Genomic DNA, 56,065 nt, shown 5'->3' with positions numbered 1-56,065 from the left:
GCCGAAGCCCGCCATGACCCGCCAGACGCTGATGCCGATGTCCCCCAGCAGCCCCTCGCTGGTCCACCAGCGACCGATGCGTTCGAGCACTGCGCCGGGGCTGGGCATGAACATCGGGTCGGCGAGGCCAAGCGCGGTCCACAGCCACCAGATGATGAAGGGCAGGCTCAGCCCGGCGCCGGTCAGCAGCCAGGCGCTGCGCCGGGATATCTCGCCGCGAATGCGCCAGAAACTGCTCTTGCGCACCACCTGTTCGGCCGGTGCGGCCGGTGTTGCCGTGTGTCGCGGCTGCGCGGCGGTGGCAGCGGAGGGGATGCTGATCTGCGCTGTCATGCGGGAACCTCCTGTGAAATGGTGGGCACATCGAGTTCAACGCGTTGCCAGCCACCGGCCGCCGGATAACGACCAAGCGCGGCGAGGTCAGCAGTCGGCAGGCTGGTGGGGTCGGCGAAGTTCCAGTAGCTCGACAGTAGGGCGTCGCCGACGCGGCCGGGCAGCGTCGAGTGGGTGATCTGCCAGGGTGTTGCGCCGTTGCGGTGGCGGCCGAAGGACAGCTCGCAGGCCAGCAACTGTGGCCGCAGCGCGGGGCTGACGGCAGCCAGTTGGTCACGCAGATATCCTGTGCTGGCCGGCAGCAGAATCGGCCGCTCGGCAGCGAACAGGAAGTAGTCGCCCGCTACCAGCAGACAGGCCTGCCGGGCTGGCTGCTCCGCCGCGCGCAGCCAGATGCCCCAGTTGCGCCCTTGCGACTCCGGCAGGCGCTGCCAGATTTCGTGATAGCTGCCGTCCAGCCCGTCTTCCAGCAGCCGCTCCGGGGTCTCGAAGTGCATCAGGCCGATATCCGCAGGTCCGCCCGGCGGCTGGAAGTCGATCAGCCGATGCCACTGGCAGATATCGCCGGTGACCTCGGTGATGCCGGCGAAGCCAGCCTGTTCGCTCAGGGCCAGCTGCTGGGCATGGCTGCAGGTTTCCAGCGAGGCGGCTGGCGGCAGCGCTTGCGGCCGCGGCAGGCGCAGGTCGGCGTGCAGGCTGGCGGTTTGCAGCCAGTACACCTCGCTGGTTTCGTCACGCAAGCCGGCCGTGGTGGTCAGCAGGCGCCGGCGCCACACGCCAAGATAGGCATCGGGAACGCTCTTCATGCGTGGTACTCCGGAAAGCGTTTGAGGGTGCGCCAGAAGGCCATGTCGTGATTCGGCCAGATTGCGGCGTCGGTTTCGGCAGCGGTGGCCTTGAGCTTGCGGATGCTGGCCAACGCCAGGTCTTCGCGGTCCTGCCAGCAGAGGCCGGGCGCGACTTCGTCGACCAGGTTCTCGCTCAGGTCCGCAGCGTCCCCGGCGAGAATCACCGGCTTGCCGTGCGGCAGTTCGATAAGCAGCGACATGTGGCCGGCGGTGTGCCCGGGGGTATTGATCGCGCGCAGTCCGGGCAGCAGCTCGTATTCGTCGCGCTGCAGCATCCAACGATGTTCGCCGGCAAAGTCATCGGCGAAGTAGGCATTGTCCGCCTGGGCGCGGGCGGCGGCGAGTTCCGCTTCATGCACATGCACATCGCAGCCGCACAGTTCGCACAGGCCACCGGCGTGATCGAAATGCAGATGACTGAGGAACACGAGATCAATATCGGCGGGGGACAGCCCGTGTCGGTCCAGATGGGCGGGCAGACGCTGCTCCTCGGTCATCTCGGGCGGCCCCATGGGAAACTCCACCGGATCGAACCAGCGCGCACGCAGCTGCGGATCGCTGAGCTTGGCGTAGTCGCAGCCGACGTCGAACAGCACGCGACCCTGTCGGGTTTCGATAAGGAAGGCGAGGATCGGCGCGTCGATCAGCGTGCCCTGGCCGCGATTGCGGGTGGAAATCGACTTGTCATAGCGATGCGTGGCGGTCAGCAGTGGCCAGAGCTTCAGCACATCGGTCATGCGGCACGCTCCAGACGCCGGAGCAGGCTGGCGCTGTTGGTCACGCTGCCGAACAGCCCACCTTCGACCTCGATCATCGCCAGCGCAGCTGCATGCAGTTGCGGGTCGGACGAGGCGCAGGCATCGCTGACGGTCAGGCAGTCGAAGCCAAGGTCGATGGCCTGGCGCAGCGTCGAAGACACGCAGACCTCGGTAGTCACGCCGGTCAGGATCAGCCGCTCGATGCCGCGGCGGCGCAGGATCAGTTCGAGATCGGTATGGGCGAAAGCGCTGTAGCCGGGTTTGTCGATCACCGGCTCGCCAGCGCGCGGCTGCAGTTCGTCGATCAGGTCGTGGCCGAATTCGCCGCGCACCAGCAGGCGGCCGAGGGGGCCGACGCTGCCGATGGGGGCGCCGGTCGCTTCGGCACGGCGGCGTTTGGGGTCGGGCAGGTCGGAAAGATCCGGACGATGGCCTTCACGGGTGCGCACCACCAGCATGCCCAGCCCGCGGGCGCGATCCAGGAGCGCCTGAATCGCCGGAATCGGTGCGCGCAGGCGGCTGACGTCCATGCCGGCCTGGTCGGCGTAACCGCCCAGGGCGCAGAAGTCGCGCTGCATGTCGATCACCAGCAGCGCCGTGCGCTGGGGGTGCAGCAGGTTCGTCGTCAGGCTCACAGGGCGAACTCCTTGCACACCGCGGCGGCGATGCCTTCGACGATGTCTTCGGCGAGCCGCCGGCCTTTCTCTGCGCTGGAGCCCTTGGCCGAGGACAGCACCCCGGATGGCGGCACCCATTCGGTACGGGTGGGGTACATGTCGTAGGGCGGAAAGTCGGCCGGGGCGTCGTCGGGAATCTTCTCCAGCGCGACCAGCTGCGGATGGAAGTGCAGCATCAGCGAGGTCTCGATCACCGCAGCGTGCTCCAGAGCGAAGCCGGGGAATCCATCGGGGAAGACATCGGTCAGGGTCTGCTCGCGGCAGAAATCCCAGTGCTCCAGGCGCATCACCTCCAGCCCGGCGTCCGGTCCGAGGTCGCGCAGCGCGAGCTGGATGCCCTCGGCGACGAACCACTGGTTCTCGTAATGGCCGAGCACCAGCACCAGGCGGCGCACGCCGTGGCGGTGGAACTCCCGTACGGCGTCGCGCACCAGTGCGCTCAAGGTCGCGCCATCCAGGCTGGTGGTACCGCAGAAATGCTGACCGCCGCCGCATTTCGGTTGCGACTTGTAGCCGTAGGACAGCGCAGGCGCGACCAGTCCGCCGACTCGTGCCGCCACGTCGGCACTGATCGCGCTGGCCAGCAGCGCGTCGGTGCCCAGCGGCAGGTGTGGGCCATGCTGCTCCGTGGCGCCGCAGGGCAGAAAGACCACGGCGCCTTCGCGCACGCGGCGTTCGTAGTCGACCCAGCTCAGTTGATCCATGTGCACGGTCATGCGCAGGTGCTCCTTGTCGCGATTGAAAGGGGACGTTCCGGCCAGCCGGCGATCAGCGCGGCGGTGGTGATCAGGGCGGCGCCGAGCCATTCGTTCGGGCCGATGGCGTGGGCGCCGAACCAGGCGGACGACAGCACCGCGGCGATCAGCTCGAACACCACCAGCACTGCGGCGCGGCCGGCTTCCAGATGAGTCAGGCCGTACTGCACAGCGGCCATGCTGACCAGCCAGCCGAGGGCGAGCAGGGCGATCTGCCAGCTCAGGGTCAGATCCAGGGGCGGAAGTGGCTGGCGCAGCAGCAGGCAGAACAGCCCACCGAGCAGCGCGCTGCCGACGAAACTGACCAGCGCCTTGCTCGCCAGCGGCACCCGGTCGGCGGCGCGAGTGGCGAGGTTGTTTAGGCTGAAGGCGAGGCCGGCGGAAAGTGCCAGCCAGTCGTTCGCGCCGGGTGCGTCCAGCGCTTCGCTCGTGACGCCGAGGGTCAGGCCGATGCCGAGCATCGCCAGCCCCAGGGCGAACAGCCGTGTGCCGCTGAGGCGTTCGCCGAGCAGCAGCCAGCCGCCGACCATCGCCCACACCGGCGCCAGGTAGAACAGCAGCATCACCCGCACCACGTTGCCGTCGGCCAGGGCGGTAACCAGGGCGGCGGTGGCCCAGCCACCGCACAGGCCCATGGTGAGCACCTGGCGATACTGGCTCGCCCACTGGCGGCGCTGCTGCCAGAGCACTGGCAGCGCCAGCAGGCTGAGTAGCGAATAGGTCAGCAGCACCAGCGGCATGCCGGCCAGGCCGCGGGCCGCGAAGAACTGCAGCGGCAGCCAGCCCAGCCCCCACATGATGGCGCCGCCGATCAGCATGCCCTGTGGCATCAGGCTGTTCATGCGCCCATCCAGGAGCCGCCGTTGGGCCCGAGCAGCTGTCCGGTGAAATAGCTCGCCTGCGGCGAAAGCAGGAAGACGATGGCCGCCGCGACTTCCTCCGGCGTACCCAGGCGAGCCATGGGGATCGCCAGCTCCTTGGCCATCCACTCATCGCTCATGTGCTCCGGGCTGACCATCGCCGTGGCGATGGGGCCGGGCGCGACGCCATTGACGCGAATGCCATCGGCGGCGAATTCGCGCGCCAACGAGCGGGTCAGGCCGATCACCCCGGCCTTGGCCGTGCAGTAGGCGACGTACTGTTCGCGGCCGAGAAATCCGAGGTCCGAGGCGACATTGACGATGGCGCCGCTGCGCCGCGGCTGCATCTGTGCCAGTGCATGGCGGCAGCAGCGGTAGACGCCGGCGAGGTCGACGCCCAGCACCCGTGCCCAGTCCGCCTCGCTGGTCTCGAGAAAGGGCTTTTCCAGGATCACCCCGGCGTTGTTGACCAGCAAATCCAGCGGTCCGTGCGCCTCGATGGCCTCGAACATCGCCGCCACCGCAACCGGATCGCTGACATCCGCCTCGATGGCCGAGGCGTCTCCGCCGTTGGCTATGATCTGCTCGACCAATTGGTTCGCCAGATCATGCTGGTCGCGATGGTTGATCCAGACCCGCGCGCCCTCGGCTGCGAGCGCAAGCGCGGTGGCGCGGCCGATGCCGGTCGCTGCGCCGGTGACCAGGGCGGTCCGGCCAGTAAAGATGGCAACCATCAGTGCATCACCTCGCCGTGGCTGACCGACAGCGCCTGGCCGGTCAGGGCGGCGGCCAGCGGTGAGCCGAGAAACAGGAAAGTGCCACCCAGATCGGCCGGTGTCAGCAGCTCAGGGATGGCCTGGTTGGCGAGGATCGCCGCCAGCTCAGCGCTGTCGCTGCGGCCGTTGGCGTCCGCCATCACCTGCAGCGAGCGCATGGCCGCATCGGTGCCGATCCAGCCGGGGCACACCGCGTTCACCCGGATGCGCCGCGGGCCCAGCTCCCAGGCCAGCGAGCGGGTCAGGCCGACCACTGCGTGCTTGCTGGCGACATAGGCGGAAAAGCCCGGCACGCCTTTCAGGCCCCAGATCGAGGCCTGGTTGATCACGCTGGCGCCAGCGCGCAGGCGTGGCAGCAACGCACGGGTCAGACGCTGCATGGAGCCGACGTTGTTCTCCAGCAGGGTCGACCAGCGCTGATCGGCGTCGAAGCTGCACTCATCCAGCGGCGTGGCGTATTCGACGCCGGCGTTGTTGACCAGCACATCGGCATTGAGGCCGCGGCAGGCGAGGTCATCGGCGTACTGCTGCACTGCCTGGCGATCACCGAGGTCCAGCGCGGTGCAGTGCAACGGCGTCTCGCCAGCGAATTCGTCGGCAAGCCGGGCGAGGGCGTCGGCGTCACGGTCGAGCAGCTCCAGGGTGGCGCCGACGGCGGCGAAACTCTGCGCCAGGCCACGGCCGATGCCCCCGGCGGCGCCGGTGATGACCACGCAGCGGCCGCGGTAATCCAGTGCCTTGTGCATGTCACACCGCCGTCAGGAAGGAGACGCCCACGGCGCCGTAGAAGTTGTCGGCCTTGTGCGGCCCCTCGCTGACCACACCGTAGTCATCGTCCAACACGCGACGCACGCGGTAGCGGTGGAAGCTACCGAGCAGCTTGCGCATCGGGATGACCTGGTTGTAGGTGCTGCCGTACAGCTCGGCGTGCAGCTTGGGCAGGCGATACCAGGGCGCCACCGGCTTCTCGTGGTGGGCGTTGTGGAATGAAAAGTTGAGCAGCAGCAGGTTCAGCGCCGGCCAGCGCTCGGAAACCACGTTGCTGTAGGTGTTCTGCTGCTCGTAGCTGCGGTCGCGGCGCTTGTCCTCCGGCAGCTTGCCGCCATCTTCCAGCACGGCGAAGGCCTCGTAGGTGTGCTGATAGGCATCGGCGAAACGCAGCACGCTGAGCATGATCATCCAGGCCAAGGCGTAGAGCAGCACGGCCTTCAGCGAGAGCGTAGCGAGCCCGGTAAAGAGCAGCGTGCGAATGGCCAGCACAGCAGCGACTTTGCCGCGCCGGGCGCGGTGCCTGTCGTTGTCGGTGATGAAGGGCAGGGCGATCACGTAGAAATGCATGATCAGTTCCACCGCCGGCACATAGGCCCATTCCAGCGCCAGCACCAGCTTCTGGAACCACAGCGGGCGTGCCTTGAGAAAGGCCTTGCTGTCGAAGGTGATCACGTCGGCGCGGTCGACGTGATGGCGCATGTGTTTCTTGCGCAGGTCCTGAAACTCGGCGTAGCAGCTGCCGCACAACCAACTGCAGACTTTGCCAGCCCATTCGTTGTGCTTGGGCACGCTGAAAATGGCGCCGTGGGCGAATTCGTGGATCAGGTAGGCAGCGATGATCATGCCGTGGGCCAGCAGCAACGTGCCCAGTGCATTCAGCCAGCCATTGGCGGCGAACAGCAGGGCCAGGCCGCCGCCGTAGGCGAGTACGGTGTAGAGGATCGCCAAGGTATTTGGGACGCGGCCATCGGCGTAGCGGTACAGGGGTTTGGCGTTCATGGTCTTCTCCAGCACAGGCGGGCGATGGCCCGCCTGGCGTCGGCTTTACTGGGCGAGCGCTTCGGTGAACTGGGCGTCGTAGGTCTGGCTGAAATCGGGGATGCTCGGGATCTGCCCGTTATCCTTGAGCAGCTTGGCGATGATCGCGCCGCTGCCATGGAACGAATGGGTGTCTTCGCCCGGGGTGAAGCTCTTGCCCATCTCGGCAAGCGGGATGTTGTAGGCACCGGTCATCTGCTCGACGGCTTCTTCGGCGCTGACGCCGAGCACCTCGCCGATGATTTCAGCCGACTCCTCGGGGTGCGCCTGCATGTAGGCCAGGCCGTCGAGATAGCCCTGGATCATCGCCTTGATGGCGGCGGGCTTCTTGGCGATCACCGCCTCGTCGAAGACCAGCACGTCGGTGATCAGGCCGGGGGCGTCCTTGGACGAATAGACGACCTTGAACTTGTCGCCGCCGCCCATGGAGAGAATCTGCGAGACGTTGGGCTCGTAGGTCACACCAATCGGCAGATTGCCCGAAGCCATGGCGCCGGGGATGCCTTCCGGGGTCATGTTGACGGCGTCGATATCCTTGTCGCTCATGCCGTTCTGCTGCAGCGCATAGGCCAGCAGGAAGTCTGAGGGCGACAGCGGATTGAAGCCGACCTTCTTGCCCTTGAAGTCGGCGACCGACTGAACCGAGGCATCGGCGACGATGGCGTCACCGCCGTTGGAGAAGTCGATGGGCATCACCACCCGATGCTTCAGGCCCTTGGCGACCGAGGCCACTACCTGGTCGTAGGTGAGCATGCCGCCGTCCAGCGCGCGGCTGAGCATGGCGGTGGGGATCAGCGCCGGGTCGTTGAAGAACTGCAGGTCTACATCCAGGCCGTGGGGCTTGAACAGGTCTTTCTTGTCGGCGACGTAGAAGGGGCCGTAGCCGGCCCAGACCACGGTGCCGATCTTCAGCTTCTCGGCGGCCTGGCTGGCCAGCGGTGAAAACAATGTCGCGACGGCCAGGCCGGCGGCGAGGAGGGTCTTGTTCAGCGAGCGCAGTGTGGACATGGCGTGATTTCCCTACACATTGGAATGACAAGGCACGGGATGACATCGCGTCTCCCGGGCTTTTATCCCTCCGTGTAGTCCCGTCCCTGGGACCGGAGAACTCTCGGACCAGCGCCCACTCCCTGTGAGCCGGAACCCTAGTTCTCCTTGAAGCTGCTCCTGTGTTTTGTGCCAAGCGTCATGAGTGCCGGTGGCGACTCATCCCGTTCACTTGGGATAGAGCAGGTTGCGTGCCAGATGCCGTGCAAGCTCGGCAAGCCCGCGTGGCACGGCGCGTCCGCTGCGGCACGAGGCTTTTCGTTGAGCGGCGGGCATGCTCGGATGCAGGTCAATTTCTGAAAGGGCGCTCCCGAATGGTGCTGCGGCGCGTCTTAATGACGATCGGGATAGAGTCGCGAGATGTACTGGTCGGCGAAAACCTTGAACGATGGAGGTACCTGCCAGTCGGAACTGATGAACTCACGAAGAACGGGAGCCATCACATGCTGAAGTTTCTAGGTAGCACCATTGGCATCATCTTTCTGATCGGCCTGATCGTCGTGATCGGCCTGTTCGCGCTGGTCTTCTGATAAACCGCGGACGCACCCTGGGTCGCAGATTGCACATCGGTCGGCCCAGGGCTGCTCTTCTCGCAACATCTCTTCCCATGACTCGACTGATGCATCTGCCGATGGCCGTGCTGCTGGTGCTGCTCGCCGTGTTTGCCTCATTGCCCGCGACCGCGCAGGTAGATGATGGCTTGGCGACGGTGCGGCTCGACGGCCGGGCACTGTTTCGTCTTGGCGGAACCGAGGAGCTGGAGGCGCGCCTGCGGGCTCGGCAGATAGAGCGGCAATTGCTGACGGTGTTGGAAACCCCGCAGGGCATCAGCAGGGCGCGCATCGCGCCGGCCGGGGAAAACGCCGAGGCGCGCCAGATCACCATGGCTGGGCGCATCCTGATGCAGGTCACGGAGGAGGATGCCCAAGCCAACGGCCGGGCGCTCGAGGCGCAGGCGCGCGAGTGGGCGTCGGTTCTCGAAACTGCGCTGGCGCAGGCCAGCACACGGCGGACGTCGGAGCGAGCGCGCTTCGTGACCGACGTGCGCGCCAGCGTCGATACTGCCTTCGCCCGGCTGCTGGAAGCGGCCATCAGCATCGTGCCGCGGGCACTGGCGGCGCTTCTGGTGATCGGCGTGTTCTGGGCATTGGCTGCGAGTGTGCGGGCAGGGGTCCGGATGATCTCTCATCGGCTGATACGCGATCGGACGGTGGAGAACCTGATCAAGCAGGTCAGTTACTACACCGTCTGGCTGCTGGGCCTGATCGTCGCTGCCACCGCCTTTGGCCTCGAGCCCGGGACGCTCGCCACAGGCCTCGGGCTGACCAGCCTGGCGCTCGGATTCGCCCTCAAGGACATCCTTTCCAACTTTGTCAGCGGCCTGCTGATCCTCACCTTGCGGCCGTTCCAGCTCGGCGACCAGATCATCATCGGCGACACCGAGGGCAGCGTGGAGCGCATCGAACTGCGTGCCACGCAGATCCGCACCTACGACGGACGCCGGGTCCTGGTGCCGAATGCGGAAACCTTTACCTCGCGGGTCACCAACAACACCGCTGCGCCGGTGCGCCGTGGTCAGGTGATCTGCTACCTCGGCTACGAAGTCGATCTGCCACAGGTAATGCGCGTGCTCAAGGAGGCAGCCCGGGGTGCTGAAGGAGTCATCGCCGAGCCACCACCCACAGTGGCGATACGCGAGATGGGCCAGAGCGAGCTCGCCTTTCAGGTGCAATTCTGGTGCGACTCGCGCCGGTCGGACTTCATGCTCACCGCCTCGCGTGTGCGGGCAAACCTGATTGAGGCACTGCGCGCTTCGGGGATCGCGATGCCTGGTCCGGGGGTTCATCAAGTCGTGTTGCGAGAGGGTGGGTCAGCGCTGGACGAGGCTTTGCCGAGGCGCAGCAGCAGCGACGAAGACTAGCGTGAGGACTGGATGCGCACACCCTGGCCCGAGATGGCTACCTGACCGGCGTTATAGGAGCTGCCATTAAGGCGCGGTATCGCTATCGTGCGCTGCGCGGGATGTACCAGATGCATAGTTGTTGGTCAGTCCCGCGCATTCATTTCTCACTGGCTGTGTTTCGCTCCTTACCGCTTACAGCCAGATAAGAGGCTTCGCTATCTCAACCCCGCTGCGCCAGCCAAGCCTTCCAGCCGCCGAAGTGGGTGATGTCCTCGGCGCCGTCAAGGCCGTAAGCATCGCAGATAAACCCGGTTTCCCAGCGCCCGTCTTCTAGCTCCACTTTGCCCAGGCCCAGCGGCGCTGGGATGCCGGTGAGGAACGAGCCCAGCTCGCTGCTGGGGATTTCCCAGACTTCCACGGCGATGGCCGCTCCACCCTCGGCGACGCGCACCATCCCCGGGCGTAACAGCGGGCCGCCGGCCAGGGCGTAGAGCTTGTACGCCGCGCTGCTGGTGGTTACCTCCAGCAGCCGACCGCCGCGCTGGCGAAGTTGCCAGTTCAGCGGCAGGCCATCGAGGTGCGCGCCGCAGACCACCACTCTCGTCCGGTCGTTGCGCGCCGGATTCTGCGGGGCAGGTGTTGTGATCGCATTGCTGCCCACCAGGGCCAGGCCGGTCCGGCGTTGCAGTGCATCGGCCAGGCTCAGCAGGTACTGGTCGGTGAACACACGGCCAAACAGCGTCACGCCCCAGGGCAGCTCGTTCTCCATAACGCCGGCAGGTACAGCCACGGCGGCGTAATCCAGCATGTTCATGAAGTTGGTGTAGTAGCCCAGGTCCGAGTTGCGCTTGACCGGTTCGGCGTGAAGCTCGGCGAGCGTCACCGGGCGCGGGTACGCGGGCGTCAGCACGCAATCGACCTCGGTCATGATCCGGTCGCAAATGGCCTTCAGCTGCTGCAGGCGGTATTGCGCTTCGAACAGCTGCACGGCGGTGGTGCCCGGTGCCTTTTCCAGTACCGCCTTTATCACCGGCAGGACGGCGTCGGGTTGCTGCTCGATCAGCGCGCCGGCCACGCTATAGCGTTCGGCGACCCAGGGGCCTTCGTAGAGCAGGCGCGCGGCTTCGAGAAAGGGCGAAAAGTCCACTTCCACTGGCTCGCCACCGATGGCTTTTAGCTGCTCAATGGTGGCGGCGAACAGCGCCGGACTTTCCGGGCAGCCGAGGAACTCGAGCTGCTTCGGTACGCCGAAGCGAAAGGACTTCACCTGGCCGAAGGCCGAGCCGTCGTTCCACAGCGGGTTGGCGCGGCTGTATTCGTCACGCGGATCGAGCCTGGCGGTCAACGCGAGCAGCTGACTGGCTTCGGTGGCGCTGGCAGTGAAGAAGGTCACGCAGTCCAGCGTGCGACAGGCGGGCACGACGCCAGCGGTGGAGATCAGCCCTTTGCTGGCCTTGAGGCCTACCAGATTGTTCAGCGCCGCCGGCACGCGGCCGGAGCCTGCGGTGTCGGTGCCCAGGGCAAAGGTGCACAGGCCCAGCGCCACGGCCAGGGATGAGCCGGCGCTGGAGCCACCGGAGGGGTAGTCGGGGCGCACGCTGTTGCGGCACTTGCCATAGGGCGAGCGGGTACCGTTGAGGCCGGTGGCGAATTGGTCGAGGTTGGTCTTGCCCAGCGGCACCGCGCCCAGGCCGATCAACTGCTCGACGATGGTGGCGCTGGTTTGAGGTGTGTAGGCAAAGGCCGGGCAGGCGGCGGTGGTGGGAATGCCGGCCAGATCGATATTGTCCTTGATGGCGAACGGGATGCCGTAGAGCGGTAGCTCGGCGGGCGTCTTGCTCTCCAGTGCGGCCAGGTAGGGCTCAAGTTCTTCGACGCTCATCAGGTGGATAAAGGCGTTGAATTCGCCGTTCAGTTCAGCGGCCTTGGCGTGCAGTTCGAGGATCAGCTGGCGCGGGGTCGTGGTGCCGGCTTCATAGGCATTGCGCAGCGTGTCGAGGCGAAGATCGAAATGGGTCGTCATGGTTGGCTTCCTCTGTGGCGGGCCTGGTCTGTTCGGGCGGTCGGGATTCAGGTCAGGCTGGCGGCCGTTTCCCCTCACCCCAGCCCTCTCCCCAAAGGGGCGAGGGGGTTGGTTCGGTGTTGCTGGCGGTCTTTGTGGTCTGGCGTTGCTTTGGTGCTTTTAGTCCGGAGCCTTTGGTGTGTGTCGTGGCGAGGCATCTGGTTGGGTCTCTTCCCCTTACCCCAGCCCTCTCTCCAAAGGGGCGAGGGGGTTGATCCGGTGTTGCTGGCGGTCTGGTGGTCCGGCGTTGCTTTAGTGCTGTTAGTCCGGAGCCTTTGGTACGTCGTGGCGGAGGAACTTGGTTGGGCCTCTTTCCCCTCACCCCAGTCCTCTCCTCAAAGGGGCGAGGGGGTTGATCCGGTGTTGCTGGCGGTCTTTGTGATCTGGCGTTGCTTTGGTGCTGTTAGTCCGGAGCCTTTGGTGTGTGTCGTGGCGAGGCATCTGGTTGGGTCTCTTCCCCTCACCCCAGCCCTCTCCCCAAAGGGGCGAGGGGGTTGATCCGGTGTTGCTGGTGGTCTTTGTGGTCTGGCGTTGCTTTGGTGCTGTTAGTCCGGAGCCTGTGGTATGTCGTGGCGGAGGAACTTGGTTGGGCCTCTTTCCCCTCTCCCCAGTCCTCTTCCCAACGGGCGAGGGGGTTGATTCGGTGTTGCTGATGGTCTTTTGGTCCGGCGTTGCTTTCGTATCGCAGGCGCTGAGAGGTCGTTACGCGGCTCATGGCAATGCGCGAGCTGCGTCGATGTCCAGACCTGCGAGCCCGCGCCGAACCGGTCCCCTCTCCCTGAGGGAGAGGGCTAGGGTGAGGGGGAAATGGTCGGCAAAGACCACAGTTCTCAAACCTCCTCGATCACCACCACCCGTTGGCCGGCGCGCACCGGGGAGCCGGGTTGCACACGGATGTCCTTCACCACCCCGGCGACCGGAGCGATGAGCGGAATTTCCATCTTCATGCTCTCAAGGATCACCAGCACGTCGCCGGCAGCCACGCGCGCGCCCTCGGCCACCGACACCTGCCAGAGATTGCCGGCGATATGGCTTTCGATGCCGTGCTCACCGGCGCCAAGCGGGGTGTCTTCACCGAGATCGGCCGCTACTTCCTCGCTCTCGAAATGCGCCAGCCCCGATTCGATCCAGCGCTGGCGCTCGGCGTCGAAGGCCGCGCGCTGCTGGCTGCGGAAGGCCTCGATGCCTTCGGCTTCCTTGACCAAGAAATCCTGGTAGTCGGAGAGGCGCAGCTCGGTCTCCTCGATCTTCACCGGGTAGCGGCCCAGCGGAAAATCGCGGCGAATCTTCAGGAGCTCCTCGGCGCTGACCGGGTAGAAACGGATCTGGTCGAAGAAGCGCAGCAGCCAGGGCTGGCCGCCGAACGCCTCGACGGCGCGGTAGCGGCTCCACATCTGCAGGGTGCGACCGACGAACTGGTAACCACCCGGGCCTTCCATGCCGTAGACGCACATGTAGGCGCCGCCAATGCCCACCGAGTTCTCGGCGGTCCAGGTGCGCGCCGGGTTGTACTTGGTGGTGACCAGGCGATGCCTCGGGTCCAGCGGGGTGGCCACCGGCGCGCCGAGGTAGACGTCGCCCAGGCCCATCACAAGATAGCTGGCCTCGAACACCGTGCGATACACCTCGTCGAGGTTCGGCAGGTCGTTGATGCGACGGATGAATTCCAGGTTGCTCGGGCACCAGGGCGCGTCCTTGCGCACCGTGGTCATGTACTTCTCGATCGCCAGCTGGCAAGCCGGGTCGTCCCAGGACAGCGGCAGGTGGACGATGCGCGAGGGGACTTTGAGATCCTGCGCGGCGCACACTGCGTCCCACAGGCCGGCGACTGTCTCCAGCAGCACGGCCAGCGGCAGGGTTTCCGGCTGGTAGTGGACCTGCAGCGAACGGATGCCGGGTGTGAGGTCGATGACGCCGTCGAGTCCCTTGGCTTCCAACGCCTGCATCAGCGCATGGCCTCGGAAGCGCAGCACCAGGTCCAGTTCCGGCGCGCCGATTTCTAGCAGCAGATGGGTGTCGCCGGAGAGTCGGGCGACCAGACGGGTGTCGTCCTGGCCGAGGTCGAGGACGATGGGGGAGGTGAGCGCATATTCCGCAGACTGCGCGTAAATGCCCCCTCTCCCTCCGGGAGAGGGCTGGGGTGAGGGGCTTTTGCTGTCGGTTGAAACAGCCCTCACCCCGATCGCAGGCCGCCCCGGCCCCTCTCCCGGAGGGAGAGGGGAGACAAGCGCGCACTCTTCGCGCCGGGCTCTTGCCAGCTCCCGCGCTGTGGCGATATCCACCGGGACAAAGCGCACTTTATCCCCTGCCTTAAGCTGCCCGAGCTGCCACAGGTCCGCCTCGATAATGGTCACCGGACAGACAAACCCCCCCAGGCTCGGGCCGTCGGGGCCGAGGATCACCGGCATGTCGCCGGTGAAGTCCACCGCGCCGATGGCGTAGGGGTTGTCGTGGATATTGGATGGATGCAAACCGGCTTCGCCGCCGCTCTCGCGCACCCATTCGGGCTTGGGCCCGATCAGGCGCACGCCGGTGCGGCTGGAGTTGAAGTGCACTTCCCAGTCGGTGGCGAAGAAGCGCTCGATATAGCCTTCGGTGAAGTATTCCGGCGCACCGTGGGGGCCGTAGATCACGCGAATTTCGCGCACCGCCGGCAGGGCGCTGCACAGCTCGGCGGCCAGCGTGGCGCCGGCAGACGAGTCGGTCAGCGGTGCCAGATGCAGCACGTCGCCGGCACGCAAGGCGCGGCCGCCGTGGCCGCCGAACTGGCCGAGGGTAAAGGTGCTCTTGCTGCCCAGATACTCCGGCACCTGCAGACCGCCGCGCACGCACAGATACGACCGCGCACCGGCACCGGCACCGGCACCGGCAATGGTGCCGATCGTCAGGGTGCTGCCGGCCGGGATGAACAGCGCAGTGCTCATCGGCTGCGGCACGTCATCCAGCTTCAACGGTATTTCCGCGCCGGTCACCGCCACCACCGCGTTGGTGTTGAAGCGCAGGATCGGCCCGCTCATGGTGATTTCCAGCCCGGCGGCGTCTTCGGCGTTGCCGAGCAGGGCATTGCCCAGACGCAGGGCGCGGCTGTCCATCGGGCCGGACGGCGGCACGCCTACCGCCCAGTAGCCAAGGCGGCCGGGGATGTCCTGTACGGTGGTTTGGGTGCCGGCGCTGATAACCTCGAAGGTATTGGCCTTGTAGCTGAGACCCTCCAGGCAGCGGGTCCAGGGGTTGCCGCTGGCGAACGGGGTAAAGGCAAGGATCTGGCGCAGGTAATCGCGGTTGGTTTCCACGCCGTAGAGCAGGGTGTCGCCGAGCGCCTCGTCAAGCGCTTGGCGAGCCTCCTCGCGGCTCGGCGCCCAGGTGATGACCTTGGCGATCATCGGGTCAAAATACGGCGGGATCTCGCAGCCAGCCTCGACCCAAGTATCGACGCGCAGGGCCTTGCCGTCGGCTGCCGGGAAGCTCGCGGCGGTGAGCAAACCGGGGCTCGGCTGGAAATCCCGGCCGGGGTCTTCGGCATAGACGCGCGCCTGGATCGAATGCCCGCTGGGCTTCAGCATCCTGGTCAGCTCCGCCAGAGGCGGCAGGTCGCCGGCGGCCAGCTCGATCATCCAGCGCACCAGATCGACGCCCCAGACCTGCTCGGTGACGCCGTGCTCGACCTGCAGGCGGGTGTTTACTTCGAGAAAATAGAACTGCTCGGCCTCGGCGTCGTAGACGAACTCCACGGTGCCGGCGCTGCGATAGTTCACCGCTTTTGCCAGCCTGATCGCCGCCTCGCACAGCGCCTCAGCCATGCCGGTCGGCAGGTTTGGCGCCGGGGTTTCCTCCAGCACCTTCTGGTTGCGTCGCTGCACCGAGCAGTCGCGCACGCCGAGAGCGATGACTTCGCCGGCGCCGTCACCGAACACCTGCACTTCCAGGTGGCGGGCACGCTCGATGTATTTCTCGATGAATACGCCCGAATCGCTGAAGTTGTTCTGCCCCAGGCGCTTGACCGCGTCGAAGGCCTCAGCGAGTTCCGCCGCCGAGCGGCACACGCGCATGCCGATACCGCCACCGCCGGCGGTGCTTTTCAGCATCACCGGGTAGCCGACCTGCTCGGCTGCGCCGAGGGCATCGGAAAGGCTGTCGAGCAGCTCAGTGCCCTCCAGCATCGGTACGCCGCGTTGTTTGGCCAGGGCGCGGGCGGTGTGCTTGAGGCCAAACACCCGCAGCTGTTCTGGCGTCGGGCCGACAAAGGCGATGCCGGCGGCTTCACAGGCTTCGGCAAAGGCGGCGTTCTCGGAGAGAAAGCCGTAGCCGGGGTGAATGGCTTTCGCGCCGGTTTCCCGGGCGATGCGGAGAATCTTCTCCACCACCAGATAGGTCTGCGCTGCCGGGCCTTCGCCCAGGCTGTGGGCCTCGTCGGCCTGCTGGATATGCAGGCTGGCGGCGTCGGCCTCGGAGTAGACGGCCGCGCCTTTCACATCTAGGGCGCGCAGCGTACGCAGGATGCGGCAGGCAATGGCGCCGCGGTTGGCGATCAGAAGTTTGTCGAACATGTTCAGTAACCCTCGAAGGGCTGGCGGGCCGTCCCGCCTTATTCATCTGCGCCACGGCCGTCCGTGGTTGGGGAGGGTTGCTTCGCTGTCGGCAGCTCGGGCCGCTGCCCGGCGCGCGCCTGCAGCAGCGGCAGCAGGTGGCGTCGTAACAGCGCCATCAGTCCCACACCAGCACCTCGGCGGGCGTCGGGTTCCAGCCGTTGCAGGGGTTGTTCAGTTGCGGGCAGTTGGAGATCAGCACGATCACGTCCTGCTCGGCCTTGAGCTCCACGTACTTGCCCGGTGCGGAAAGGCCGTCCTCGAAGGTCAGGCCGCCCTCGGGCGTCACCGGAACGTTCATGAAAAAGTTGATGTTGGCGCCGATGTCGCGCTTCTCCAGACGGCCGTCGTGCAGGCTGGCGCGCAGAAAATTGTCGCGACAGCTGTGCATGTAGCGCTTGTCCAGGGCGTAGCGCACCACGTTGCTCTCCTGGGCGCAGGCGCCGCCGAGGGTGTCGTGGCGACCGCAGGTGTCGGCGACGATGGTCAGCAAGGGGTTGCCGAGGTTGGAATACAACACCGTGCCGGCGGTGAGATAGACCTTGTTCTGTCGGCGCAGGGTGCGCTGCGGGTCGAAGCGTTCGCGCGGGTTCTTCGCGCTGAAGAACAACGTGTCGATGGCTTGATTGCCCTCGACATCCAGCAAGCGCAGGGTCTGTCCGGCCTTCACTTCGAACAGGTATGGCTCGCCGGCCGGGATCAGGTGGCGGAAGTTGGCGGTTTCGGGGTGCAGGCTGCTTTCTACGATGGTCATGTCGGCAACCTCCTCAGATGTAGAGTCGTTCGGTGTTGTGGAAGCCGCGGCCGTTCTCCGGACGCGAAGTGCGGCAGAGCACGCTGATGCCATCGCTCTCGACCTTGTGCCAGCTCAGCTGCACCGGTTTGGGTGCGTACAGCGGATTGGGGTCCAGCGGATGCTGCAAGGCGGTGAGGATCACCAGGGTGTCCATTGGCGCGTACAGCTCGATGTAGTCGCCCGCTTTGGAATTGCCGCTGTGGAAGGCAAAGGTGCCGTCGGCATTGACGTCCACCCGGCTGAACAGATTGAGCACCATGAGCAGGTCCTGCAGGTTGAGGTTCCACTTGCCCATCTCCACCAGCAGGTTGTCGGTGCCGTTGCGGAAGAAGCCGTTGCGCAGTTCCTGATAGCGGCCCTGGCCGTATTTCTCGCGGAACTCCTCGGCGTTCAGCACGCCGCCAAAGCTGTCGTGCCAGCCGCAGGTGTCGGCGGTGATGGCAGCCAGTACGCGGCCCATGTCCGAGTAGAGGCAATGACCGGCGGTGAGCTTGGCGGTGTGCTGGCACTTGAGGGTGTCGGGCAGGTTCAGCCGCTCGCTCTTCTCCTGGGCGTTGAGCAGCATCAAGCTGACGTTGGCGCCGCCTTCCAGATCGGTCAGGCGCAGCAGCTGGCCACGCTTGAGGACGAAGGAGGTGTGGCCGCCACCGGGAACGGTTTCCTCGTACAGCGTGGGGCGGATCGCGAGTGAAGCGCTCATGTCAGGCTCCTTGATAGGCAGTTCGGAATTTCTCGCTGAGGGCGACCGGAACGCCAGCGGACGCGCCGGGCGCGTGGCGGCCCTCGTGCAAGGGAATGTCGTAGGTCACCCGCGCGCCATAGGCACCCGGGGCGTGGGGATCAATGCGCGGCTTGTCGAAGACCAGGATGCGGCTGCCGAGGGTGAAGCCTTCCGACAGGTCGTGGGTGACCATGAACACCGTCAGCCGGGTTTCCCGCCACAGCTCCAGCAGCAGCTCATGCATGTCCTTGCGGATGCCCGGGTCGAGTGCGCCGAAGGGCTCGTCGAGCAGCAGCACGCGGGGCTTCATGATCAGCGCCTGGGCGATGGCCAGGCGCTGCTGCATGCCGCCGGACAGTTGCGCCGGGTACTTGTCCAGCGCATGGCCGAGGCCGACCTTGTGCAGCATCTGCGCGGCCTGCTCGCGGGCATCGTGCTTGCGACGTCCGAGCAGACGGCCCAGCAGCGGGGCGCACGGTAGTTCCAGGCCGAGGGCGACGTTGTCCAGTACGGTCAGGTGCGGAAATACCGAGTAGCGCTGAAAGACCACGCCGCGGCTGGCATCCGGTTCGTTGGCCAGCGGCTGGCCATCGAGCAGGATCTCGCCACGGCTGGGCGCTTCCTGGCCGAGCAGCAGCCGCAAAAAGGTGGATTTGCCGCAACCGGAGGCACCGACCAGGGTGCAGAACTCGCCTTCGGCGATGTTCAGGTTCAGGCGCTCCAGCACGACCTGATCGCCGTACTGCTGCCAGACGTTCTTCACCTGAATGAAGGAGCCGGGGTTGCCGCCTGCGCGAGTCCCTGGTTGCGTTGTGCCTTGGCTCGACTGTGCGGCCACGGATGCCTTGGCGTTGTTCTCGCTCATGCCTTGGCTCCTTCGTACCAGGGGAACAGCAGCTGCGTCAGGCGCCGCAGCAGGTAGTCCATGGCCCACGCCAGCAGGGTGATCCAGGCGACATAGGGCAGGATCACGTCCATCGCCATGTAGCGACGCACGAGGAAGATGCGGTAGCCAAGCCCATCGGTGGAGGCGATGGCTTCGGCGGCGATGAGAAACAGCCAGGCCGAGCCGAGTACCAGGCGCAGGCTGATCAGCAGGCGCGGCATCAGCTGCGGCAGGACCAGGCGCAGGATCAGGGTCCAGGTGTTGGCGCCCAGGGTTTGCGCCTTGATCAGCAGCTCGCGGGGGATTTCCCGTGCGCGCTGTTCCAGGTCACGCGCCAGGATTGGTGTGATGCCGATGACGATCAGCATCACCTTGGACAGCTCGCCCAGACCGAAAACGATAAACAGGATCGGCAGGATCGCCAGGGGCGGCACCATCGACAGCACCGTAAGCAGGGGCGAAAGTGGCGCGCTGAACAGCGGCAGGGTGCCGGCGGCGATACCCAGGCACAGGCCGGCCACTGCCGCGATGGCAAGACCGGTGCCGAGGCGCTTGAGGCTGGAGGCGGTGTCCTGCCAGAACAGATAGTCGCCGGAGCGTTTGTCGGGGGTGAAAGCGAGGCGTTCGACGGCTGCGCTCATCTGGCCGAAGCTGGGCAGCAACTTGTCGTTGGGGTTCAGTTCCAGGCGCTGGGCCGAGTTGGTCAGGTACAGCGCCAGCAGCAGGGCGAAGGGCAGAATTGCCAGTGCCAACCAGCCGCTACGTCCGGGAGTGCGGTTGATCAGACGCATGGGCAGATACCCCGTGCAACGGCCGCGGCAACAGGTGGAATACTGTGAAGTTCGGGTGCGGCAGAGGCCCTGGCACAAGGCAGAGCGGAGAACGGCAAAGCCGTTTCGAGCGGGCACATGGCAAACCCTCCAGTGTTGGGAATAGCGCAGGAGCTGCGTGCAATCACGCTGTCTCCCGGGCTTTTATCCCGCCGTGTAACCTCGCTGGAGGTCGCCAACTCTCGGACCAGCCACTCGCGTCAACGAGTCGGAACCCTAGTCAGCTATTTCAAATTGTCTTCGCAGGTGCAGCAGCTTTCTTCGCAAAGGATGCAAAGCAAGAGCGATGCCAATGCACAAAAATCGCGCGCTGCAGGCGTCGTGGGGAAGGGTGGCACTAGGGGGATGCCCTGTTTTGGGGCTGCGCTCGAGGCGGTGCATGCTTTTCGAGCGCGGAGGGCGTTGCACGAGCGCAACGCCGCATTGGCAGGAAGCTAGAGCTTGAGCTGGCCGATGGCACGGCTCAGATCGGTGGACAGCGCGGCCAGCTCGGCACTGGTGCTGGCCGAGCTTACGGTCTGCTCCACGGTGCGTTCAGTGACGTCGCGGATGCCGGTAACCGAGCGATTGAGCTCCTCGGCGACCTGGCTCTGCTGCTCGGCGGCAACGGCGATCTGGGTGTTGCTTTCGCGCATCTGGGCCACTGCGCCGGCGATGGCTTCGAGTGCCTGGGCTGCCTCATGTGCCTCGCGCACGCAATCATCGGCCTTGAGTGAACTCTCCTGCATGAACTCCACGGCATCGCGAGTCATCGCCTGCAGGCCGGAGATCATCTGGGTGATCTCGTCGGTGGAACTCTGCACACGCTTGGCGAGGTTGCGCACCTCATCGGCGACCACGGCGAATCCGCGGCCTTGTTCACCGGCGCGGGCTGCCTCGATGGCGGCGTTCAGCGCCAGCAGGTTGGTCTGTTCGGCGATGCTGTGGATCACGTTGACGACGCCGTTGATCTTCTGGCTGTCCGCGGCGAGCTGCTCGATCATCTCGCCGGTCTGCTGCACACCCTGGGACAGGCTGGAGATGGACTTCTCCACACGGCCGACGACCCGGTGGCCGTCGCCCGCAAGGCGGTCGGCGTTCTGTGATTGATCGCGAGTTTCGCGTGCATGCTCGGCGATCTGGTGCACCGTGGCGCTCATTTCGTTGATGGCCGTGGCTGCCTGGTCGGTTTCACCCTGCTGACCGCGCATGCCCTTGTGCACGTCGTTCATGCTCGTGGCGAGCCGGCTGGCGCCCTCGTCGAGACGCGCGGCAGCCTGGGCGACGGTGCTGACCACGCGTTGATAGCCGCCCTGCATGGCGTTGAATGCGCTGGCCATCTGGCCGACTTCGTCACGGCTGTCCAGCGGAACCCGTGCCTGCAGGTCGCCACTGCGCTCCACGTGCAGCATGACGTCCTTGAGCGTGTTGAGGTGGCTGAGCAGAAAGCGGATAAGCAGTTGCGAAGCGCCGAGCAGGCCGAGCATCAGCACGGCGACCGCCACGGCGTAGCTGAAAAAGTGCTGGCTCAGTACCTGAACAGCGCTGGGCGCGCGGGCCAGTACAGCCAGCTTCTGACCATTCGTCGCGGAGATCAGGTGGGCGCCGACCACGGGATTGCTGGAGAACAGTCGGTCGTGGGCGAGGGTGGTCCAGCCGCTTTCGGCGATAGCCTGACCCTCGACCGCGGCGCGCTGATCTGCCTGGAACGCGATCAGGTCCGCACCCTGCGGCAGCGCAGCATCGGCCGGCCAGCTCGCCAGCAGCGACGCACGCGCCTGCGCTGCAGCGACGGCGTCGGCGCTACGGGCGCTTTGCTCCAGTTGTACGGCGTAAAGCACCAGCAGCAACGCGATGACGAAGGTCACCATGTTCAGTGCCCAGAACTTGTATTTGAGCGACAGATCGCGAATCCAAACGGCCATGACTGCTCTTCTTCTATAGGAGGTTGCGCGCGCGTAGCGGAACGCTTGCTTGCACTGCGGCTGAACATTTAACGGCCGCCTGAGGCAGAGCTTGAGAAATTTCTGTGACTCAGTCGAGGTCCGGCAGGCCGAAGAACGCGCGCGCGCAGCGTGTGGTGTGAGCCGCCAGCGACGCTTCGCTCTCGCCGCGATGGAGCGCGACTTCGCGCAGTACTTCCGTAAGGTAGGCCGGTTCGTTCTGGCCGCTCTTAGGCTTCGGTCGCAGGGTGCGTGGCAGCAGGTAAGGTGCGTCGCTCTCGAGCATCAGACGACCTGTAGGGATGTCCTTCACCAAGGGATGCAGATGGGTACCGCGGCGTTCGTCGCATATCCAGCCGGTGATGCCGACATGCAGGTCCAGGTCGAGATAGCCGTACAGCGCCTGTTTTTCACCGGTGAAACAGTGCACCACCGCCGCAGGGAGGTGGTCCCGAAACGGTCGCAGAATCGCCAGCAACCGGTCGCTGGCATCGCGTTCGTGCAGAAAGACCGGCAACTGCAGTTCGACGGCGAGTTGCAACTGTTCCTCCAGCGCGCGCTCCTGTAGCGGTCGCGGTGAAAAATCGCGATTGAAGTCCAGGCCGCATTCGCCGACTGCGCGCACTTCGGGCTCGGCGAGAAGGCCGCGCAACTGGCTGGCGCTGTCAGTCGTCCATTGGCTCGCATCATGCGGATGCACACCCGCGGTACTGAACAGGTGCAAGCGGGACTCGTCCAGTTGGCGGCAGAGCTTGAGAGCAGCTTCGCTTTCTTCGAGGCTGGTGCCGGTAAGTACCATCTGCACGACGCCGGCCGCTCTGGCGCGCTCGACGACCGCAGATGCGCTGGAGGCGAATGTCGGGTGGCTCAGATTGACGCCGATGTCGATAAGCTGCATGGATACCTCGAGATTAAAAACTAACTAAATCAATAATATAGGAGTTATATCTAAACCAGTTTGGAGGCAAAACTGGCGGAATAAGCCAACCTGTGAGAACCTTTGCCACCTTTTGCGGGCAGGGAGCACCGCACCAGCGTTCTCTGCGTCTTCAGACCGGTGCATCCCGATGCCACGATTGCTGCCACTCATGTTCTGCCTGCTGCTGGCCCTGATGCCAACGATGGCGACTGCGCGCGTGGCGGGTCCCGAGGCGTGGCAAGCGAACGACAAGGTACGTGATCTGGCCGAAATTCGCCGTAGTGGCGTACTGCGCGTGCTGGTCAATCAGAGCCGGAACAGCTCCGGTGAGGTGAAAGGCGAAGCGATTGGCGTCGAGTACGCGCGGCTGCGGGCCTTCGAGCAGTACCTGAATCGCAATGCTGCATCCGCGCGGCCGATTACCCTGAAGATCATCCCCAAAGCCAAGGATCAGTTGCTTGGCGCGCTGCAGCGCGGCGAGGGGGATCTGGTAGCGCCCGGCGAATTACTGCCGCTGGCGGGCATGAAAGGCATCAGCCGCAGCCGGTCGGTAGTCAGCGACGTGTCATTGGTGCTGGTCGGCCGCCAGGGCGGCCCACGCTATCAGCGTCTGGACCAGCTATCCGGGCGCAGCCTTGCGTTGCCACCTGGCAGCGCCGCAGGGCCGGCGCTCGCGCGGCTGAACAAGCAACTGATGGAGCGCAAGCTGGCGCCGATCGTTGCCGAGTGGGTCGACCCCACGTTGGCTGTCGAGGATGTGCTGGAGATGGTGCAGGCCGGCGTCTATCCGGCGACCGTGGTCGAGCAGACCATCGCCGAGCGCTGGGCCAAGGTCATGCCGAAACTGCGCATCGAGCAGCACCTGAGCCTGGGCGACAAGGCCAGCATGCACTGGTTCGTGCGGAACGACGCCAGCATGTTGCGCGCCAGTGCTGATCGCTTTCTCAAGGATTTCGACCTGCCAGACAACCAGGATGCCGCCTTCGAGCGCGTCTACCGGCGTCTGTACAAGGTCCAGTACCCGCTCGACCGAGTGGGCCGCCAGCGCCTGGAAAAGGTTCGTCCGACCCTGCAGCGCTATGCCGAACAGATCGAGCTGGACTGGCTGAACCTCGCCGCCCTGGCGTTCAAGGAGTCCACCCTGAACCCCGCGGCGCGGGGCGCCGGCGGTGCCACGGGGTTGATGCAGGTGACGCCGGCCACGGCTCGTGCGATGGGTGTCAGCAACATCCACCAGTTGGACAACAACGTGCAGGCCAGTGCGAAGTATCTGGCGAACATCCGTCGTAACTTTTTCGCCAGCCCGCGACTGAACGAGCGTGAGCGCATGGCGTTCATTCTCGCCGCCTACAACCTCGGCCCGCAGCGGGTGCAGAGTATGCGCGCCGAAGCCCGTCGGCGCGGTCTGAACCCGGATCAGTGGTTCTTCCAGGTCGAGCGAATTGCCATGGAGACTGTTGGCATGGGCGTAGTGGCATACGTCAACAGCGTCAACAAGTACTACTTGGCCTACCAGCGCGAGCGCTATCTGCTCGAGGCCGACCGCAAGACCGCGGCCAACTGACCGCTCTCAGCGCTCCGCCACTTCCTGCTGCTGAAAGGCAGCGACAAGCCGCAAGCGTTCGCCCTCGTCAAACTGTTCGGCCTCCAGTTGCTCGATAGCGCTGCGACGCTCGACATCGTCCAGGCCGCGAGTGGCTTCGATACGCTGACGTTCCTGCCGATAGGCAGCAACCCGTTGCTGCCACTGCGCGCGCTGTCGATCCAGCGCTTCGAGTCGGGCGGCAGCCTCGCTGCCCACCAATTGCTGGCGCAGCTGGCGGATCTGCTGCGCATTGGCGCCCTGGGCCTGCAAGGCGACAGTTTGCTCTCGCAGCTCGCTTTGCAGCTGCGGCACGAGCAGCTCTTGCAGGTCGCCGGGCAATCCGGCGCGCAGCTGGTCGATGGCGCGGCCCTTGGCTTCGCTGTCCAGTGCTGAATCGGCTTGAATGGCCAGGCGCTCCAGGCTGAAGCGATCATAGGCCTCGTCCAGGGCGAAGAACGCCTGGTGAACAGCCGGCTCCAGCGCGCGTGCGCGCAACGCCTGCACGGCACTCAAGCGTTGGCGTAGCGCTGAAATGTCAGTGGTTCTCGAATAAATCGCTTCCAGATCAAGCAGTTGGCGCTTGTAGTTGAGATATTGGGTGAGAACTGCTGATGCCTGGCTCTGAGCCGGCTGCGGCAGCTCGGCAGCGATGTAACGGCGCAAGCGTTCGATACTGTTCTTCAACGGCTCCTCTCCGGCTGCGGCGAGAAAGTAATCGAACAGATGCCGAAGTTCGGCGCCGATTAGCAGGTTGCCGGCTTCATCCAGAAGGAACTGGCCATCGACCTGGGTGCCCTTGAACGACGTCGGCAACTGCGGCGTGCCTTGCGGTGCCGGTTGGGTTTTCAGCGGCTTCTGGGGTGGTGTTGGGGCAGCCGTGGCGGGTGAGGTGGCCGATGGCAATTCGGCCACTGCAGCCGGGCCGGGTGTCGATCGGCTCTGCATGATGGTCAGGCTTAGCGCCACGGCCAGCACCAGAAGAATTATGTATTTGCTCATGGGGTGCTCGGTGATAGCGGCCGGGATCGACGATCCCGGCCTGGTTCACGAAGAGTCGCGCGTCAAAGGCCCGCGTTCTTCAGGCGGTTCGCGTGTTGGCGATAGACACTGACCGGATCGGTCTCGAACAGGCTGGTCAGCCCCATGAACTGATTGACCTCGTCCAGGTGGTTCATCCGGTAGTTATCGCGGATCACCATGCCCAGGTGCGAGCTGCAGCGCCCGACCAGTCCATCGTTGGGCCCGCTGAATGCCAGGGCTCCGGCACCCATCATGGCGTCGCTGATATCCAGTGGGTTGGTCAGCGGGCTGGTGCCACTCCAGGAGTAGTAGCGCACGCCATTGACCTTGTAGGCGCCCTCGCCGCAAGCGGTGGTGGGAATGCCTTGCGGGAATTTGGCGTTGAAGCGGGCGGCGCCTTCGCTGTTGAGTGACTCCAGCGAGCCGAGAGAGTCCTGCGGGGCCGTGCTTGAGCTGCCGGAAACGAAATTGATGAAGCTGCCCATGGCGTTCACCAGTCCGGCGATGATCGCCTCGCCAGAGGAGCCCTCGGGGATCTTGCGGATCAGATCGGCGACGTCCGAACCCTTGTGAGGTGCGCCCACGCTGGTTACCGAGGCGATCAGGTCCGGCCGGACACCGGCTACATAGCGCACGGTCGGGCCGCCGTGGCTGTGGCCAACCAGGTTGACCTTTGGCTTGCCGCTGATGGCGACGATTTCCTCCACCTGCGCAAGCAGCTCCTCACCGCGCAATTCGGACGTATTGAGCTGACTGACTTCGGTGACGTAGACCTGCGCACCGTCGCGGCGCAGCGCGCTGGGGATGCCGTACCAGTAATCGATGCCCAGCAGACTGTCGAAGCCGAGCATGCCGTGGGCGAGCACGATCGGGTACTTCGTAGCGGTGTAGCCGCTGCCAGTAGCAGCATGAGCCTGACCGGCAAGCGCCATGGCGCTACCGAGACAGAGAGCGAGCAAGGTTTTGTTCTTGTTCATGGACGCACTCTTCGAATGTGAATCGGGCTGTGGGCAGTCCATTGCCGTTAACCGCGCATGGCGCGTACTGCGCGCTGAAGAGCGCAGCATTCGTGCCATAAGCACCGAGCGGGAGCGCGTCCGCTCTAGTCGGGCAATTACGACGGGAGGTGATATTGCTGTGATATCTGTGCGGCGTGCGGTCATTGTTACCGAGCGAAACGGCGACTGGGTAAGAAAGTGATGATTTTGCTTTTTAGCCGCCAATCGCTTTTAGATGTCAGCACAATCGCCGAAGATGATGACCGGTTCGTCCGATATTGACCTGCCGGTCACTGATACTCGACAGCGACCACGTACCAGAGCTTCATCCCGGTCGGGGTTTGCACCTGGACTTCGGCATCCAGACCTTTGCCCACCAGCGCCCGCGCCAGGGGCGAATCGATGCTGATCAGGCCCTGGCGCAGGTCCAGTTCGTCAGGACCGACGATTCGGTAGCGCGACTCCTCACCATCCTCGTCCTCCAGGGTCACCCATGCGCCGAAATACACCTTGTTCGGGTCGCTGGGCCGGTCGCCTACGACTTTGAGCTTTTCCAGACGCTTGGTCAGAAACCGCACGCGGCTGTCGATCTCTCGCAGCATCTTCTTGCCGTAGGTGTATTCAGCGTTCTCCGAACGATCACCCTGCGCCGCCGCTTCGCTCACCGATTGGGTCACCTGCGGGCGCTTGACGTGCCAGAGTTCGTGCAGCTCGGCACGCAGTCGAGCCTCACCTTCTGGGGTGATCAGGGGCGTGCCGGCCGGGCGCGGTGGGCGATAGCGACTCATGGATTTGCGTCCTCGCTGAAAAGTCGCCGATTGTAGCGCTTCAACTCTCGCGCAGTACGGTCAGCGGGCTCGCATTCAGCGCGCGTCGAGTACCGATCAGACCGGCGCCACCGACCAGCAAAGCACCTATCAACGGCAGTACCAGCAGCCATGGGTGCGGCTGCCAGCGCAGATCGAATGCGTAGTGATAGAGCAGGGCGCTGACCAGCTCGCAGCCGAGTGCGGCGAGCAGGCCGCTGGCGGCGCCCAACAGGCCGAACTCGGCTCGGCGCGCACGAAGCAGCAAGCCCCGCTCTGCACCGAGCGCCCTGAGCAACGCGCCCTGACGAATGCGCTCGTCCAGCGTCGCTTGCAGCCCGGCGAACAGAACCGCCAGTCCGGCGGCCAGGACGAACAGCAGTACGTATTCCACCGCCAGTGATACCTGCGCAAGGATGCTGCGCAATTGAGCCAGCAGTGCCTCGACCTGCAGCAGGGTGACCGAAGGAAACGCGCGGGCCAGCTCCACCAGTTCGCGTTCCTTGCCAGGCGGCAGGTGGAAGCTGGTCATGTAGGTGGCCGGCATGCCCTGCAGAGTGTCCGGTTCGAAGATCATGTAGAAGTTGGGCTGGAAGCTGTCCCAGTTGACCTCGCGCAGGCTGGTGACGCTGGCCTCGCGGGTCAGCCCGCCGATGGTGAAGGACAGTCGATCACCGACCTTCAATTGCAGGCTTTGCGCAAGTTCCGCCTCGACGGATACCCCGGGAATGTCCGCGTCGCCCTGATCGCCCCACCAGTTGCCCGCGACGATGTGATTGTCCTTCGGTAGTTCGGCGGCCCAGGTCAGGCTCAGGTCGCGGCGGATCGCGCGCTCACCCTGGGATTCCTTGCTGACCAGCTGGCGCACCGGCTCGCCGTTGATCGCGATCAGGCGTCCTGGGACGACCGGATACAGCGGCGCGGCATGGTCCGAGATGGCCGCGATGCGCTCGGCAAAGGCATCCTTTTCCGCCGGCAGTACGTTGAGCACGAAGTGATTCGGTGCGTTGTCCGGCAGCTGGTCCTGCCAGGTATCGAGCAGCTCACCTCGCAGCAGCGCGATAAGCGCCATGGCCAGCAGGATCAGGCCGAAGGCAAGGGCCTGTCCGGCGGCAGCCAATGGATGGCGCAGCAACTGGCCGAGGCCCAGGCGCCAGCTCAGCGACGCACCGGCAAGCAGGCGGCGCATGGCCTTGAGCCCCATAAGAAGCAGACCGCCAAGCAGCAGCGTGGCGAGCAGGCCGCCGCCGAGCAGTGCCAGCGTGATCTTCAGATCCAGGCTCAGCCGCCACATGATCAGCCCGAGGGCGAAAATCGCGGTCCCATAGACCAGCCACGCGCTAGGTGGTACCGGCAGCATGTCGCGGCGCAGCACGCGCAGCGGAGGCACGCGCCCCAGCCCCGCCAGCGGCGGTAGGGCAAAGCCTGCCAGGGCCACCAGCCCGGTTGCGATGCCTGCCGCGGCCGGCCAGATGCCGCCAGGTGGTATTTCCTGGGCGAGCAGATCGCGCAGCAAAAAGAACAGTCCGTGCTGCGCGGCCCAGCCGAGCAGCGCACCGGCGATGCTCGCCAGCAGGCCGAGCATGCCCAGTTGCAGGGCGTAGAGCAGCAGGGCGTCGTGACGCGACAGGCCCAGGCAGCGCAACAGTGCACTGGCATCGAAGCGGCGCGCAGCGAAGCGGGCGGCGGAGAGCGCGACCGCCACCCCGGCCAGCAGGATGGCGGCAAGGCTGGCCAGGTTCAGATAGCGTTCGGCGCGACCAAGGGCACCGCCGATCTGGCGATTGCTGTCGTTGGCCGTTTCGATGCGTTGGTGCGCCTGCAGATCGCTTTGCAGTGACTGCTGATAGGCCGCCAATGCCGCGCTTTCACCTCGCCACAGCTCGCGATAACGGACGCGGCTGCCGGGTTGCACGACACCGGTCGCGGCCAGGTCGTCCAGGTGCATCAGCACCCGAGGCGTCAGGCTGTAGAAGTCGCCAACCCGGTCCGGCTCGTAGGTCAGCACGCGGGTCAGGCGCAGCGGCTTGTTGCCGACCTCGATGCTGTCGCCGATCTCCAGGTCAAGTGCTGCAAACAGCCGCGCCTCGGCCCAGGCTTCGCCGGGTGCAGGAGCGCCGCCGGGCTGCTCGGTTTCATAGGGCTGCGCAGCGTTGCGCAGGGTGCCCCGCAACGGATAACCGTTGCTGGCGGCCTTGACGCTGGCAAGCTGCAGATCCTCATCGGTCGCGATGACGCTGGAGAACTCGACGACCTGGGCATGCGCGAGGCCTTGCGCCGTGCCCGCTTCGATCTGCGCTGGCGCCGCCGGCGCGCTGCCGCTCAACACCAGGTCAGCACCGAGGAATTCGCTGGCGCGTAGCAGCATGGCGCCGTTCAGGCGTGCGCCGAAATAACCGATCGCGGTGCTGGCGGCCACGGCGATGACCAGCGCGAAGAACAGCACGCGCAACTCACCGGCGCGAGCGTCACGCAATAACTGCCGGTAGGCCAGGGCGAACAGGCGGGCCTTGGGCATGCGCATCATTCAGCCGCCTCGGCAGCAATCTGCCGACCGCCCTCGAGGCGAATCATGCGATGGCAACGCTTGGCCAGGCGCTCGTCATGGGTCACCAGCACAAGCGTGGTGCCACGCTCGCGATTGAGTTCGAAAAGCAGCTCGGTGATGTGCGCGCCGGTATGCGTGTCGAGGTTGCCGGTGGGCTCATCGGCAAACAGTACGTCGGGCTCGGCGGCGAAGGCACGGGCCAGCGCAACCCGCTGTTGCTCGCCACCCGAAAGCTGACGCGGATAGTGGTGCAGGCGCTCGCCGAGGCCGACGCGGCCAAGCAGTTCGGTGGCGCGCTCGCGGGCATCGCGACGGCCATCCAGCTCAAGGGGCAGCATGACGTTCTCCAGCGCGTTCAGGCTGTCCAGCAACTGGAACGACTGGAAGACAAAGCCGACGTGTTCGGCGCGTACGCGTGCGCGCTGATCCTCATTGAGCGCGGCCAGCGCGTGGCCCGCCAGGTGCACTTCCCCGGAGCTCGGCAGATCCAGCCCGGCGAGCAGACCGAGCAGGGTCGACTTTCCCGACCCGGAGGTGCCGACGATGGCGAGGCTGTCGCCCTTGGCCAGCTGCAGCGAGAGGTCGGCCAGGATGCTCAGCTCGCCTTCCGCGCTGGGTACCACTTTGTTAAGGTTCCGGGCGTCGAGAATGTTGCCGCTCATGAGGGGATCCGATGCGAAAGTGGCTGAAATGCGGGGCTCTGGCGCTGCTGTGCTGGACGCAGGGAGCCCTGGCCGGAACCGTACTGGTGGTCGGCGATAGTATCAGCGCGGCTTTCGGGCTGGAAACCAGCCAGGGGTGGGTGCATCTGCTGCAGGAACGCCTGGTCGGGGCGGATGACTCGTGGCGCGTGGTGAACGCTTCGATCAGTGGCGACACCACGTCTGGCGGGCTCGCGCGGCTTGGTCCGTTGCTCGAGGAGTATGCTCCCGAGGTGGTGATTCTCGAGCTGGGAGGCAACGACGGTCTGCGTGGGCAGTCGCCAGCGCAATTGAAACAGAATCTTGCCGAGATGATCGATCGCAGCCGCGAGGCGGGTGCAGAGGTCCTGTTGCTTGGAATGCGCATGCCGCCCAATCTCGGGCAGCGTTACACCCGCGCGTTCGCTGACGCTTTCGACTCTCTGGCAGCGGAGAAACCGGTGGCTTATGTGCCGTTTCTGCTGGAGGGGGTTGGTGGCGTCGCGGGGATGATGCAGGCCGATGGCATTCACCCCACCGCAGAGGCCCAGACCCAGCTGCTGGATACCGTCTGGCCGGTGCTCGAGCCCTTGCTTTGAGGCGTGCGCGCAGCTACTGTCGCGCCCTCGATTGGAGCCTCAGATGTCGCGCTCAGCCAGGACCCTTTACGCTTATCGGATCATCGTGCCGGACGAACAGTACGACATGTTCGCCTGCCGCGAGAATCGACTGCACCTGGCGTTGCGCCAGCTTGAGCTGAGCGGCAATGCGGACCGTACCCTGTGTGGCGGTCTGCTGCCTGCGCAGCCTCGCTGGAGGGAGCTCGAGCGCGCCACGCTGAAGGACCGACAGCTGTGTCCGAACTGCAGGCAGTTGCTTGAGGCGCGACGCAAGGGCCTTCCGTCCGCCACCGCTGCCTGGTAGCTCACGTTTCGCCCGGTTCACGTACAATCGCACCATTTCCATCATCCAAGTTCTCAAGGATTTCTGAATGCTCTCGCGCGCGTTTGCAGTCGCCTCCTGTTTGTCACTCGCTGCTTTGCTTTCAGCAGGCTCCAGCGCGGCGCTTGAGCTGCCGCTGCCGCCGGAAGGCGACGACATAGTCGGTCAGATTCAGGTCATCAAGGCCAAGTACGAAGACACCTTCGCCGCCATTGGTGAAACCCATGACCTTGGCTATCTGGAGCTGGTGGCGGCCAATCCGGGTGTCGATCCCTGGTTGCCAGGCGAGGGCACGGACATCATCCTGCCGACCCGTTTCATTCTGCCGCCGGGTCCGCGTGAAGGCGTGGTGATCAACATTGCCGAGTACCGCCTTTATTACTACCCGGAAGGCCAGAACGTTGTGCACACCTTCCCCCTCGGCATCGGCCGCGAGGGTTGGGGCTCGCCGGTTGGTAATACGCGGATTTCGGCAATGACCAGCAACCCCGCCTGGTACCCGCCGCAATCCATCCGTGACGAGCACGCTGCAGATGGCGACCCGTTACCGACAGTCGTTCCACCCGGACCGGATAACCCGCTGGGGCCGTTCAAGATGACGCTTTCGCTGCCCGGCTACCTTATCCATGGCTCGAACAAGAAGTTCGGGATCGGTATGCGCGTCAGTCATGGCTGCTTCCGCATGCTCAACCATAATGTGCTGGAGCTGGCGAAGATGGTGAAGGTGGGTACCCCGGTACGCATCGTCGACGAGCCATACAAATTCGGCGTGAGTGAGGGCAAGGTGTATCTCGAAGCCCATGCGCCGCTGGAAGAGGGTGATCAGCAAACGCTCACCTTGATGGATAAGCATGCGGTCGTGATCAATACGCTACTCAAGCGCGACGATGCCGCGGGCAAGCTGCATCTAGACTGGGAAATGGTCCGCGAAATCATCGCTGGCGAGGACGGCCTGCCGATCCAGATTGCCGAGCAACGGACGGAAGTGGCTGCTCAGGAAGAACAGTTGTTTTGACTGCTGATCTAAGTGCATAAAAAAGCCGACCTCAAAGGTCGGCTTTTTTTATTTCTACAAGCTTACTTGCGGCTGGCGCGTTCCAGCATACGCAGAGCACGCTCGTTGGCTTCGTCAGCGGTCTGCTGAGCCTTCTGAGCGGCGGCCAGAGCTTCGTCGGCCTTGCTGTACGCTTCGTCAGCGCGAGCTTGGGCGCGGGCAGCGGCGTCCTCGGTCGCGGTCAGGCGAGCTTCGCTTTCTTTGGTCATGCTGTTGCTGCAACCGGTAGCCAGAACTGCGGCCAGAGCCAGAGCAGAGAATTTCAGAACGTTGTTCATCTTGTTCCCCTTAAGGTGGAAATCCATAAGCAACTTCCGTTATGGAAAGTTTGCGCGCACATACTACCTAGAACTTAGCTTAAGTAAACGGAGCGAGCCTCGGAGCCACAGGTTTTTTTTCAAATGGCCTTTTGCTTTACCACCCCTTTGCGAAAGTTGGATAAAAAACATCCAGTGTTCGCCGGGAATACATGCACTCATAGTTGCCTGATCTTCTGTTTGATCGAAAGTTCCTTCAATGCCGCGCACAAATATTGATCAGCTGAGGCTGTTCGAACGGATGCGAAACAGGTAGAAAAGACACCTGTGTATGTTTCGGCTGCCAGTTCTGCGTCATGGACCGCAGCGTGATCGAGAACAAGAAGACAGGGCAATCCTGCTGAGGAGTCAAAATGAGCGATACGGTGCGTGTTCACCATGACCTGGCGGGGCATCGCTTCGAGGCGGTGATCGACGGTCATTGTGCCTATCTGGCCTATATGGATCTGGGCAAGCAGACGCTGGACATGTACCGGACCTTCGTTCCGGATGCGCTGCGTGGGCGAGGCATCGCTGCTGTGCTGACGCAGCACGCGCTCGAATATGCCGAGCGCGAGGGGTACCAGGTGATTCCGTCGTGTTCCTATGTCGAACGTTACATCGAGCGCAATCGACCGACCTCGGACAGGGTGGAACCGACCCCATAAAAAAACGCCGGGAGACCGGCGTTTTTCGTTTCAGTCGCGCTGCCGTCTTGGCAGTACGTCCTTTAGCTTGTCGTGCATGCTCATCACTGCCTTCTCGGTGGTTTCCCAGTCGATACAGGCATCGGTGATCGATACGCCGTACTTGAGATCACTCAGATCCTTCGGAATGGACTGGTTACCCCAGCCAAGGTGGCTTTCCACCATCAGGCCAACGATGGAGTTGTTGCCTTCCAGAATCTGATTGGCGACGTTGTCCATTACCAGCGGCTGCAGGGCAGGGTCCTTGTTGGAGTTCGCGTGGCTGCAGTCGATCATCACATTGGGGCGGATGCCCGCCTTCTTCAGATCCTGCTCGCACAGCGCGACGCTGACCGAGTCGTAGTTGGGCTTGCCGTTGCCGCCGCGCAGGACCACATGTCCGTAGTTGTTGCCCTTGGTGGTGACGATGGAGACGCCGCCGGACTGGTTGATGCCGAGGAAGCGGTGCGGGCTGGAAACCGACTGCAGGGCGTTGATTGCCACGGTCAGGCTGCCGTCGGTGCCGTTCTTGAAGCCGACAGCGGAGGACAGGCCCGAGGCCATCTCGCGGTGCGTCTGGGATTCGGTTGTTCGTGCGCCAATCGCCGACCAGCTGATCAGGTCCTGCAGGTATTGCGGCGAAATCGGATCGAGCGCTTCGGTCGCGGTGGGCAGACCCATCTCGGCAAGGTCGAGAAGCAGCTTGCGACCGATGTGCAGCCCGTCCTGGATCTTGAACGAGTCGTCCATATACGGATCGTTGATCAGGCCTTTCCAGCCGACGGTGGTGCGCGGCTTCTCGAAATACACCCGCATGACGAGGAAGAGGCTGTCGGACACCTTTTCTGCCAGCACCTTGAGACGCTCGGCGTACTCGTGGGCGGCCTTCAGATCGTGAATGGAGCAAGGGCCGATCACTATGAACAGGCGGTGATCCTTGCCGTCGAGAATGTCGCGTACCACCTGGCGCCCGTGGGAGACGGTCTGCAGTGCCGAGGCGGTCAGCGGAATTTCACGCTTCAGTTGCTCCGGCGTGATGAGGGTCACGTTGGAGGCAACGTTAAGGTCGTCGATTGGTAAATCAGCCATTTGTTACTCGTCAGGAATCACGGGAGCCGTCCGCCAGCGATCCCGGTGCGGCGGAACACAGCCTGAGGGCGCAGCGGGGAAACGGAACCTTATCGCTAAAGGCCGCACTCGACAACGAGATTGATGGCCTATTGAGGCTTGCCCCCAGTGCACCCATCCACGCTGCCACGCCAGTCACTGGGACGTTGCGTGCCGGACTGCTATCGTTCGACCTTTTACCGGCTGGCCCAACGAGCGCGGCCGGTCCACTGATCTGGAGTGCTTATGTCTGCAGCGAGTCCACGTATCGGCATCATCGGCACCGGTGCCATCGGCGGTTTTTACGGTTTGATGCTGGCGCGTGCCGGCTACGATGTGCACTTTCTTTTGCGTAGCGAATACGCCGCGGTGTGCGAGCGCGGCTTACAGGTGAACAGTGCCGTTCATGGAGCGCTGCAGTTGGAGCGGCCGCAGGTCTACCGCGATGCAGCGCAGATGCCGGCGTGCGACTGGTTGCTGGTCGGTGCCAAAAGCACCAGCAACGAAGCACTCGCGCCGATCATCGCACAGCTAGCCGCTCCTGGTTGCAAGGTCGTTGTACTGCAGAACGGTTTGGGGGTGGAAGATGCCATCAGGCCATTCCTCCCTGACACCGTACATCTGCTCGGTGGCTTGTGTGCGATCTGTGCCCATCGCTCGGCGCCCGGCGTGGTGGAGCATCAGGCACTGGGCGGGGTGAATCTCGGTTACCACTCGGGACCTGCCAGCGGCGACGAGCAGGCTCAACTTGCGCTGCTGAACGCGATGGTCGAGATGTTCCGTCAGGCAGGCGTGGACTCGTCGCCGATGCCCAGCCTGGCACAGGCGCGCTGGATGAAGCTGGTGTGGAATGTCCCGTTCAACGGGCTGTCGGCGTTGCTTGACGCGGGCACCGAGTCACTGCTCAGTAGCGATCACTCGCGCGCGCAGGTCAAGGCGATCATGCAAGAGGTCTGCACGGCGGCGCACGCGCTGGGCTGTTCGCTGCCGGAGGACTTTCCGGAAAAGCTGCTGATGGGCACTGCGCGTATGCCCGATTACCTGCCCAGCATGTATCACGATCGTTTTCAGAACCGGCCGATGGAGCTTGAAGCGATCTATGCGGCACCGCTTGCTGCCGCAGCGCAGACAGGCGTTTCGATGCCCAGAACAGAGATGTTGTATCACCTGTTGCGTTTTCTGGAGCAGCGCACTGGTGGCTGAGAGCAAACGCCAGGCCCGGTTTTCGCCGCGCTGCTAAGCTCAACGGCAGTCGCGGCGAGTCAGACCAAAGGTCGCACAGCAAACGCCAGGCGGAACATCTATCATCCGTTGGCGCGTCGTTCATAAGGTTATAAGTGTTGCGGCAGGCGCAGTGGTGCCTTTGCCTTGAGGGATTTCTATGAAGCTTCAACAACTGCGTTACATCTGGGAAGTGGCGCACCATGACCTCAACGTTTCGGCAACGGCGCAGAGTCTGTTCACCTCGCAACCCGGAATCAGCAAGCAGATCCGACTGCTGGAAGACGAGCTCGGCGTCGAGGTGTTCGCCCGCAGCGGCAAGCATCTGACCCGTGTCACGCCAGCGGGGGAGCGCATCATCACGACGGCAGGCGAGATCCTGCGCAAATGCGAGAGCATCAAGCAGATCGCTCAGGAGTTCTCCAACGAAAAGAAGGGAACCCTGAGCATCGCCACCACCCATACCCAGGCGCGCTACGCGTTGCCCCAGGTTATTAGCAGCTTTATCAAGCAATACCCTGACGTTTCCCTGCACATGCACCAGGGTACGCCGATGCAGATCGCCGAGATGGCCGCCGACGGCACAGTCGACTTCGCCATTGCCACCGAAGGACTGGAGTTGTTCGGTGATCTGGTGATGATGCCCTGCTATCGCTGGAACCGTTGTGTGATCGTGCCTCAGGGGCATCCGCTGGCAAAGCTCGAAAAGCTCACGCTCGAAGCACTCGCCGAGCATCCGATCGTGACCTACGTATTCGGGTTTACCGGCCGGTCCAAGCTCGACGAGGCGTTCGGGCACCGCGGGCTTTCGCCGAAAGTGGTCTTCACCGCCGCCGATGCCGACGTGATCAAGACTTATGTGCGGCTTGGGCTGGGTGTCGGGATCGTTGCGCGAATGGCTGTGGATTCCAAGCTCGACTCCGATCTGGTTGTACTGGATGCCAGCGAGCTGTTCGAATCCAGTGTCACCAAGATCGGCTTCCGCCGCGGCACCTTCTTGCGCGGCTTCATGTGCGACTTCATCCAGCAGTTTGCCCCGCACCTGGATAGGGACATGCTGGAGAAGGCGATCCAGTGCCGTAACAAGGCGGAACTGGATGAGCTGTTCGACGGCATGGAACTGCCGACTTACTGAGCCATGCCGAGCAGGCCGGGAGCCCAGCCTGCTGTCCTTTTATCGTTGCTTCGCTGCCAGCCCTGACTGAGTTTCAGTTCTTGGCGATCAGATTGCCGGCATGCAGCCCGCATTCCTTGTGAGTAGCTTCCTCCCACCACCAGCGACCTTCGCGCTCGTGCTGATTGGGCAGTACCGGGCGGGTGCAGGGCTCGCAGCCGATGCTGATGAAACCGCGCTCGTGCAGGCTGTTGTAGGGGATTTCCAGCATGCGGATGTAGCCCCAGACTTCCTCGCTGGTCATCTGCGCCAACGGGTTGAACTTGTATAGCGCGTTATCCGCTGTGGAGAAGGCCGTATCCAGCTCCAGCACCGATACCTGGCCGCGTGTGCCGGGGCTCTGATCGCGGCGCTGCCCGGTAGCCCAGGCGCGGACGGTGGCCAGTTTGCGTCGCAGTGGCTCGATCTTGCGAATTCCACAGCATTCGCCGTGACCGTCACGATAGAAACTGAACAGTCCTTTCTCATTTACCAGTGGCTGCAGCAATGCCGGATCGGGGGTCATGATTTCGATGGCAATGCCGTAGTGATCGCGTACCTGCTCGATGAAACGGTAGGTTTCGCTATGCAGTCGCCCGGTATCAAGGGTGAACACCTTGACGTTCTTGTTCAGCTTCCAGGCCATGTCCAGCAGCACCACGTCTTCGGCGCCACTGAAGGAAATCCACAGATCATCGCCGAACAGGTCGAAGGCGAGCTTTAGAACGTCTTGCGGGGATTTCTCGGCGTAGGCAGTGGCCAACGCGGCGACGTCGATAGATGGGCTCATCGGGCGGCTTCCTTATAGATGGCATTGGCGCTTCAGCGCTCTGAGGCCGCGGATGGTAGCAAAAGGCGTTTATGCCGCTAAATAACGTTTAGACACTCTGATCAGCTGCTTCGGGTATAAGCCTTGCGTTGCTTCGGTGGCGAGCTGCCGTTAGAGTGCCGCCTTCAATTTTCTGCATTGAGGAGTGGCCCCGTGGAAATAGCCTGTCTCGACCTGGAAGGTGTGCTGGTTCCGGAAATCTGGATCGCCTTTGCCGAGGCCACCGGAATCGAATCGCTCCGGGCGACCACGCGGGACATTCCCGACTACGACGTGTTGATGAAGCAGCGCCTGCGCATCCTCGATGAGCACGGCCTGAAGCTCGCCGACATCCAGAAGGTGATTGCGACGCTGAAGCCACTGGAAGGCGCCCCTGAGTTCGTCGACTGGCTGCGCGAGCGCTTCCAGGTGGTGATCCTGTCCGACACCTTCTACGAGTTCTCGCAGCCGCTGATGCGCCAGTTGGGATTCCCGACGCTGCTTTGTCACCGCCTGATCACTGACGAAACCGATCGCGTCGTGGACTATCAGCTGCGTCAGAAGGACCCCAAGCGTCAGTCGGTCATTGCGCTGAAGAGCCTCTACTACCGCGTCATTGCCGCGGGCGATTCCTACAACGACACCACCATGCTCAGCGAGGCCCATGCCGGCATCCTGTTCCATGCGCCGGACAACGTCATCGCCGAGTTCCCGCAGTTCCCGGCAGTGCACACCTTCGACGAGCTGAAGCAGGAATTCCTCAAGGCATCGAACCGCAAGCTCGCGCTCTAGTGAGTGAGGAAGCGACCGGTGCACGGTCGGTCGCTTCAGTCTGGTAGCTGCTCCAGTGTCTGCAGCAACACCTTCACCTTGTCGATCGATTCCTGGTACTCCGCCTGCCAGTCCGAGTCGGCGACGATGCCACCGCCGCCCCAGCAGCTGGCTTGCCCATCGCGGATGAGCAGTGTGCGAATGGCGATGGAGCTGTCCATTTCCCCCCTGACATCGACGTACAGCAACGATCCGCAATAGATTGCGCGGCGCGTCGGTTCCAGCTCGTCGATGATCTGCATGGCGCGGATCTTCGGCGCTCCGGTGATCGAGCCGCCGGGAAAGCTGCCGGCCAGCAGATCGAACGCGTCGTGGCCGTCGGCCAGTTCGCCGGTCACGCAGCTCACCAGGTGATGCACGTTGGGGTAGCTTTCCAGTGCGAACAGCTGCGGAACGCGCACGCTGCCGATGCGGCAGCTGCGGCCGAGGTCGTTGCGCAGCAGGTCGACGATCATCAGGTTCTCGGCGCGATCCTTGTCACTGGCGAGCAGCGCTTGCGCTTGTGCGGCGTCGCTGCGCTCGTCCGCACCGCGTGGACGGGTTCCTTTGATCGGGCGGGTTTCCACGTGGCCCTGCTGCAGGCGCAGGAAGCGCTCCGGCGAGAGGCTGGCAATGGCGCCGTCTTCCAGTGCAACGAAGCCGGCGTAAGGCGTTGGGCAAGCTTCTCGCAGCGCGCGATAGGCGTTCCATGGGTCACCCGAGCAGCCGGCACGAAAACGCTGGGTGAAATTGACCTGATAGCAGTCACCGGCCTGGATGTAGGTCTGAATGCGCTCGATGCCGTTCCGGTAAGTGTCGACAGAAAGATCGGCAGCGAAACGGCTGTGCAGCCTGAATGGAGCGCTTTCGACGGTGGTGGCTGAATCGAACAGCGCGATCAGTCGCATCTGCTCGGAAGAAGTCGTTGCTGGGTGAAACACCAACTGACTGGTGCGCCTCTGGTGATCGCTGATCAGCGCCCAGCCATAAAGGCCGAAACGCGCCAGTGGCAGACCGTTGTCGTCGAGGGCGCGCTGGGGCAGGGTCTCGAGGCGGGCACCGAAGTCGTAGCTCAACAGGCCGATCAGGCCTCCGGCAAACGGCAGCTCACAGCTCTCGGGCAGCTCGGCGGAGCCAAGTCCGCGCAACGCCTGGCGCAAACGGTGGAAGTAATCACGCCCTGATTCATCGTCGCGTGGCTCGTGCACGGCCAGTGGCCAGGCGCTGAGAATGTCGAAGCGCCCACGCTCGGCCTTCGGCCTGCCCGAATCGAGCAGCACCGCCCTTGGGGCATGGCGGATGTGCTCGAACCAATAGGCGGGATCGGCCTGGTAGGGCAGGGCATGCAGCGTGCAGATGGACATGGGTCGAGTCGATGAGGGGGCAGCCCGAGAGGATACGCGGGCTACCCGGCTTGCGTCATTCAGGCGTGGGGCGGGACATGGCCGAACAGCTCCTGGGAGAACTTCACCCGCTCCTCCGGCGTTTCCTGGATGCCTTTCTCCTTGAGTTCCGCCAGGCGGTTCTCGACTGCATGGGCCCGGTGCGTCAGCCCACAGTCGTTGGCGATCTGGATGTTCAGGCCAGGACGCGCATTCAACTCGAGAATGAGTGGGCCCTTGTCCTGATCGAGCACCATGTCGACACCGATATACCCGAGCCCGCAAAGCTCGTAGCAGCCGGCGGCCAGCTTCATGAAGCCGTCCCAGTTCGGCAACTGCACGCCATCCACCGCGTTGGTGGTGTCCGGGTGTTTGGTGATCTTGTTGTTCAGCCAGGTACCACGCAGGGTGATGCCGGTGGCCAGATCCACACCGACGCCGATGGCTCCCTGGTGCAGGTTGGCCTTGCCGCCGGATTGACGGGTTGGCAGGCGCAGCATCGCCATGACCGGGTAGCCCATCAGCACGATGATGCGAATGTCCGGCACACCTTCGTAGCTGATGCTCTTGAAGATCGGGTCGGGGGTGACGCGATATTCGATCAGTGCGCGGTCACGATGGCCGCCCAGCGAGTACAGCCCGGTGAGGATATTGGAGATCTGATGCTCGATCTCCTCATGGGTCATGATCTTGCCCGAGACGGTCCTGTAACGGCCCTCAAAACGATCGGCTATCACCAGGATGCCGTCGCCACCGGCGCCCTGGGCCGGCTTGACGACGAAATCGGTGTGATCCTTGACGATATCCTTGAGCTTGTCGATGTCCTTTTCGGTTTCGATGATGCCGTACATCTCCGGCACATGAATGCCGGCCTCGATGGCGCGCTCCTTGGTGATGATCTTGTCATCGACGATCGGATACAGGTTGCGCTTGTTGTACTTGAGCACATAGTCCGCGTTGCGGCGGTTGATGCCCATGATTCCCTTGGCCTCGAGGGCCTTCCACGTCTTGATCAGACCGAACATGGCTCAATCCTTCAGAAAGGCTTTGAAGCGGAACAGCTCGGTCAGGCGGTAGCCGCGGTAGCGACCCATCGCCAGCATGAAGCCCACCATGATCAGCAGCACCGCTGGGAAGGTGAAGATGAAGTAGGTCAGCTCCTGAATGTTCATCAGCATGAAGGCCAGGCTCGCGGCGATCAGGGTGCCGACCGCCACCTTGAAGGCATGGCCGCCGCCACGTTCTTCCCAGGTGATCGACAGGCGCTCGATGGTCATGGTCAGAATCACCATCGGGAACAGGGAGACCGACAGGCCGCGCTCCAGGCCGAGCTTGTGACTGAGCAGGCTGATCACGGCGATCAGCACCACGACGAACGTCAGTACCACCGAGAGGCGCGGCAGCATCTGCAGTTTCAGGTGTTCCAGGTACGAACGCAGCGACAGGCCCAGCGCCGTGATCAGCGTGAACAGGATGATGCCGAAGCCGATCTGGGTTTCGCGGAATGCCAGGGCAATCAGTACCGGGGTGAAGGTTCCGAGGGTCTGCAGGCCGCCGAGGTTGCGCAGGATCAGGATCACCAGCACGCCGATCGGGATCATGATCATGATCTGGTAGGTCTGCTGGGTCTGCAGGGGCAGGCCATACAGCGAGTACTCGAGGAAGTCGGCGTCGGTGTTCTCGTCGGTCAGCTTGGCCAGGCGGATGGCGTTCATTTCGCTGTTATTGAGCGTGAAGGTCACCTGCGGATTGCGTCCGCCTTCCAGATTGATCAGCGGCTCGTCACCGGTCCACCAGACCAAGCGGTCATTCGGCAGGCCTTGCTCGCCGGTGCCGGGGTTGAAGAACAGCCACTTGTCGCCGTTGAAGCTGCGTAGCCAGAGTTCCGGGGTTTGCGGCTGGTCTGCGTTCAGGCGAATGGTATGCACGCGCTCCATCGGCACGTGAGCGATGGACAGCAGCAATTCGATGACGCGTGCCTTGTTCGGGATGGATGCATCGCCGCCCAGTAGCAGCTTGACGTTGTCATCGTTGGAATTGTTGACCCGCTTGATGGCTTCGCTGATGAAGGTTTCCACATCAGCGGAATGCTGACGAATCGGAGAAAGCAGCGCTTCGGCAGCGATCTTCTCGGCGCCTTCCACCGGAAGACTGTCGCGGAAGATCGGCCCGGTGGCCTTGGTCTGCTCACCGCTGTAGCGCTTGGTGAGCACGAGGCGGTAATAGAGCGTCTGGTTTCCGCTCGCACGGCGCGCAGACCAGGTGACGCGGCGGTTGCCGTCGGCCCGGTTGATGCTGACGCCGTAGTTGTTGGATATGAAGCTTTCGTTGAGGCTGACGAATTCCTGATTCAGTGGCGGCACGTACATCTGCAGCTTGACCGGCTCGCGTGGGCTGGCCTGGAACTCGACCTTGGCGTCGATATTCCACAGGTCATCGGTTTCGTCTTCGGTAACCGGAATGCCCAGTATGAAGATCTGGTAGGCGGTGATCGAAATTCCCAGAGCGACGAGGATGAAGATCAGGACTTTCAGATGCAGAGTGAGAGCGCGCATGGGTATTACTCGTCAGCGTCAGATTCGTTGAGGCAACCGGGTTTGCCGGCAATAAAGGTGCGACTTGGGTCGACCAGGGCGCCGAAGCGGGTGAGCGCGTCGGAACCGATCAAAAGTGGGTATTGGAAAGCGGTACGGTCCGTGAGGTTCACTTCGATTGTGCGTTTGGCCTTGCCCATGCACAGATCGAGTTCGATAACCGGGCGCGCCGTGTAGGTTTTTTCCTCTTCCGGATCATAGTCGCCAGCCCGGCGCTTGATCTTGCTGATGCGTGCCAGCGGGCGCTCGATGGGGTGTGCGTGGGCGCTGTCGACGGCAAGGTAGAAGCGCACCCACGACTCGCCTTCACGCTTGAATCGGGTGATGTCACGCGCACTGAGCGACGCGGTTTGGGCGCCGGTGTCGAGCTTGGCGTCCACTTCCAGATTGAAGTCGGGGATTCCAACGTGTTCGTTCAGACCGTAAATCGTATTGTCGGCAGCAGTGCCGATCGCGGGCAGGAGTAATGTACAGAACAGCAGGAAGTGGGCTTTTACTCTCATGGAACCTGTTGTCTTAAGGAAGGGATGACTGGAGATCGAGTGGCGACAGGCATTGCGGGCAAGCGCCGGGGGCGCGAAAGGCTGGCATTCTAGCATGCTGGTTTCACGGCGCTACAAGGCGCTCTGCCCTGGCTCAAGCTAATCTCGATCAGGTTGCCGCTTTTACGACTTTAGTAAAAGTGTCGACAATCTGCGTAGGCGGGCTGTTGACCGGTTGGCAATGAAGGCGTACTTTCGTCGCATCAAAACCTGAATTGTCGACAATCATGCTGGATACCGTTGAGCTTCACTCATCCGCGCAACAGCTCGACAGTGGCACGCTGGCCGAGCACGTGTTTCGTCTGATCCAGGCTGCCATCGTCAAAGGCGAGATCGCCCCGGGTAGCAAGATCTCCGAGCCAGAGCTGGCGCGTACCTATGGCATAAGCCGCGGGCCGTTGCGCGAGGCGATCCACCGGCTGGAAGGGCAGAAGCTGCTGGTCCGCGTGCCGCATGTTGGCGCGAGGGTGGTGTCGCTCAGTCATGCCGAGCTGATCGAGCTCTACGAGATTCGTGAATCCCTGGAAGGCATGGCCTGCCGCCTGGCGGCCGAACGCATGACTGAGGCGGAAATTGACGACCTGCGCCGGGTACTGAGCACCCACGAGCGCGATGAGGCGTTTCAGGCCGGTGTCGGCTATTACCAGCAGGAAGGCGACTTCGACTTCCATTACCGGATCATTCAGGGCAGCGGCAACCGCACACTGGCCAAGCTGCTGTGCGACGAGCTCTATCAGCTGGTGCGCATGTACCGCATTCAGTTCTCCACCACGCCGAACCGTCCGCATCAGGCCTTCGCCGAACACCACCGGATTCTCGATGCCATCGCCGAACGCGATGGCGAACTGGCGGAGCTGCTGATGCGCCGCCATATCGCCGCTTCCAAGCGCAATGTCGAACGTCACTTCACGGGCGTTCTTGAGCAAACACCACATGAAAGGGGTAATGCATGACTCTTCCTTCTGCCGGTCAGCGTTTCCGTGACGCCGTCGCCAGCGAGCATCCGCTCCAGGTCGTCGGCGCGATCAACGCCAACCACGCCTTGCTGGCCAAGCGTGCCGGCTTCAAGGCCATCTATCTGTCCGGCGGCGGCGTTGCTGCCGGCTCGCTGGGTCTGCCGGATCTTGGCATCACCGGGCTCGACGATGTGCTGACCGACGTGCGCCGCATCACCGATGTCTGCGATCTGCCGCTGCTGGTGGATGTCGACACCGGCTTCGGCTCCTCGGCGTTCAACGTGGCGCGTACTGTCAAGTCGATGATCAAGTTCGGCGCCGCGGCGATCCACATCGAGGACCAGGTCGGTGCCAAGCGTTGCGGCCATCGTCCAAACAAGGAAATCGTCTCGCAGCAGGAGATGGTCGACCGCATCAAGGCGGCCGTGGACGCGCGCACCGACGACAGCTTCGTGATCATGGCGCGTACCGATGCGCTGGCGGTGGAAGGTCTGAACTCCGCGCTGGATCGTGCCGCGGCCTGCATCGAAGCGGGTGCCGACATGATCTTCCCCGAGGCCATCACCGAGTTGGCGATGTACAAGACCTTCGCCGACCGCGTGCAGGCGCCAATTCTGGCCAACATCACCGAGTTCGGCGCCACGCCGCTTTACACCACCGAAGAGCTGGCCAGCGTCGACGTCTCCCTAGTGCTCTACCCGCTGTCGGCGTTCCGTGCCATGAACAAGGCCGCGGAAAATGTCTACACCGCGCTGCGCCGTGACGGCACGCAGAAGAACGTGATCGACACCATGCAAACCCGCATGGAGCTCTACGATCGCATCAACTATCACACGTTCGAGCAGCACCTCGACGCGCTGTTCGCTCAGAAGAAGAGCTGACGAGAAGGCCCCATTGGGTTTGCCAATGGGGCCTTTGCGATCCATTTTTCAACGTGATTTGCAGTATCCAGAACAAATCCAAGAAGGAGATAGCAATGGCTGAAGCAAAAGTTTTGAGCGGCGCGGGCCTGCGCGGACAGATCGCCGGACAGACCGCCCTGTGTACCGTGGGCAAGACCGGTGCCGGGTTGACCTATCGTGGTTACGACGTGCGCGACCTGGCGGCCGAGTGCGATTTCGAGGAAGTGGCCTACCTGCTGTTCTATGGTGAGCTGCCGAACACCCAGCAACTGGCCGATTACAAGAATCGCCTGAAGACCATGCGTGACCTGCCACAGGCACTGAAGGAAGTGCTGGAACGCATCCCGGCGAGCGCCCACCCGATGGATGTCATGCGTACCGGTTCGTCGGTGCTCGGCACGCTGGAGCCGGAGCTCAGCTTCGACCAGCAGCGTGACGTGGCCGAGCGGCTGATGGCGGCTTTCCCGGCGATCATGTGCTACTGGTATCGCTTCACCCACGACGGTGTTCGCATCAACTGCACCAGTGATGAAGAGACCCTGGGCGGCCATTTCCTCGCGCTGCTGCACGACAAGAAGCCGAGCGACCTGCACGTCAAGGTGATGAACGTCTCGCTGATCCTCTACGCCGAGCACGAGTTCAACGCCTCGACCTTTACCGCCCGTGTCTGCGCTTCGACGCTGTCCGATCTCTATTCCTGTGTGACCGGTGCCATCGGTTCGCTGCGCGGCCCGCTGCATGGCGGCGCCAACGAAGCGGCGATGGACATGATCGAGCAGTGGAAGAGTCCGGAAGAAGCCCGCGAGGCGATCCTCGGCATGCTCGAGCGCAAGGACAAGATCATGGGCTTCGGCCACGCGATCTACAGCGTTTCCGACCCGCGCAACGAGGTGATCAAGGTCTGGGCCGAAAAGCTCGCGGATGAAGTGGGCGACACCGTGCTTTATCCGGTCTCGGTTGCTGTCGACGAAACCATGTGGGAGCAGAAGAAGCTCTTCCCGAACGCCGACTTCTACCATGCGTCCGCCTATCACTTCATGGGCATCCCGACCAAGCTGTTCACGCCGATCTTCGTCTGCTCGCGCGTCACCGGCTGGGCGTCCCATGTGTTCGAACAACGCAGCAACAACCGGATCATTCGGCCGAGCGCCGAGTACATCGGTCCGGAGCAGCGCAAGGTTGTCCCGATCGCCCAGCGTTGATCGGAGCGGGGGAGCTCGTCGTCGGGCTCCCCGCACCTTGCCCCACAGAACATTACTGAATTGAGTTCTTCCGGCATGAATACACAACACCGCAAACCTTTGCCAGGTACTGGGCTTGACTACTTCGACACCCGTGAGGCGATCGAAGCCATTCAGTCGGGTGCCTACGACAAGCTGCCCTATACCTCCCGCGTCCTGGCCGAACAGCTGGTGCGTCGCTGTGAGCCCGAAGCGCTGACCGATTCGCTGAAGCAGATCATCGAGCGCAAGCGCGACCTCGATTTTCCGTGGTATCCGGCTCGTGTAGTCTGCCATGACATCCTCGGCCAGACCGCGCTGGTCGATCTCGCCGGCCTGCGCGATGCGATTGCGGAGCAGGGCGGCGACCCGGCGAAGGTCAACCCGGTGGTGCCGACCCAGCTGATCGTCGACCACTCGCTGGCGGTTGAATTTGCAGGCTTCGACCCGGATGCGTTCGAGAAGAACCGTGCCGTCGAGGAGCGCCGCAACGAGGACCGCTTCCACTTCATCGAGTGGACCAAGACCGCGTTCAAGAACGTCGACGTGATCCCGGCCGGCAACGGCATCATGCACCAGATCAATCTGGAGAAGATGTCGCCGGTGATTCAGGCCCGTGGCGGCGTTGCCTTTCCGGACACCTGCGTGGGTACCGACTCGCACACCCCGCACGTCGATGCGCTGGGTGTGATCGCCATCGGCGTTGGCGGCCTGGAGGCCGAAACCGTGATGCTCGGTCTGCCTTCAATGATGCGCCTGCCTGACATCGTCGGCGTACGTCTGACCGGCAAGCGTCAGCCTGGCATCACCGCCACCGATATCGTCCTCGCGCTGACTGAGTTCCTGCGCAAGGAACGTGTGGTCGGAGCTTGGGTCGAGTTTTTCGGCGAAGGCGCCGACAGCCTGACCATCGGCGATCGCGCGACCATCTCCAACATGTGTCCGGAATACGGCGCCACCGCTTCGATGTTCTACATCGATCAGCAGACCATCGATTACCTCAAGCTGACCGGTCGCGAGCCGGAGCAGGTTGCGCTCGTCGAGCAGTACGCCAAGGAAACGGGCCTGTGGGCGACGGCTCTGGAAGGCGCCGAATACGAGCGCGTGCTCGAATTCGACCTGTCCAGCGTGGTGCGCAACATGGCGGGCCCGTCCAACCCGCACAAGCGTCTGCCGACCTCCGCGCTGCACGAGCGTGGCATCGCCGACGAAGACAAGCTGGCTGCAGCGCGCGCCGAAGAGGCCGAAGGTCTGCTGCCCGATGGTGCGGTGATCATTGCCGCTATCACCAGCTGCACCAACACCTCCAACCCGCGCAACGTGGTGGCCGCCGGCCTACTGGCGAAAAAGGCCAACGAGTTGGGCCTGGTGCGCAAGCCCTGGGTGAAGACGTCCTTCGCGCCGGGTTCCAAGGTCGCCAAGCTGTACCTGGAAGAAGCTGGGCTGCTCAGCGAGCTGGAAAAACTCGGTTTCGGCATCGTCGCCTACGCCTGCACCACCTGTAACGGCATGTCAGGTGCGCTGGACCCGGTGATCCAGCAGGAAATCATCGAGCGCGACCTGTACGCCACTGCAGTTCTCTCCGGTAACCGCAACTTCGATGGCCGTATCCACCCGTATGCCAAGCAGGCCTTCCTTGCCTCGCCGCCGCTGGTGGTCGCGTACGCCATCGCCGGTACCGTGCGTTTCGATATCGAGCAGGACGTTCTGGGCACCGACAAGAACGGCAATCCGATCACCCTGAAGGACCTCTGGCCGTCCGACGAGGAGATCGACGCCATTGTCGCGTCCTCGGTGAAGCCCGAGCAGTTCAAGCAGATCTACATCCCGATGTTCGATCTGGGCACCATCGAGGAAGCCAAGAGCCCGCTATACGACTGGCGTCCGATGTCCACCTACATCCGTCGTCCGCCGTACTGGGAAGGCGCGTTGGCTGGCGAGCGCACACTGAAAGGCATGCGTCCGCTGGCGATCCTGCCGGACAACATCACCACCGATCACCTGTCGCCATCCAACGCCATCCTGTTGGATTCGGCGGCCGGTGAATACCTGGCGAAGATGGGGCTGCCGGAAGAGGACTTCAATTCCTACGCAACCCACCGCGGCGACCATCTGACCGCGCAGCGGGCGACGTTCGCCAACCCGCAGCTGGTCAACGAGATGGCGGTGGTCGACGGCAAGGTGCAGAAGGGTTCGCTGGCGCGCGTCGAGCCGGAAGGCAAGGTGATGCGCATGTGGGAAGCCATCGAAACCTACATGACTCGCAAGCAGAACCTGATCATCGTGGCCGGTGCCGACTACGGCCAGGGCAGCTCGCGTGACTGGGCGGCCAAGGGCGTGCGCCTGGCGGGTGTCGAGGTGATCGTCGCCGAAGGCTTCGAGCGTATCCACCGTACCAACCTGGTGGGCATGGGCGTGCTGCCGGTCGAGTTCAAACCGGGCACTACGCGCCTGACCCTTGGCCTCGATGGCACCGAAACCTTCGATATCGAAGGCGAGCTGTCGCCGCGCTGCGACCTGACGCTGGTCATTCATCACAAGAGCGGTGAAGAAACCCGCGCTCCGGTCACCTGCCGCCTCGATACGGCGGCGGAAGTCAGCGTCTACCAGGCCGGCGGCGTGCTGCAGCGTTTCGCCAAGGACTTCCTCGGGCAGGCGTGACCGGCCGTCCTCGTAGGGTGGATGGCGCTTTTCCATCCACCGCATTAGCCCGCGCGGTGGATCGGTCAAGCGTGATCCACCCTACAACCCATTCATCTTCCAGCCAGGACTCACTCATGGCTCATCAAACCCAGATCAGAATTCCCGCGACCTACATGCGTGGCGGCACCAGCAAGGGCGTGTTCTTCCGGTTGCAAGACCTGCCGGAAAGCTGCCAGGTGCCGGGCGCTGCGCGCGACAAGCTGTTCTTGCGCGTGATCGGTAGTCCCGACCCTTATTCGGCGCACATCGACGGCATGGGCGGCGCCACGTCCAGCACCAGCAAATGCGTCATCCTGTCCAAGAGCACTCGACCTGATCATGACGTCGAGTATCTCTATGGTCAGGTGTCGATCGACAAGCCCTTCGTCGACTGGAGCGGCAACTGCGGCAACCTTTCAACCGGCGCCGGCGCGTTCGCGCTGCATGCGGGCCTGGTGGATGCCGAGCGCATTCCGCAGAACGGCACCTGTGTGGTGCGGGTCTGGCAGGCCAACATCGGCAAGACCATCATCGCCCACGTGCCGGTGGCCAACGGCCAGGTGCAGGAGACTGGCGATTTCGAGCTGGACGGCGTGACCTTTCCGGCTGCCGAGATCGTGCTGGAATTCCTCGATCCGTCCGACGACGGCGAGGAGGGCGGTTCGATGTTTCCCACCGGGAATCTGATCGATGAGCTGGAGGTCCCGGGCATCGGTACGCTCAAGGCGACCATGATCAGCGCCGGCATTCCCACTGTGTTCGTCAACGCCGAGGACATCGGCTACCAGGGCACAGAACTGCGTGAGGACATCAATGGCGACCCGGAGGCTCTGGCTCGTCTGGAGTCGATTCGTGTAGCCGGTGCTCTGCGAATGGGCTTGATCAAGACCGCGGAGGAGGCGCTGACCCGTCAGCACACGCCGAAGGTTGCGTTCGTTTCCCAGCCGAAAAGCTATCGGGCGTCTTCCGGCAAGAACATCGACGCAGGTGAGGTCGATCTGCTCGTGCGGGCGTTGTCCATGGGCAAGCTGCACCACGCCATGATGGGCACCTGTGCGGTGGCCATCGGTACGGCGGCGGCGGTGCCTGGCACGCTGGTGAATCTCGCGGCAGGTGGTGGCGAGCGTCAGGCCGTGCGCTTCGGGCATCCGTCCGGCACGCTGCGGGTCGGTGCCGAGGCGAAGCAGATCGACGGCCAGTGGACGGTTACCAAAGCGATCATGAGCCGCAGCGCGCGCGTGCTGATGGAAGGCTGGGTACGTGTGCCAGGTGACACTTTCTGATGCGCTTCAACTGCCGGAAATCGAATTCTTCCGGCTGAAAAACGCAAAAAGTCCGCACCAAGCGGACTTTTTGTTGTCTAGCGAAGCGGCACTTATTTGAGTCGACGCTCGACGCCTTTCTCCACGAGGATCTTTGCAGAGATTTCCTCGACGGAGAAATGGGTCGAGTTGATGTAGTTGATGTTCTCGCGGCGGAACAGGCTTTCCACCTCGCGGACTTCGAATTCGCACTGAGCGAAGCTGGCATAACGACTGTTGGGTTTGCGTTCGTGGCGAATGGCGGCCAGGCGATCCGGGTCGATGGTCAAGCCGAACAGTTTGTCCTTGTACTCCTTGAGGGCGCTCGGCAACTGCAGACGCTCCATGTCGTCCTCGGTCAAGGGGTAGTTGGCAGCGCGGATGCCGTACTGCATCGCCATATACAGGCAGGTCGGTGTTTTGCCGCAGCGGGAAACGCCGACGAGGATGAGGTCCGCCTTGTCGTAGTAGCGAGTGCGGGCACCGTCATCGTTATCGAGGGCGAAGTTAACCGCCTCGATACGCTCCATGTAATTGGCGTTGTGGCTGATGGAGTGGGATTTACCAACGGAGTAGGAGGAACGTGACATCAGCTCATGTTCCAACGGCGCAAGAAAGGAAGAGAAGATGTCGATCATGAAGCCATTGGATTCGGCCAGAATGTCACGGATTTCCTGGTTCACCAGGGTGTCGAAGATGATCGGCCGGCCACCGTCCTTTTCCGCGGCATTATTGATTTGCTGTACCATGGCCCGCGCTTTTTCGGCGGTGTCTATGTATGGGCGGGTCAGCTTCGTGAAGGTAATGTTCTCGAACTGTGCCAGAAGACTCTGGCCCAGGGTTTCCGCGGTGATGCCTGTGCCGTCAGAAATGAAGAAAGCAGTTCGTTTCATGTGCCTTGGGCCTTAAGTCGAGAACGGTTCCCAGCTATAGTAGGCCCTTCGCCGAGCCCGGTTGGCGGGCATTGTTACTTATTTTGCAGGGTCGGGCCACAGTCGTGCGGCCAGGCTCCGGTTGAGTTTCCAACACTAATGTGGAGAGATCACCTTGGTAGAGTACGTAGTTTCCCTCGATAAGCTCGGCAATCATGACGTTGAGCGTGTAGGGGGCAAGAACGCCTCCCTCGGCGAGATGATCAGCAACCTCGCAGGCGCGGGTGTTTCGGTGCCTGGCGGTTTCGCCACTACGGCCCAGGCCTATCGTGATTTCATGGAGCTCAGCGGTCTCAACGAGCAGATCCATGCGCTTCTCGATGCGCTGGACGTGGATGACGTCAATGCCCTCGCCAAAGCTGGCGCGCAGATTCGCGGCTGGGTGATGGACGCTGAATTCCCGCCTCAACTGGATGCCGACATCCGCACCGCATTCGCGGAAATGTCCGGCGGCAATGACAACATGGCGGTCGCGGTACGCTCCTCGGCCACCGCCGAAGACCTGCCGGACGCCTCCTTCGCGGGCCAGCAGGAAACCTTCCTCAATATACGCGGCGTGGACAACGTGATCCGCGCAACCAAGGAAGTGTTCGCTTCCCTGTTCAACGACCGTGCCATCGCCTATCGCGTGCACCAGGGCTTTGACCACAAGCTGGTTGCCCTGTCCGCCGGCGTGCAGCGCATGGTGCGTTCGGAAACCGGCACTGCAGGTGTCATGTTCACTTTGGACACCGAATCCGGCTTCCGCGGTGTGGTGTTCATCACCGGCGCGTACGGCCTGGGTGAGACTGTCGTTCAGGGCGCGGTCAATCCGGACGAATTCTATGTCCACAAGCACACGCTGGAAGCCGGTCGCCCGGCAATCCTGCGCCGCAACCTGGGCAGCAAGGCAATCAAGATGGTGTACGGCGCCGAAGCCAGCGCCGGCAAGTCGGTCAAGACGGTCGACGTCGACCAGGCCGATCGCATGCGCTTCTGTCTGACCGACGAAGAAGTGACCAACCTCGCCAAGCAGGCCATGACCATCGAGAAGCACTACGGGCGTCCGATGGACATCGAGTGGGCCAAAGATGGCGACGACAACCAGTTGTATATCGTCCAGGCACGTCCGGAAACCGTTAAGAGCCGCAGCAGCGCCAATGTCATGGAGCGCTACCTGCTGAAGGAAAAAGGCACCGTGCTGGTCGAAGGTCGTGCCATCGGTCAGCGAATCGGCGCCGGCCCGGTCAAGGTCATCCACGACGTCAGCGAAATGGACAAGGTTCAGCCGGGCGATGTGCTGGTTTCCGACATGACCGACCCGGATTGGGAACCGGTGATGAAGCGCGCCAGCGCCATCGTCACCAACCGTGGCGGGCGCACCTGCCACGCGGCGATCATCGCCCGCGAGCTGGGGATTCCGGCGGTCGTGGGTTGCGGTAATGCCACCGAGTTGCTGAAGGACGGTCAGCGCGTGACCGTTTCCTGCGCCGAAGGCGACACCGGTCTGATCTTCGATGGCGAGCTGGGCTTCGATATTCGTCAGAACTCCATCGATGCCATGCCGGAACTGCCGTTCAAGATCATGATGAACGTCGGCAACCCTGACCGTGCCTTCGACTTCGCGCATCTGCCGAACGAGGGCGTCGGCCTGGCCCGCCTCGAGTTCATCATCAACCGCATGATCGGCGTGCACCCCAAGGCGCTGCTGAACTTCGACGGTCTGCCCGCAGATGTGAAGAGCAGCGTGGAGAAGCGCATCGCCGGCTACGACGATCCCGTCAACTTCTACGTCGAGAAGCTGGTCGAGGGCGTAAGCACCCTGGCCGCCGCGTTCTGGCCGAAGAAGGTCATCGTGCGCCTGTCGGACTTCAAGTCGAACGAGTACGCCAATCTCATCGGCGGCAAGCTGTACGAGCCGGAAGAAGAGAACCCGATGCTCGGCTTCCGCGGTGCGTCCCGCTATATCAGCGATTCGTTCCGTGACTGCTTCGAGCTCGAATGCCGCGCGATGAAGAAAGTCCGCGACGTGATGGGCCTGACCAATGTCGAGCTGATGGTGCCTTTCGTGCGCACCCTGGGCGAAGCCTCGCAGGTTATCGATCTGCTGGCGAAGTACGGCCTCAAGCGTGGCGAGAATGGCCTGCGCGTCATCATGATGTGCGAGCTGCCGTCCAATGCGCTGCTGGCAGATGAGTTCCTGGAGTTCTTCGATGGCTTCTCCATCGGCTCGAACGACATGACCCAGCTGACCCTCGGCCTGGACCGCGACTCCGGCATCATCGCCCACCTGTTCGATGAGCGTAATCCGGCGGTGAAAAAGCTGTTGGCCAACGCCATCCAGGCATGCAACAAGGCCGGCAAGTACATCGGTATCTGTGGTCAGGGTCCTTCGGATCACCCGGATCTGGCCAAGTGGCTGATGGAGCAGGGCATCGAGAGCGTCTCCCTGAATCCGGACTCGGTGCTCGATACCTGGTTCTTCCTGGCCGATCGCGAGATCTGACGGTTGAGTCGGTAACAAAAAACGGGGCGTCAGCCCCGTTTTCGTTGGCGCTGATAATCGTCATTCCAGCGATTTCATTCCGCCTAGAGCGTCCAGCGGCTAATATGCGCGCCTATATGGCTGTACGCTGGATGTCGCCGTAATTTCCAAGCAGAAGGAGTTTCCCATGCAATACGTCACGCCTGATCTGTGCGATGCCTATCCGGACCTGGTGCAGGTCGTCGAGCCGCTGTTCAGCAACTTCGGTGGTCGCGATTCCTTCGGTGGCGAGATCGTGACCATCAAGTGTTTCGAGGACAATTCGCTGGTCAAGGACCAGGTCGACGTCGACGGTACGGGCAAGGTGCTGGTGGTCGACGGCGGCGGCTCGCTGCGTCGTGCGCTGCTGGGTGACATGCTTGCCGAGAAAGCCGCGCGCAATGGTTGGGAAGGTTTGGTTATCTACGGTTGCGTTCGTGACGTCGATGTTCTCGCGCAGACCGAGCTTGGCGTTCAGGCCCTGGCCAGTCATCCCATGAAGACCGACAAGCGCGGCATCGGTGATCTCAACGTTCCGGTGACGTTTTGCGGTGTGACGTTCCGTCCCGGTGAATACGTATACGCCGATAACAACGGCATCATCGTGTCGCCTGAGCCGCTTTCCATGCCGGAGTAAAGCCGGCTCTAACGGCTGTGCGTGCCATCATTCCTGAGCCCGGCGATGCCGGGCTTTTCATGACCAGTGACGGAACGGATAGATGCGGGAAACCGAAAGCGAACAGCGCGGGCTGATCCACGCCTTTGTTCTCGATGGCAGCGGCGGGGCTCGCCAGATCGGCTATAGCGATCTGCCTGAGCTGCAGCTTGCGGCCAATGAGAGCATCTGGCTGCACTGGGATCGTGGCCAGCCCCAGGCGCAGGATTGGTTGCGCAGGCAAAGCGGGCTCAGTGGGTTCGCTTGCGATGTGCTGCTTGAGGAGAACACGCGCCCGCGCGTCTTAGCGCTGCCGCAGGAAGGGCTCTTGCTGTTCTTGCGGGGGGTGAATCTGAACCCCGATGCCGAGCCGGAAGACATGGTTTCCGTGCGCGTATTCGCCGATCAAAAGCGGGTCATTTCGCTTCGCCTTCGGCCGCTGCGCTCCACCGAAGTAGTGATTCGATTGCTGTCGGAAGGTAGGGGGCCGAAGTCGACCTCTGAACTGCTGCTCTATCTGGCAGAGGCGATGACCGAGCGAGTAGATGATCTGGTCACTCAGCTGGCCGAGCGCATTGACGCCGTGGAAGAGCGGCTCGAGGGAGATGAGCAATACACCCTGGAACATGCTTCGATGCTTTCCTTGCGCCGGCAGGCCGCGAGCCTGCGGCGCTTCCTGCTGCCGCAGCGCGAGCTCTACGGCCAGATGACGCGTAATCAACCGAGCTGGTTTGCCGAGGATGACACTGAATACTGGAACGAGCTGAGTAACCGGCTCATCCGTTATCTGGAAGAACTCGAGATGGTCCGCGAGCGCGTGAATCTGGTGTTGGAGTCGGAGCATCGCAGGCTGAGCGAGCGGATGAACCGCACCATGTACCTGCTGGCTATAATTACCGGCTTTTTTCTGCCGCTCAGCTTCCTGACTGGGCTGCTGGGGATCAATGTGGGTGGTATTCCCGGGGCCGAGTTTTCCTACGGGTTCGTCGTTGCCTGCCTGCTCATCGGCGGCGTTGCGCTGTTGCAATGGTGGATACTGCGCCGCCTGCGTTGGGTGTGAATGTGACTCCCACCTAACCGTAAGCCGTCTAGACCACATACTTTAGCGAGGTTTGCATGCGCGATCCCTTCGAAGAATCCCTGCGCGATCTGCTCAACAAGCCCTCGGTTCATGATGACGACGCTTGTCTGGGCCGTGTGTTGAAAACGGCCAACCGGCAGGTTGGTGCCGGCGACCTGTTTGCACTGATCGGTCACTGGCTGCAGGCCTTGATGATCGCAGTCAACAGCGGCTCAGGTCATGTCGCTCCGGTTTCTCGCCGAGAAACACCTAAATGTTCGTTCGATAAGGCTGATTGATCATGGAATTCGATCCCTGGACCCAGAGTCTGTTGTCGGCGATGAGCTCCCTTTGGGCTTCCGTCGCCGCGTTCATTCCCCGATTGTTCGGCGCATTGGTCGTCGTCCTGCTTGGTTTCGTCGTCGCAAAGCTCCTCGACACCCTGCTTTCCAAAGTGCTTGCCAAGGTGGGCCTGGACCGGCTGATGGCGGGTACCGGTCTGACCAAGCTGCTGGGGCGGGCGGGGATCCGCATTCCGGTTTCCGCGCTGATCGGCAAGGTCGTGTACTGGTTTGTGCTGCTCATTTTTCTGGTTTCAGCTGCTGAATCGCTGGGGCTTGAGCGAGTGTCGGCAACGCTGGATATGCTGGCCCTCTACGTACCTAAAGTCTTTGGCGCGGCACTGATTCTGCTAGCAGGCGTGCTCTTGGCGCAGTTGCTCAGCGGCCTGGTGCGTGGCGCTGCCGAGAGTGTCGGGCTGGACTATGCCAACGGCCTGGCGCGCATGGCGCAGGGGCTCGTGATCATCATCAGCATCTCCGTTGCGATCGGACAGCTCGAGGTCAAGACCGAACTCCTCAACTATGTCATCGCCATCGTGCTGATCACCGTCGGCTTGGCAGTTGCGCTTGCGTTTGGACTCGGCAGTCGCGAGCTGGTATCGCAGATACTGGCTGGCATCTATGTGCGTGAGCTTTACGAGGTAGGGCAGCGCGTGTGCCTGGCGGATATCGAAGGACAGATCGAGGAAATCGGAACGGTCAAGACATTGCTACTGACCGACGACGGCGAACTGACCTCTGTCGCTAACAGAGTACTGCTCGAACAACGCGTCGACAGCCGTTAGCCTTGCGA

51 protein-coding genes and 2 riboswitches (1 of these 53 cut by a window edge) are annotated in these 56,065 nt (G+C 63.2%); of the genes, 20 read left to right on the top strand and 31 right to left on the bottom strand.

Going from position 1 to position 56,065, the window contains the following annotated elements; all coding sequences use genetic code 11:
• The 10 genes in view from LLJ08_RS11285 to LLJ08_RS11240 are tightly spaced (at most 45 nt apart) and all read right to left on the bottom strand, a layout consistent with a single transcriptional unit that may run on beyond the window.
• Positions 1 to 333, bottom strand: partial view of an ABC transporter permease gene (locus LLJ08_RS11285; protein ID WP_014820354.1) — the start only. The gene continues 546 nt to the left of window position 1, outside the view; 333 of the gene's 879 nt are visible here — the first part of the coding sequence; it begins with the start codon at positions 331 to 333; its stop codon lies beyond the left edge, outside the window.
• A complete protein-coding gene (locus LLJ08_RS11280) occupies positions 330 to 1,139 on the bottom strand; it encodes a hypothetical protein (protein WP_228207043.1) in 810 nt (269 codons plus the stop codon). Before LLJ08_RS11280 ends, LLJ08_RS11285 begins: the two co-directional genes overlap by 4 nt.
• Positions 1,136 to 1,918 carry an N-acyl homoserine lactonase family protein gene (locus LLJ08_RS11275; RefSeq protein WP_023445599.1) on the bottom strand — a complete coding sequence of 261 codons (783 nt, stop codon included), beginning with the start codon at positions 1,916 to 1,918 and terminating at the stop codon, positions 1,136 to 1,138. Before LLJ08_RS11275 ends, LLJ08_RS11280 begins: the two co-directional genes overlap by 4 nt.
• The gene (locus tag LLJ08_RS11270; protein WP_228207042.1) at positions 1,915 to 2,574 is read right to left on the bottom strand and encodes a cysteine hydrolase family protein; all 660 of its coding nucleotides are present in this window, start codon (positions 2,572 to 2,574) and stop codon (positions 1,915 to 1,917) included. Before LLJ08_RS11270 ends, LLJ08_RS11275 begins: the two co-directional genes overlap by 4 nt.
• Complete coding sequence (locus LLJ08_RS11265; protein ID WP_179484235.1) at positions 2,571 to 3,332, bottom strand: creatininase; 762 nt, start codon at positions 3,330 to 3,332, stop codon at positions 2,571 to 2,573. The genes LLJ08_RS11270 and LLJ08_RS11265 overlap by 4 nt, the downstream gene beginning before the upstream one ends.
• Complete coding sequence (locus LLJ08_RS11260; RefSeq protein WP_179484234.1) at positions 3,329 to 4,213, bottom strand: DMT family transporter; 885 nt, start codon at positions 4,211 to 4,213, stop codon at positions 3,329 to 3,331. The genes LLJ08_RS11265 and LLJ08_RS11260 overlap by 4 nt, the downstream gene beginning before the upstream one ends.
• Positions 4,210 to 4,965, bottom strand: coding sequence for an SDR family NAD(P)-dependent oxidoreductase (locus LLJ08_RS11255; protein ID WP_179484233.1), 756 nt, complete (start codon positions 4,963 to 4,965; stop codon positions 4,210 to 4,212). Before LLJ08_RS11255 ends, LLJ08_RS11260 begins: the two co-directional genes overlap by 4 nt.
• Positions 4,965 to 5,753: an SDR family NAD(P)-dependent oxidoreductase gene (locus LLJ08_RS11250; RefSeq protein ID WP_228207041.1), complete on the bottom strand. Its 789-nt coding sequence runs from the start codon at positions 5,751 to 5,753 to the stop codon at positions 4,965 to 4,967. The genes LLJ08_RS11255 and LLJ08_RS11250 overlap by 1 nt, the downstream gene beginning before the upstream one ends.
• A gap of 1 nt (position 5,754) precedes the next feature.
• Positions 5,755 to 6,777 (bottom strand): fatty acid desaturase family protein, encoded by a 1,023-nt coding sequence (locus LLJ08_RS11245; RefSeq protein ID WP_228207040.1) that lies wholly within the window; start codon positions 6,775 to 6,777, stop codon positions 5,755 to 5,757.
• A gap of 45 nt (positions 6,778 to 6,822) precedes the next feature.
• Entirely contained in the window at positions 6,823 to 7,824 is a 1,002-nt protein-coding gene (locus LLJ08_RS11240) for an ABC transporter substrate-binding protein (protein WP_046619421.1), read from the bottom strand.
• Positions 7,825 to 7,873: 49 nt separating this feature from the next.
• Positions 7,874 to 7,976: riboswitch (guanidine-I (ykkC/yxkD leader) on the bottom strand.
• Between the two features lie 78 nt (positions 7,977 to 8,054).
• On the opposite strand from LLJ08_RS11240, the gene LLJ08_RS11235 reads away from it, so the two are divergent.
• Together LLJ08_RS11235 and LLJ08_RS11230 are read left to right on the top strand one after the other, a co-directional pair.
• Positions 8,055 to 8,393 (top strand): small membrane protein YohP, encoded by a 339-nt coding sequence (locus tag LLJ08_RS11235; RefSeq protein ID WP_228207039.1) that lies wholly within the window; start codon positions 8,055 to 8,057, stop codon positions 8,391 to 8,393.
• 89 nt (positions 8,394 to 8,482) lie between these two features.
• Complete coding sequence (locus tag LLJ08_RS11230; RefSeq protein WP_228207038.1) at positions 8,483 to 9,784, top strand: mechanosensitive ion channel family protein; 1,302 nt, start codon at positions 8,483 to 8,485, stop codon at positions 9,782 to 9,784.
• A gap of 202 nt (positions 9,785 to 9,986) precedes the next feature.
• Here the strand turns inward: LLJ08_RS11230 and atzF are convergent, their stop codons facing one another.
• From atzF to LLJ08_RS11190, 8 genes are all read right to left on the bottom strand, one after another.
• Positions 9,987 to 11,789 (bottom strand): allophanate hydrolase, encoded by a 1,803-nt coding sequence (gene atzF / locus LLJ08_RS11225; RefSeq protein WP_228207037.1) that lies wholly within the window; start codon positions 11,787 to 11,789, stop codon positions 9,987 to 9,989.
• Positions 11,790 to 12,658: 869 nt separating this feature from the next.
• Entirely contained in the window at positions 12,659 to 16,375 is a 3,717-nt protein-coding gene (gene uca / locus LLJ08_RS11220; protein WP_228207036.1) for an urea carboxylase, read from the bottom strand.
• Positions 16,376 to 16,532: 157 nt separating this feature from the next.
• Positions 16,533 to 17,168, bottom strand: coding sequence for an urea amidolyase associated protein UAAP2 (locus LLJ08_RS11215; RefSeq protein ID WP_179484227.1), 636 nt, complete (start codon positions 17,166 to 17,168; stop codon positions 16,533 to 16,535).
• Between the two features lie 13 nt (positions 17,169 to 17,181).
• Positions 17,182 to 17,910: an urea amidolyase associated protein UAAP1 gene (locus tag LLJ08_RS11210; protein ID WP_228207035.1), complete on the bottom strand. Its 729-nt coding sequence runs from the start codon at positions 17,908 to 17,910 to the stop codon at positions 17,182 to 17,184.
• 1 nt (position 17,911) lies between these two features.
• Entirely contained in the window at positions 17,912 to 18,796 is an 885-nt protein-coding gene (locus LLJ08_RS11205; RefSeq protein ID WP_228207034.1) for an ABC transporter ATP-binding protein, read from the bottom strand.
• The gene (locus tag LLJ08_RS11200) at positions 18,793 to 19,608 is read right to left on the bottom strand and encodes an ABC transporter permease (protein ID WP_125861943.1); all 816 of its coding nucleotides are present in this window, start codon (positions 19,606 to 19,608) and stop codon (positions 18,793 to 18,795) included. Before LLJ08_RS11200 ends, LLJ08_RS11205 begins: the two co-directional genes overlap by 4 nt.
• Positions 19,609 to 19,778: 170 nt before the next feature.
• A riboswitch (guanidine-I (ykkC/yxkD leader) is annotated at positions 19,779 to 19,878 on the bottom strand.
• A 203-nt stretch (positions 19,879 to 20,081) separates the two neighbouring features.
• Positions 20,082 to 21,551, bottom strand: coding sequence for a methyl-accepting chemotaxis protein (locus tag LLJ08_RS11195; protein WP_228207033.1), 1,470 nt, complete (start codon positions 21,549 to 21,551; stop codon positions 20,082 to 20,084).
• Between the two features lie 109 nt (positions 21,552 to 21,660).
• Positions 21,661 to 22,467: a TatD family hydrolase gene (locus LLJ08_RS11190; RefSeq protein ID WP_221103862.1), complete on the bottom strand. Its 807-nt coding sequence runs from the start codon at positions 22,465 to 22,467 to the stop codon at positions 21,661 to 21,663.
• A 169-nt stretch (positions 22,468 to 22,636) separates the two neighbouring features.
• Here LLJ08_RS11190 and LLJ08_RS11185 point away from each other — a divergent pair, with 169 nt between their 5' ends.
• On the top strand, positions 22,637 to 24,052 hold the full coding sequence (locus LLJ08_RS11185) for an MltF family protein (protein WP_228207032.1): 1,416 nt from the start codon (positions 22,637 to 22,639) through the stop codon (positions 24,050 to 24,052).
• Positions 24,053 to 24,058: 6 nt separating this feature from the next.
• On the opposite strand, the gene LLJ08_RS11180 is transcribed toward LLJ08_RS11185, so the two are convergent.
• The 5 genes from LLJ08_RS11180 to LLJ08_RS11160 form a co-directional block, all read right to left on the bottom strand.
• A complete protein-coding gene (locus LLJ08_RS11180) occupies positions 24,059 to 25,072 on the bottom strand; it encodes a lipase secretion chaperone (protein ID WP_228207031.1) in 1,014 nt (337 codons plus the stop codon).
• Between the two features lie 62 nt (positions 25,073 to 25,134).
• A complete protein-coding gene (locus LLJ08_RS11175; protein ID WP_044314780.1) occupies positions 25,135 to 26,070 on the bottom strand; it encodes a triacylglycerol lipase in 936 nt (311 codons plus the stop codon).
• Between the two features lie 311 nt (positions 26,071 to 26,381).
• Positions 26,382 to 26,879, bottom strand: a complete 498-nt coding sequence (gene greB, locus LLJ08_RS11170; protein ID WP_014820332.1) for a transcription elongation factor GreB — start codon at positions 26,877 to 26,879, stop codon at positions 26,382 to 26,384.
• A gap of 40 nt (positions 26,880 to 26,919) precedes the next feature.
• Positions 26,920 to 29,424 (bottom strand): ABC transporter permease, encoded by a 2,505-nt coding sequence (locus tag LLJ08_RS11165; protein ID WP_228207030.1) that lies wholly within the window; start codon positions 29,422 to 29,424, stop codon positions 26,920 to 26,922.
• The gene (locus tag LLJ08_RS11160) at positions 29,421 to 30,107 is read right to left on the bottom strand and encodes an ABC transporter ATP-binding protein (RefSeq protein ID WP_228207029.1); all 687 of its coding nucleotides are present in this window, start codon (positions 30,105 to 30,107) and stop codon (positions 29,421 to 29,423) included. The genes LLJ08_RS11165 and LLJ08_RS11160 overlap by 4 nt, the downstream gene beginning before the upstream one ends.
• Before the next feature lie 11 nt (positions 30,108 to 30,118).
• Between LLJ08_RS11160 and LLJ08_RS11155 the strand changes: the two genes are divergently transcribed.
• The 3 genes from LLJ08_RS11155 (at position 30,119) to LLJ08_RS11145 (ending at position 32,082) form a co-directional block, all read left to right on the top strand.
• The gene (locus LLJ08_RS11155; RefSeq protein WP_014820330.1) at positions 30,119 to 30,724 is read left to right on the top strand and encodes an arylesterase; all 606 of its coding nucleotides are present in this window, start codon (positions 30,119 to 30,121) and stop codon (positions 30,722 to 30,724) included.
• A 43-nt stretch (positions 30,725 to 30,767) separates the two neighbouring features.
• A complete protein-coding gene (locus LLJ08_RS11150) occupies positions 30,768 to 31,049 on the top strand; it encodes a hypothetical protein (protein WP_041013972.1) in 282 nt (93 codons plus the stop codon).
• 67 nt (positions 31,050 to 31,116) lie between these two features.
• On the top strand, positions 31,117 to 32,082 hold the full coding sequence (locus LLJ08_RS11145; protein ID WP_045666525.1) for a L,D-transpeptidase family protein: 966 nt from the start codon (positions 31,117 to 31,119) through the stop codon (positions 32,080 to 32,082).
• Positions 32,083 to 32,144: 62 nt separating this feature from the next.
• Here LLJ08_RS11145 and LLJ08_RS11140 read toward each other — a convergent pair whose 3' ends face one another.
• Complete coding sequence (locus LLJ08_RS11140) at positions 32,145 to 32,399, bottom strand: Lpp/OprI family alanine-zipper lipoprotein (RefSeq protein WP_003294452.1); 255 nt, start codon at positions 32,397 to 32,399, stop codon at positions 32,145 to 32,147.
• Positions 32,400 to 32,791: 392 nt separating this feature from the next.
• On the opposite strand from LLJ08_RS11140, the gene LLJ08_RS11135 reads away from it, so the two are divergent.
• A complete protein-coding gene (locus tag LLJ08_RS11135) occupies positions 32,792 to 33,085 on the top strand; it encodes a GNAT family N-acetyltransferase (protein WP_014820327.1) in 294 nt (97 codons plus the stop codon).
• A gap of 30 nt (positions 33,086 to 33,115) precedes the next feature.
• Here the strand turns inward: LLJ08_RS11135 and LLJ08_RS11130 are convergent, their stop codons facing one another.
• A complete protein-coding gene (locus LLJ08_RS11130) occupies positions 33,116 to 34,192 on the bottom strand; it encodes a 3-deoxy-7-phosphoheptulonate synthase (RefSeq protein WP_014820326.1) in 1,077 nt (358 codons plus the stop codon).
• A gap of 264 nt (positions 34,193 to 34,456) precedes the next feature.
• On the opposite strand from LLJ08_RS11130, the gene LLJ08_RS11125 reads away from it, so the two are divergent.
• Both LLJ08_RS11125 and cysB read left to right on the top strand, forming a co-directional pair.
• Entirely contained in the window at positions 34,457 to 35,413 is a 957-nt protein-coding gene (locus LLJ08_RS11125; RefSeq protein ID WP_228207028.1) for a putative 2-dehydropantoate 2-reductase, read from the top strand.
• A 178-nt stretch (positions 35,414 to 35,591) separates the two neighbouring features.
• Entirely contained in the window at positions 35,592 to 36,566 is a 975-nt protein-coding gene (cysB, locus tag LLJ08_RS11120) for an HTH-type transcriptional regulator CysB (protein ID WP_003300132.1), read from the top strand.
• A 73-nt stretch (positions 36,567 to 36,639) separates the two neighbouring features.
• On the opposite strand, the gene LLJ08_RS11115 is transcribed toward cysB, so the two are convergent.
• Positions 36,640 to 37,374, bottom strand: a complete 735-nt coding sequence (locus tag LLJ08_RS11115) for a phosphoadenylyl-sulfate reductase (RefSeq protein WP_228207027.1) — start codon at positions 37,372 to 37,374, stop codon at positions 36,640 to 36,642.
• A gap of 192 nt (positions 37,375 to 37,566) precedes the next feature.
• On the opposite strand from LLJ08_RS11115, the gene thrH reads away from it, so the two are divergent.
• Positions 37,567 to 38,184: a bifunctional phosphoserine phosphatase/homoserine phosphotransferase ThrH gene (gene thrH / locus LLJ08_RS11110; RefSeq protein ID WP_003284573.1), complete on the top strand. Its 618-nt coding sequence runs from the start codon at positions 37,567 to 37,569 to the stop codon at positions 38,182 to 38,184.
• Between the two features lie 35 nt (positions 38,185 to 38,219).
• Here the strand turns inward: thrH and pabB are convergent, their stop codons facing one another.
• The 4 genes from pabB to rloA are packed head-to-tail and all read right to left on the bottom strand — an operon-like array spanning position 38,220 to position 42,681.
• Positions 38,220 to 39,566 (bottom strand): aminodeoxychorismate synthase component I, encoded by a 1,347-nt coding sequence (gene pabB / locus LLJ08_RS11105; protein WP_228207026.1) that lies wholly within the window; start codon positions 39,564 to 39,566, stop codon positions 38,220 to 38,222.
• A gap of 59 nt (positions 39,567 to 39,625) precedes the next feature.
• Positions 39,626 to 40,609 (bottom strand): alpha-L-glutamate ligase-like protein, encoded by a 984-nt coding sequence (locus LLJ08_RS11100; protein ID WP_228207025.1) that lies wholly within the window; start codon positions 40,607 to 40,609, stop codon positions 39,626 to 39,628.
• Between the two features lie 3 nt (positions 40,610 to 40,612).
• On the bottom strand, positions 40,613 to 42,139 hold the full coding sequence (gene rloB, locus LLJ08_RS11095) for an osmotic stress tolerance membrane protein RloB (protein WP_228207024.1): 1,527 nt from the start codon (positions 42,137 to 42,139) through the stop codon (positions 40,613 to 40,615).
• A 5-nt stretch (positions 42,140 to 42,144) separates the two neighbouring features.
• The gene (rloA, locus tag LLJ08_RS11090; protein WP_023444336.1) at positions 42,145 to 42,681 is read right to left on the bottom strand and encodes a retropepsin-like aspartic peptidase RloA; all 537 of its coding nucleotides are present in this window, start codon (positions 42,679 to 42,681) and stop codon (positions 42,145 to 42,147) included.
• Positions 42,682 to 42,947: 266 nt separating this feature from the next.
• On the opposite strand from rloA, the gene LLJ08_RS11085 reads away from it, so the two are divergent.
• From LLJ08_RS11085 to prpF, 5 genes are all read left to right on the top strand, one after another.
• The gene (locus tag LLJ08_RS11085; protein WP_023444337.1) at positions 42,948 to 43,673 is read left to right on the top strand and encodes a GntR family transcriptional regulator; all 726 of its coding nucleotides are present in this window, start codon (positions 42,948 to 42,950) and stop codon (positions 43,671 to 43,673) included.
• A complete protein-coding gene (gene prpB, locus LLJ08_RS11080; protein WP_014820318.1) occupies positions 43,670 to 44,557 on the top strand; it encodes a methylisocitrate lyase in 888 nt (295 codons plus the stop codon). Before LLJ08_RS11085 ends, prpB begins: the two co-directional genes overlap by 4 nt.
• A gap of 95 nt (positions 44,558 to 44,652) precedes the next feature.
• Positions 44,653 to 45,780 carry a bifunctional 2-methylcitrate synthase/citrate synthase gene (gene prpC / locus LLJ08_RS11075; protein WP_023444338.1) on the top strand — a complete coding sequence of 376 codons (1,128 nt, stop codon included), beginning with the start codon at positions 44,653 to 44,655 and terminating at the stop codon, positions 45,778 to 45,780.
• A 75-nt stretch (positions 45,781 to 45,855) separates the two neighbouring features.
• Positions 45,856 to 48,459, top strand: coding sequence for a Fe/S-dependent 2-methylisocitrate dehydratase AcnD (gene acnD, locus LLJ08_RS11070; RefSeq protein ID WP_014820316.1), 2,604 nt, complete (start codon positions 45,856 to 45,858; stop codon positions 48,457 to 48,459).
• 116 nt (positions 48,460 to 48,575) lie between these two features.
• Positions 48,576 to 49,763, top strand: coding sequence for a 2-methylaconitate cis-trans isomerase PrpF (prpF, locus tag LLJ08_RS11065; RefSeq protein WP_228207023.1), 1,188 nt, complete (start codon positions 48,576 to 48,578; stop codon positions 49,761 to 49,763).
• A 92-nt stretch (positions 49,764 to 49,855) separates the two neighbouring features.
• Here prpF and ppsR read toward each other — a convergent pair whose 3' ends face one another.
• Positions 49,856 to 50,674, bottom strand: a complete 819-nt coding sequence (ppsR, locus tag LLJ08_RS11060) for a posphoenolpyruvate synthetase regulatory kinase/phosphorylase PpsR (RefSeq protein ID WP_014820314.1) — start codon at positions 50,672 to 50,674, stop codon at positions 49,856 to 49,858.
• 154 nt (positions 50,675 to 50,828) lie between these two features.
• On the opposite strand from ppsR, the gene ppsA reads away from it, so the two are divergent.
• From ppsA to LLJ08_RS11035, 5 genes are all read left to right on the top strand, one after another.
• Complete coding sequence (ppsA, locus tag LLJ08_RS11055; RefSeq protein ID WP_228207022.1) at positions 50,829 to 53,198, top strand: phosphoenolpyruvate synthase; 2,370 nt, start codon at positions 50,829 to 50,831, stop codon at positions 53,196 to 53,198.
• A gap of 166 nt (positions 53,199 to 53,364) precedes the next feature.
• Complete coding sequence (gene rraA / locus LLJ08_RS11050; protein ID WP_014820312.1) at positions 53,365 to 53,853, top strand: ribonuclease E activity regulator RraA; 489 nt, start codon at positions 53,365 to 53,367, stop codon at positions 53,851 to 53,853.
• An 82-nt stretch (positions 53,854 to 53,935) separates the two neighbouring features.
• Entirely contained in the window at positions 53,936 to 54,931 is a 996-nt protein-coding gene (locus LLJ08_RS11045; RefSeq protein WP_046619384.1) for a zinc transporter ZntB, read from the top strand.
• A gap of 56 nt (positions 54,932 to 54,987) precedes the next feature.
• The gene (locus tag LLJ08_RS11040) at positions 54,988 to 55,230 is read left to right on the top strand and encodes a hypothetical protein (RefSeq protein ID WP_041013959.1); all 243 of its coding nucleotides are present in this window, start codon (positions 54,988 to 54,990) and stop codon (positions 55,228 to 55,230) included.
• A gap of 2 nt (positions 55,231 to 55,232) precedes the next feature.
• A complete protein-coding gene (locus LLJ08_RS11035; RefSeq protein ID WP_228207020.1) occupies positions 55,233 to 56,057 on the top strand; it encodes a mechanosensitive ion channel family protein in 825 nt (274 codons plus the stop codon).
• Positions 56,058 to 56,065: the final 8 nt, after the last annotated feature.

The sequence above is a fragment of the Stutzerimonas chloritidismutans genome (genome assembly GCF_020783375.1).
Lineage (GTDB): Bacteria > Pseudomonadota > Gammaproteobacteria > Pseudomonadales > Pseudomonadaceae > Stutzerimonas > Stutzerimonas kunmingensis.
Note: the sequence above shows the minus strand (reverse complement) of the source record. Positions and strands in the feature narration are given on the sequence as shown.

Bases quoted from the DNA above. Each gene is read 5' to 3' on its own strand.
- pabB (WP_228207026.1), bottom strand. From the start codon at position 39,566: ATGTCCATCTGCACGCTGCATGCCCTGCCCTACCAGGCCGATCCCGCC.
- greB (WP_014820332.1), bottom strand. From the start codon at position 26,879: ATGAGTCGCTATCGCCCACCGCGCCCGGCCGGCACGCCCCTGATCACC.
- ppsR (WP_014820314.1), bottom strand. From the start codon at position 50,674: ATGAAACGAACTGCTTTCTTCATTTCTGACGGCACAGGCATCACCGCG.
- rraA (WP_014820312.1), top strand. From the start codon at position 53,365: ATGCAATACGTCACGCCTGATCTGTGCGATGCCTATCCGGACCTGGTG.
- LLJ08_RS11195 (WP_228207033.1), bottom strand. From the start codon at position 21,551: ATGGCCGTTTGGATTCGCGATCTGTCGCTCAAATACAAGTTCTGGGCA.
- LLJ08_RS11210 (WP_228207035.1), bottom strand. From the start codon at position 17,910: ATGAGCGCTTCACTCGCGATCCGCCCCACGCTGTACGAGGAAACCGTT.
- rloB (WP_228207024.1), bottom strand. From the start codon at position 42,139: ATGCGCGCTCTCACTCTGCATCTGAAAGTCCTGATCTTCATCCTCGTC.
- LLJ08_RS11135 (WP_014820327.1), top strand. From the start codon at position 32,792: ATGAGCGATACGGTGCGTGTTCACCATGACCTGGCGGGGCATCGCTTC.
- LLJ08_RS11035 (WP_228207020.1), top strand. From the start codon at position 55,233: ATGGAATTCGATCCCTGGACCCAGAGTCTGTTGTCGGCGATGAGCTCC.
- LLJ08_RS11145 (WP_045666525.1), top strand. From the start codon at position 31,117: ATGCTCTCGCGCGCGTTTGCAGTCGCCTCCTGTTTGTCACTCGCTGCT.
- LLJ08_RS11160 (WP_228207029.1), bottom strand. From the start codon at position 30,107: ATGAGCGGCAACATTCTCGACGCCCGGAACCTTAACAAAGTGGTACCC.
- LLJ08_RS11150 (WP_041013972.1), top strand. From the start codon at position 30,768: ATGTCGCGCTCAGCCAGGACCCTTTACGCTTATCGGATCATCGTGCCG.
- uca (WP_228207036.1), bottom strand. From the start codon at position 16,375: ATGTTCGACAAACTTCTGATCGCCAACCGCGGCGCCATTGCCTGCCGC.
- LLJ08_RS11255 (WP_179484233.1), bottom strand. From the start codon at position 4,965: ATGGTTGCCATCTTTACTGGCCGGACCGCCCTGGTCACCGGCGCAGCG.
- LLJ08_RS11245 (WP_228207040.1), bottom strand. From the start codon at position 6,777: ATGAACGCCAAACCCCTGTACCGCTACGCCGATGGCCGCGTCCCAAAT.
- LLJ08_RS11250 (WP_228207041.1), bottom strand. From the start codon at position 5,753: ATGCACAAGGCACTGGATTACCGCGGCCGCTGCGTGGTCATCACCGGC.
- LLJ08_RS11190 (WP_221103862.1), bottom strand. From the start codon at position 22,467: ATGCAGCTTATCGACATCGGCGTCAATCTGAGCCACCCGACATTCGCC.
- LLJ08_RS11185 (WP_228207032.1), top strand. From the start codon at position 22,637: ATGCCACGATTGCTGCCACTCATGTTCTGCCTGCTGCTGGCCCTGATG.
- LLJ08_RS11140 (WP_003294452.1), bottom strand. From the start codon at position 32,399: ATGAACAACGTTCTGAAATTCTCTGCTCTGGCTCTGGCCGCAGTTCTG.
- cysB (WP_003300132.1), top strand. From the start codon at position 35,592: ATGAAGCTTCAACAACTGCGTTACATCTGGGAAGTGGCGCACCATGAC.
- atzF (WP_228207037.1), bottom strand. From the start codon at position 11,789: ATGACGACCCATTTCGATCTTCGCCTCGACACGCTGCGCAATGCCTAT.
- LLJ08_RS11045 (WP_046619384.1), top strand. From the start codon at position 53,936: ATGCGGGAAACCGAAAGCGAACAGCGCGGGCTGATCCACGCCTTTGTT.
- LLJ08_RS11260 (WP_179484234.1), bottom strand. From the start codon at position 4,213: ATGAACAGCCTGATGCCACAGGGCATGCTGATCGGCGGCGCCATCATG.
- LLJ08_RS11280 (WP_228207043.1), bottom strand. From the start codon at position 1,139: ATGAAGAGCGTTCCCGATGCCTATCTTGGCGTGTGGCGCCGGCGCCTG.
- prpB (WP_014820318.1), top strand. From the start codon at position 43,670: ATGACTCTTCCTTCTGCCGGTCAGCGTTTCCGTGACGCCGTCGCCAGC.
- LLJ08_RS11175 (WP_044314780.1), bottom strand. From the start codon at position 26,070: ATGAACAAGAACAAAACCTTGCTCGCTCTCTGTCTCGGTAGCGCCATG.
- LLJ08_RS11275 (WP_023445599.1), bottom strand. From the start codon at position 1,918: ATGACCGATGTGCTGAAGCTCTGGCCACTGCTGACCGCCACGCATCGC.
- LLJ08_RS11215 (WP_179484227.1), bottom strand. From the start codon at position 17,168: ATGACCATCGTAGAAAGCAGCCTGCACCCCGAAACCGCCAACTTCCGC.
- LLJ08_RS11115 (WP_228207027.1), bottom strand. From the start codon at position 37,374: ATGAGCCCATCTATCGACGTCGCCGCGTTGGCCACTGCCTACGCCGAG.
- rloA (WP_023444336.1), bottom strand. From the start codon at position 42,681: ATGAGAGTAAAAGCCCACTTCCTGCTGTTCTGTACATTACTCCTGCCC.
- LLJ08_RS11040 (WP_041013959.1), top strand. From the start codon at position 54,988: ATGCGCGATCCCTTCGAAGAATCCCTGCGCGATCTGCTCAACAAGCCC.
- LLJ08_RS11155 (WP_014820330.1), top strand. From the start codon at position 30,119: ATGCGAAAGTGGCTGAAATGCGGGGCTCTGGCGCTGCTGTGCTGGACG.
- LLJ08_RS11125 (WP_228207028.1), top strand. From the start codon at position 34,457: ATGTCTGCAGCGAGTCCACGTATCGGCATCATCGGCACCGGTGCCATC.
- LLJ08_RS11100 (WP_228207025.1), bottom strand. From the start codon at position 40,609: ATGTTCGGTCTGATCAAGACGTGGAAGGCCCTCGAGGCCAAGGGAATC.
- LLJ08_RS11230 (WP_228207038.1), top strand. From the start codon at position 8,483: ATGCATCTGCCGATGGCCGTGCTGCTGGTGCTGCTCGCCGTGTTTGCC.
- LLJ08_RS11180 (WP_228207031.1), bottom strand. From the start codon at position 25,072: ATGAGCAAATACATAATTCTTCTGGTGCTGGCCGTGGCGCTAAGCCTG.
- prpC (WP_023444338.1), top strand. From the start codon at position 44,653: ATGGCTGAAGCAAAAGTTTTGAGCGGCGCGGGCCTGCGCGGACAGATC.
- LLJ08_RS11265 (WP_179484235.1), bottom strand. From the start codon at position 3,332: ATGACCGTGCACATGGATCAACTGAGCTGGGTCGACTACGAACGCCGC.
- acnD (WP_014820316.1), top strand. From the start codon at position 45,856: ATGAATACACAACACCGCAAACCTTTGCCAGGTACTGGGCTTGACTAC.
- LLJ08_RS11205 (WP_228207034.1), bottom strand. From the start codon at position 18,796: ATGAGCGAGAACAACGCCAAGGCATCCGTGGCCGCACAGTCGAGCCAA.
- LLJ08_RS11200 (WP_125861943.1), bottom strand. From the start codon at position 19,608: ATGCGTCTGATCAACCGCACTCCCGGACGTAGCGGCTGGTTGGCACTG.
- LLJ08_RS11130 (WP_014820326.1), bottom strand. From the start codon at position 34,192: ATGGCTGATTTACCAATCGACGACCTTAACGTTGCCTCCAACGTGACC.
- LLJ08_RS11165 (WP_228207030.1), bottom strand. From the start codon at position 29,424: ATGATGCGCATGCCCAAGGCCCGCCTGTTCGCCCTGGCCTACCGGCAG.
- prpF (WP_228207023.1), top strand. From the start codon at position 48,576: ATGGCTCATCAAACCCAGATCAGAATTCCCGCGACCTACATGCGTGGC.
- LLJ08_RS11085 (WP_023444337.1), top strand. From the start codon at position 42,948: ATGCTGGATACCGTTGAGCTTCACTCATCCGCGCAACAGCTCGACAGT.
- LLJ08_RS11240 (WP_046619421.1), bottom strand. From the start codon at position 7,824: ATGTCCACACTGCGCTCGCTGAACAAGACCCTCCTCGCCGCCGGCCTG.